Source organism: Pseudomonas sp. Irchel 3F6 (assembly GCF_900187595.1).
GTDB lineage: Bacteria > Pseudomonadota > Gammaproteobacteria > Pseudomonadales > Pseudomonadaceae > Aquipseudomonas > Aquipseudomonas siliginis.
On record NZ_FYDP01000006.1, the window covers coordinates 169,411 to 227,081 of the forward strand.

Consider the following 57,671-nt stretch of genomic DNA (forward strand, 5'->3'; position numbering starts at 1 on the left):
GGCATGAAGTGCCGATGGAAGTCACCGTCCACGATCCCGAGTTTCTTCTGCAGCAGATGCAATGGCGCGAAGAGCTCGAAGATCTGCAGGACAGCGCCGACCTCGACGGTGTCGCGGTATTCAAGCGTCGTTTGAAGGCGGCTCAGGAACAGCTCAACGAAAGCTTCGCAGCCTGTTGGGATGATGCAGCGCAACGTGAACAGGCCGAACGCCTGATGCGGCGCATGCAGTTCCTCGACAAGCTCACCTACGAAGTGCGCCAGCTGGAAGAGCGCCTCGACGATTAACCCAGTGCTGCCCTGATTGCACGCTGACAGACAGACAAGACCTGATCACCATGGCTCTACTGCAGATCGCCGAACCCGGCCAAAGTCCTCAACCGCACCAGCGCCGTCTGGCTGTGGGCATCGACTTGGGTACTACCAATTCGCTGGTCGCTGCGCTGCGCAGTGGTCTTTCCGAACCGCTGGCCGACGCCAACGGGCAGGTCATCCTGCCGTCCGCCGTGCGTTATCACGCCGACCGCGTCGAAGTCGGTGAGTCCGCCAAGCTGGCGGCATCCTCCGATCCTCTTAACACCGTGCTTTCGGTCAAGCGCTTGATGGGTCGTGGTCTGTCCGACGTCAAGCAATTGGGCGAGCAACTGCCGTACCGCTTTGTCGGCGGCGAATCGCACATGCCGTTCATCGACACCGTGCAAGGACCGAAAAGCCCGGTTGAAGTCTCCGCCGATATCCTCAAGGTCCTGCGTCAGCGCGCTGAAGCGACCTTGGGTGGCGAACTGGTTGGCGCGGTAATCACCGTTCCTGCCTACTTCGACGATGCGCAGCGTCAGGCCACCAAAGATGCGGCCAAACTCGCCGGTCTGAACGTGTTGCGTCTGCTCAATGAGCCGACCGCTGCTGCTGTGGCGTATGGTCTGGATCAACATGCTGAAGGCCTGGTTGCAATTTATGACCTTGGTGGCGGTACCTTCGATATTTCCATTCTGCGTCTGACTGGCGGCGTCTTTGAAGTTCTGGCCACTGGCGGCGACAGCGCGCTGGGCGGCGATGACTTCGATCATGCGATTGCCGGCTGGATCATCGAGAGTGCTGGCCTGTCCGCCGATCTCGACCCGGGCGCACAACGCAATCTGCTGCAAACCGCTTGCGCGGCCAAAGAGGCTTTGACCGATGCGGCCAGTGTGGAAGTGGCTTACGGCGACTGGAAAGCGCAACTGACCCGCGAAGCCTTCGATGCGCTGATCGAGCCAATGGTCGCGCGCAGTCTGAAAGCCTGCCGCCGCGCGGTTCGCGATTCCGGTATCGAGCTGGAAGACGTCCACGCCGTGGTCATGGTCGGCGGTTCGACCCGCGTGCCGCGCGTGCGTGAAGCCGTTGCCGAAGCCTTCGGTCGTCAGCCATTGACGGAAATCGACCCGGATCAAGTGGTTGCCATCGGGGCCGCGATCCAGGCCGACACCCTGGCTGGCAACAAGCGCGATGGCGGCGAACTGCTGCTGCTCGACGTGATTCCGCTGTCCCTGGGGCTGGAAACCATGGGCGGGCTGATGGAGAAGGTTATTCCGCGCAACACCACCATCCCCGTCGCGCGCGCTCAGGATTTCACCACGTATAAAGACGGCCAGTCGGCCATGGCGATCCACGTGTTGCAGGGTGAGCGCGAGCTGATCAGCGACTGCCGCTCTCTGGCTCGGTTCGAATTGCGCGGCATTCCGGCGATGGTGGCCGGTGCGGCGAAAATTCGCGTGACCTTCCAGGTCGACGCCGACGGTCTGCTCAGCGTGTCTGCCCGTGAATTGGGCTCGGGCGTTGAAGCGAGCATTCAGGTCAAGCCTTCCTATGGTCTGACCGATGGCGAAATCGCCAAGATGCTCAAGGATTCGTTCCAGCACGCCAATGACGACAAGGTCGCCCGCGTTCTGCGTGAGCAGCAAGTCGATGCCCAGCGCCTGCTCGAAGCGGTGCAGGGCGCGCTGGAGGCCGATGGCGAGCGTCTGCTCGACGCCGAAGAGCGCATGGTCATCGAACTGCAAATGCAGGAACTGGCCGAACTGATGAAAGGTACCGATGGCTACGCCATCGAGCAGCAGACCAAGCGTCTGTCGCAAGTGACCGATGCTTTTGCTGCCCGCCGCATGGATCTGACGGTGAAAGCCGCTCTGTCGGGACGCAACCTGAATGAAATCGAGGATATCTGATGCCGCAGGTCATTTTTCTGCCCCACGAGAAGTTCTGCCCTGAAGGCATGGTGGTCGAGGCTTCGCCCGGCACATCGATTCTCGAACTGGCCCACGAACACCATATCGAGATGGAAAGCGCGTGCGGCGGCGTCTGCGCCTGCACCACCTGCCACTGCATCATCCGCGAGGGTTTTGACTCGCTGGAAGAGGCTGACGAGCTGGAAGAGGATTTCCTTGATCGTGCCTGGGGCCTTGAGGCGCAATCGCGTCTGGCTTGCCAGGCCATCGTCGGTGAGGAAGACCTCACCGTCGAGATTCCGAAATATTCGCTTAACCATGCGGCGGAAGCGCCGCACTGACTGGTAAGACTGTCATGAGCTACGGTTGGAATGATGTTCAACGCATTGCAGAAGAGCTGGCCGAGGCCCACGAGGGGCTCGATCCATACTCTGTAGGTTTTGTCCGTCTGCAGCAGATGATCCTTGAGCTGCCTGACTTCGATGCTACTTCTGGCCGGGTCGGCGAGAGGGTGCTTGAAGTGGTTCAGGAGCTTTGGGCCGCAGAATTGGACTGATCGTCTCGCAGGTTAGGCAATACCCAAGAACCCGCGTATAATTCGCGGGTTTAATTTTTCGCAAATTACCGTTTCTGGAGTTACACCATGGCTGTTCAACGTACTTTCTCCATCATCAAGCCTGACGCCGTTGCTAAAAACGTGATCGGCAAGATCACCACTCGCTTCGAAGACGCTGGCCTGCGCGTTGTAGCTTCGAAACTGAAGCAACTGTCCAAAGCCGAAGCCGAAGGCTTCTACGCTGAGCACAGCGAGCGCGGTTTCTTCGGTGACCTGGTTGCTTTCATGACTTCCGGTCCGGTTGTCGTTCAGGTTCTGGAAGGTGAAAACGCTATCGCTCGCAACCGTGAGCTGATGGGCGCTACCAACCCTAAAGAAGCTGCTGCCGGCACCATCCGTGCTGACTTCGCTGAATCGATCGACGCCAACGCCGTTCACGGTTCGGACTCCGAAGCTGCTGCCGCTCGCGAAATCGCTTACTTCTTCGCAGCTACTGAAGTAACCACTCGCTAAGCATTGCTTGCAGAGTGAAGGTGAATCCATGACTACATCGACTGTTAAAACAAACCTGCTGGGTCTGACCCAGCCGGAAATGGAAAAATTCTTCGACTCAATCGGGGAGAAGCGTTTCCGTGCCGGTCAGGTAATGAAATGGATTCACCACTTTGGCGTTGATGATTTCGACGCCATGACGAACGTCAGCAAAGCCTTGCGCGACAAGCTCAAGGCCATTGCTGAAGTGCGTGGACCGGAAGTGGTCAGCGAGGACATCTCCAGCGACGGCACCCGTAAATGGGTGGTGCGCGTGGCGTCCGGCAGCTGCGTCGAGACCGTGTACATTCCCCAGGGCAAACGCGGCACCTTGTGCGTTTCGTCCCAGGCAGGCTGTGCCCTGGATTGCAGTTTCTGCTCCACCGGCAAGCAAGGCTTCAACAGCAACCTCACCGCCGCCGAAGTCATCGGTCAGGTGTGGATTGCCAACAAATCTTTCGGCAGCGTCCCGGCCACCGTCGACCGCGCCATCACCAACGTGGTGATGATGGGCATGGGCGAGCCGTTGCTGAACTTCGACAACGTCGTCGCCGCCATGCATCTGATGATGGATGACCTCGGCTACGGGATCTCCAAGCGCCGCGTGACCCTGTCCACCTCGGGTGTGGTGCCGATGATCGATGAGCTGGCCAAGCACATCGACGTATCCCTGGCGTTGTCCCTGCATGCACCGAATGACGCATTGCGTAACCAATTGGTGCCGATCAACAAGAAATATCCGCTTAAGATGCTGCTCGAGTCGTGCCAGCGCTACATGTCCGCCCTTGGCGAGAAACGTGTGCTGACCATCGAGTACACCTTGCTCAAGGACGTCAACGACAAGCTTGAGCACGCAGTGGAAATGATCGAGCTGCTTAAAGACATCCCGTGCAAGATCAACCTGATCCCATTCAACCCGTTCCCGCACTCCGGGTACGAGCGGCCGAGCAACAATGCCATCCGCCGCTTCCAGGATCAGTTGCATCAGGCCGGTTTCAACGTCACCGTGCGCACCACCCGTGGTGAAGACATCGACGCCGCATGTGGTCAATTGGTAGGGCAGGTGCTGGATCGCACCCGTCGCAGCGAACGTTACATCGCCGTGCGCGAGTTGAGCGCCGACAGCGATCTGGCACAGAACGCCGCGAACACTAACTAAGAGAGGATCTCTATGTCCCTGCGCTTTGCGCTGCTGTTGCTGTTGGCCAGCCTGTGCGCTGGCTGTGTCCTGTCGGGTGACTACAACCCGATGAAGACCAGCAAGGGCCGCGATGAAGCGCGGGCTGCCTACGTTCAGCTGGGGCTGGGCTATCTTCAGCAAGGCATGACCGAGCGCGCCAAGGTGCCACTGAAGAAAGCGCTGGAGCTGGACGGTTCAGACCCCGATGCCAATGCGGCCCTCGGTCTGGTGTTTCAGGCCGAGATGGAGCCGGCACTTGCCGACGAGCACTTTCGCAAGGCCTTGTCCTCACGTCCTGCCGATGCCCGCATCCTCAACAACTACGGCAGTTTTCTCTACGAAGAACAGCGCTACAAGGAAGCCTACGAGCGTTTTGAACAAGCGGCCGCCGATACCCTGTATCCTGAGCGCTCGCGGGTCTTCGAAAACCTCGGCATGACCGCCGCCAAGCTTGGTCAGCGTGATCTGGCGCAGCAACAGCTGGAAAAGGCGCTGCGCCTGAATCGCCAACAACCGCGCGCATTGCTGGAAATGGCTGAGTTGTCCTTCGAAGACAGGCATTATGTGCCCGCGCGTGACTATTACGACCGTTTCAGCCAGCTCACCGAACAAAATGCACGTAGTCTATTGCTCGGCGTTCGGCTGGCAAAAGTGTTTGAAGATCGCGACAAGACAGCCAGTTACGGTCTGCAATTAAAACGACTCTATCCCGGTACGCCGGAATATCAGCAATACCTGTCGGAGCAATGATGAAAGCGGCGCATCCCGAAGTTGTAGCAGCGAATCGCGTAAATCCCGGTGAGACCCTGCGCCAGGCCCGCGAAAGCAATGGCTGGTCGCTGGCCGAAGTGGCCCTCAAGCTCAACCTCACCGTGACGTCCCTGAGCAATCTTGAAGCCGGCGCTTTCGACAAGCTGCCGGGGCATACCTTCGCTCGCGGTTACATTCGCGCCTATGCCAAATTGCTCGGCATGGACCAGACCGTTCTGGTTCAGCAATTCGACCAGTCCACCGGTACCGATTCCCAGGGCAGCAACGTTCATGCCCTCGGTCGTATCGAAGAGCCGGTGCGCGTTTCCCACACCATTTTGCGCATCGTCAGCCTGTTGCTGCTGATCGCGGTCATCGGCGGCGGTTTCGTCTGGTGGCAGGATCAGACCTCGCAGCGCACCCGCGATCTGACCAGCCTGGCGCCGGAACACGTCGAAGTCGAAGGCGCGGACGGCACCACGCAGATCCACCCGATCGACGAGCCGGAAGATCAGGCTGTCGCCGAAAATCAGGCCGACAGTTCGACAACGCTGGCCTTGCCGCAGTCGGAAACCAGTGCTGAATCGACCGGCGCCGAATCTGCTGCCCCAGCGACCGAGCCAGCTGCCCCGGCAGTTGCGCCAAGCGCACCGGCACAGACGCCTGCGCCAGTGGTGGCGGCTCCGGCCACTCCAGCGCCGAATGTCCCAGCGACACCTGCCCCGACCGCGCCGGTTGCTCAAGCGCCAAGCGCTGAAGCAGCTGCGCCTGTTGCCGGCGAAGGCCAGGTGCAGTTGCAGTTCACCGGCGATTGCTGGGCACAGGTGACCGATGGCCGTGGCAAAGTGATTTTCAGCGGCCTGAAGCATAAAGGCGACAGCGTGAGTGTTTCCGGCAAGCCGCCGCTCGCCGTACGTCTGGGCGTTGCCCGCGCGGCACAGGTCAGCTACAACGGCCAACCGGTCGATATCGCTCCGTTCACCAGTGGCGAGACTGCTCGCCTGAAGTTGGGTCAATAAGTCATGCACGGCGAATCTCCAATCAAACGTCGCGAATCGCGCAAGATCTGGGTCGGCAACGTACCGGTGGGCGGCGACGCGCCGATCGCTGTGCAGAGCATGACCAACAGCGACACCAATGACGTCGCCGCGACCGTGGCGCAGATCAATCGTCTGGAAGCCGCCGGCGTCGACATCGTCCGCGTCTCGGTGCCGGACATGGACGCCGCCGAGGCGTTCGGCAAGATCAAGCAACTGGTCAAAGTGCCGTTGGTGGCTGACATCCACTTCGACTACAAAATCGCCTTGCGCGTGGCCGAGCTGGGTGTGGACTGCCTGCGCATCAACCCGGGCAACATCGGTCGCGAAGACCGCGTGCGTGCCGTGGTCGATGCTGCCCGCGATCGCGGCATTCCGATCCGCATCGGCGTCAACGCCGGTTCGCTGGAAAAAGACCTGCAGAAGAAATACGGCGAGCCGACCCCGGCCGCATTGGTCGAATCCGCGCTGCGCCACGTTGAACACCTCGAACGCCTGAATTTCCAGGACTTCAAGGTCAGCGTGAAGGCCTCCGATGTGTTCATGGCCGTCGAAGCCTACCGCCTGCTGGCGAAAGAAATCGTCCAGCCGCTGCACCTCGGCATCACTGAAGCTGGCGGTTTGCGCTCGGGCACGGTGAAATCCGCCGTGGGCCTAGGTATGCTGCTCGCCGAAGGGATTGGCGATACTATCCGCATCTCGCTGGCGGCCGACCCGGTCGAGGAAGTGAAGGTCGGTTACGACATTCTCAAGTCTTTGCATCTGCGTTCCCGTGGCATCAACTTCATCGCCTGCCCGAGCTGCTCGCGGCAGAACTTCGATGTGGTCAAGACCATGAACGAGCTGGAAGGGCGCCTTGAAGACCTGCTGGTGCCGCTGGATGTCGCGGTCATCGGTTGCGTGGTCAACGGCCCCGGCGAAGCCAAGGAAGCCCATATCGGCTTGACCGGCGGCACGCCAAACCTGATTTACATCGACGGCAAGCCGTCGCAGAAGCTGACGAATGACAATCTGGTGGACGAGCTGGAAAAGCTGATCCGCCAGAAAGCGGCCGAAAAGGTCGAAGCTGACGCTGCCGTTATCGCGCGCGGCTGATCGAACGAATTAAGGAAATTTTGTGAGCAAGTCTCTGCAAGCCATTCGTGGCATGAACGACATCCTGCCCGAACAGACCCCGCTGTGGCGTTATTTCGAAGGCTCTGTGGCGCGTCTGCTGGATAACTACGGTTACAAGCAGATCCGCATGCCGATCGTCGAGTTCACCGAGCTGTTCAAGCGCTCGATCGGCGAAGTCACCGATATCGTCGAAAAAGAGATGTACACCTTCGAAGACCGCAACGGTGATTCCCTGACCCTGCGTCCGGAAGGTACTGCGGCGTGCGTGCGTGCCGTGCTTGAGCACGGCATCACCGGCGGTGGTCAGGTGCAGAAACTCTGGTACATCGGCCCGATGTTCCGCCACGAGCGTCCGCAAAAAGGCCGTTATCGCCAGTTCCACCAGATCGGTCTGGAAGTGTTCAACCTCGACGGTCCGGACATCGACGCCGAACTGATCATCATGACCTGGCGCCTGTGGGGCGAGCTGGGCATTCGTGATGCGGTCAAGCTCGAACTCAACAGCCTTGGCACCAGCGAATCCCGTGGTCGCTATCGTGAAGCGCTGGTCGAGTACCTCTCGGCGCACCACGACAAGCTCGATGAAGACAGCCAGCGTCGTCTGAAAACCAACCCGCTGCGCGTGCTCGACACGAAAAATGCCGACACTCAAGCGGTGTTGGTTGATGCGCCGAAAATGGCCGACTACCTCGACGACGAGTCCCGCGCTCACTTCGAAGGCCTGAAGGCGCGTCTGGATGCCGTCGGCATTCCTTACGTGCTCAACCCGAAACTGGTGCGTGGCCTCGATTACTACAGCAAAACCGTTTTCGAATGGGTCACCGACAAGCTCGGCGCCCAGGGCACCGTGTGCGCGGGCGGCCGTTACGACGGTCTGGTCGAGCAGATGGGCGGCAAGCCAACCCCGGGCGTCGGTTTCGCCATGGGCATCGAGCGTCTGGTGTTGATGCTCGAAACCCTTGAGCAGATTCCGCAGGAAATTTCCCGTCAGGTCGACGTCTACCTCTGCGCCTTCGGTGAAGAGGCCGAGCTGGCCGGTCTGGCCCTGGCCGAACGGGTTCGCGATGAACTTCCAAACCTGCGCCTGCAAGTCAATGCCGGCGCCGGCAGCTTCAAAAGCCAGTTCAAGAAGGCCGACAAGAGCGGTGCGCTGTACGCATTGATCCTCGGTGACGACGAAATGGCCCAGCAAGTGGTAGGTTTCAAACCCCTGCGTGGCCAGGGCGAACAACAAAGCATTGCCTGGGATGCGCTTGCCGCTCACCTGGCCACCTGCGTCGTGCAGGGTTGAAGCTGTCTTAACAGCCGATTTAGCGATTAAGGAGTATTGGGGTGTCGAGTACCGAAGACGAACAGTTGGCGGATTTGAAGGACTGGTGGACACGCAACGGCAAACCTCTGGTCACCGGCGGCCTGTTGGCGCTGGTCATCGTGTTCGGCTGGCAGGCCTATCACAAGTACCAGAGCAACCAGTCGCAAGGCGCCTCGGTGCTCTATCAGCAATTGCTGGAAACCACGCTGACGCCTGACGGCAAGCCTGATGCCGCCCGCGTTGCGGATCTGGCCGGCAAGCTCAACAGCGAGTACGGCGGTTCTGCCTATGCGCAATACGGCAGCCTGTTCGTCGCCAAAGTGGCGGTCGACAGCGGCAAGCTGGACGACGCGGCAACCGAACTCAAAGCCATCGTCGACAAACCGGCCAACCCGGCGCTGGGCGAAATCGCCCGTCAGCGTCTGGCGCAGGTGCTGGGCGCGCAGGACAAGGCCGAAGACGCCCTGAAACTGCTCGACGGCGATGCCGACAAAGCGTTCCTGGCCACTCGCGAAGAACTCAAGGGCGACCTGCTGGTGCGCTTGGGCCGTACCGATGACGCGAACAAGGCGTATCAAAAAGCCAAGGCGGCACTGTCGGATGAAGCGGCGGTCGGTGGCCTTCAAATCAAGCTCGACGACCTGGCCAAAGGGGATGCGTGACGTGATCCGTTGGAAGCATGCAGCATTGCTGGCTCTGGCCCTTCTGGCCGCGGGTTGCAGCAGCAACAGCAAGAAAGAATTGCCACCGGCCGAACTGACCGACTTCAAAGAAGAAGTCGTTCTGCAGAAGCAGTGGAGCCGCTCGATCGGTGACGGTCAGGGCGAAACCTACAACATGCTGGTGCCGGCGATCGACGGTGACACCATCTACGCCGCCGATGTGACTGGTGTGGTGATGGCGCTGGATCGCAGCAACGGCGACGTGAAGTGGGACCAGGATCTGGAACTGCCTGTCTCCGGCGCCGTCGGCGTGGGTTACGGTCTGGTACTGATCGGTACGCTGCGTGGCGAAGTCGTCGCTCTGGACACCAGCAACGGTGAAGAGAAGTGGCGTGCCCGCGTCAACAGTGAAGTGCTCGCGCCGCCGGCCAACAATGGCGACGTGGTCGTCGTGCAGACCCAGGACGATCGTTTGATCGGTCTGGACGCTGCCACCGGCAACCAGCGCTGGGTGTATGACAGCACCCCGGCGGTCCTGACCCTGCGTGGCACCAGTGCTCCGCTGGTGACCAACCGTCTGGCCGTAGCTGGCCTGTCGACCGGTAAAGTGGTCGCGCTGGACATCTCCAACGGCGTGCCGGTGTGGGAACAACGCATCGCCATTCCACAAGGTCGTTCGGAGCTGGAGCGCGTCGTCGACATCGACGGCGGTCTGCTGCTGTCGGGCGGCACGCTGTACGTGGCCAGCTATCAGGGTCGCGTTGCGGCACTGGACCTGGAAAGCGGTCGTCAACTGTGGCAGCGCGATGCGTCGAGCTACGCCGGTATCGCTCAGGGTTTCGGCAGCGTCTACGTGAGCCTGTCCTCGGGCACCGTTGAAGGCGTCGACGAGCGTTCCACCACCGCACTGTGGAGCAACGACTCGCTGGCTCGCCGTCAACTGTCGGCACCGGAAGTGTTCTCCAGCTACGTAGCTGTGGGTGACCTGGAAGGTTATCTGCATCTGCTGAGTCAGGTCGACGGTCGTTTCGTCGGCCGTGAGCGCATCGACAGCGACGGCCTGCGTGCCCGTCCGCTGGTGGTGGGCGACACGATTTATGTGTATGGCAACAGCGGCAAACTGGAAGCCCTGACTATCAAGTAACAACTATGCTTGGGGTTCATCCCCAAGCGGCCCTGCATCAGCAGGGTTTGCAGCGCCCCCGGGTGTTGCCCCGAGCACCAGCCGCTGCCTCGCAGCGGCTTTTGTATTTTCTGAAATAACGAAGTGGAGAGCCGCATGGTTCCCGTAATCGCCCTGGTGGGCCGACCGAACGTCGGCAAGTCCACCTTGTTCAACCGCCTGACCAGGACTCGTGACGCCATCGTCGGCGACCTGTCCGGTCTGACCCGTGATCGCCAGTACGGTGAGGCCAAGTGGCAAGGGCGTTCCTACATTCTGATCGACACCGGCGGTATCTCCGGTGACGAACATGGTATGGACGAAAAAATGGCCGAGCAGTCGCTGCTGGCCATCGAAGAAGCCGATGTGGTGCTGTTTCTGGTAGATGCCAAGGCCGGTTTTACCGCTGCCGACCAGATGATCGCCGAGCATTTGCGCAAACGTAACAAGCGTTCCCACGTGGTTGCCAACAAGGTCGACAACATCGACCCGGAAATGGCCCGTGCCGAATTCGCCCCGCTGGGCATGGGCCACGCGATCCCGATCGCCGGCGCCCACGGCCGTGGCATCACGCAATTGCTGGAAGCCGCCCTGAGCGAATTCCCGCGCGATGATGACGAGCCGGCTGAAGGCGAAGAGGAAGAAGTCGTTGCCGAAGGCGAGGAAGCCAAGCGCATTCCTGGTCCGAGCGAAAAAGACGGGATCAAGATCGCCATCATCGGCCGTCCGAACGTCGGCAAGTCGACCCTGGTCAACCGCATGCTCGGTGAAGACCGGGTCATCGTGTATGACCAGCCGGGCACCACCCGCGACAGCATCTACATTCCGTTCGAGCGCAATGAAGAGAAGTACACGCTGATCGACACCGCCGGTGTGCGCAAGCGCGGCAAGATCCACGAAGAAGTCGAAAAGTTCTCCGTGGTCAAAACCCTGCAGGCGATCAAAGACGCCAACGTGGTGATCTTCGTGATGGACGCCCGCGAGGGTGTGGTCGATCACGACCTGAACCTGCTGGGCTTCGCGATCGAATCCGGTCGTGCGCTGGTCATCGCGATCAACAAGTGGGATGGCATGACGCCGAGCGAGCGCGACTTTGTGAAAGTCGAGCTGCAACGTCGTCTGTTCTTCGTCGACTACGCCGACATTCACTTCATCTCGGCGTTGCACGGCACGGGCGTGGGCAACCTCTACGCTTCGGTGCAGAACTCGTTCAAGTCCGCTGTTACCCGCTGGCCGACCAACCGTCTGACCCAGATTCTCGAAGATGCGGTGGGCGAGCACGCGCCGCCGATGGTCAACAACCGCCGGATCAAGCTGCGTTACGCTCACCTCGGTGGTGCGAACCCGCCGCTCATCGTGATCCACGGTAACCAGATCGAGAAAGTGCCGAAGTCGTACGTGCGCTATCTGGAGAACACTTACCGTCGTGTACTCAAGCTGGTCGGTACGCCGATCCGCATCGAGTTCAAGGGCGGCGAGAACCCGTACGAAGGCAACAAGAACACGCTGACCGACCGCCAGGTCAACAAGAAGCGTCGCTTGATGTCGCACAACAAGAAAGCCAGCAAGAAGCGCCGCGACAAGAAGTGATCCGAGGCCCTGCACAATTTTGTGTGGGGCTTTTGTGGCGAGGGGATTTATCCCCGATGGGCTGCGCAGCAGCCCCAAAACCTGTGTCTGCGGTGTATCAGTCAAACCGCATTCAACGGGTTTGCGACTGCTTCGCAGCCGGAACGGGGATAAATCCCCTCGCCACAGGATTGGGTTTGTTCAATGAGAGAAGGGCGCCGTTTGGCGGCCTTTTTTTATGGGCGCCGGATGGGCTATCCTCGGGCTCTCCCGCGCCGTCGTCAGAGCCGGGTGTTGAGCAGAGAACCCCCGATGATCACCAGCAAGCTGCCGAATGTCGGCATCACTATTTTCACGCAGATGTCTCAGCTCGCGGCGCAGACCGGCGCGATCAACCTGTCCCAGGGTTTCCCGGATTTCGACGGCCCGCAGTCGTTGCGTGATGCGGTCGGGCGGCATATCGCCAGTGGCCATAACCAGTATTCGCCGATGACCGGTTTGCCGGCGTTGCGTCAGCAGATCGCGGCCAAGATCGCGCGCAGCTATGGCGTGACAGTCGATGCCGATCATGAAGTGACGGTAACGCCCGGTGCGACTCAGGCAATCTTCTGCGCGATTCAGGCAGTGATTCACAGCGGCGATGAAGTCATCGTGTTCGATCCGTGCTACGACAGCTACGCACCGGCGACAGAATTGGCGGGTGGTCGTTGCGTGCATGTGCAGCTGAATGCGAACGATTTCTCCATCGATTTCGATCAACTCGCAGCGGCCCTCAGTCCGCGGACGAAAATGATCGTCATCAACACCCCGCACAACCCCAGCGGCGCATTGATCAGCCGCGCCGAGCTCGATCAACTGGCGGCGTTGATCCGCGATCGCGACATCTATCTGATCAGCGACGAAGTCTACGAGCACTTGGTGTTCGACGGCGTGCCGCATGTCAGCGTGCTGGCCCATGAAGAGCTGTATCAGCGCGCCTTCGTGGTCAGCTCGTTCGGCAAGACGTACCACGTCACCGGCTGGAAAACCGGCTATGTCGTCGCCCCGCCAGCCCTGACAGCCGAACTGCGCAAGGTGCATCAGTACGTGAGCTTCTGTGGCGTCACACCGCTGCAATACGCGCTGGCCGATTACATGGCCGAGCACCCGGAACACGTTGAAGAGCTGCCGGGTTTCTATCAGGCCAAGCGCGATCTGTTCTGCGATCTGCTTGCGCCGTCGCGCTTCAGCTTTACCCGAGTCACCGGCACCTATTTCCAGTTGGTCGATTATTCGCAGATCCGTCCTGATCTGAACGATGTTGAGATGGCCATGTGGATGACTCGCGAGCACGGTGTCGCGAGCATTCCGGTGTCGGTGTTCTACCAGAATCCACCGCAAGGCCAGCGCCTGATACGCCTGTGCTTTGCCAAACGCGAGGAGACGCTGCGTGAAGCGGCGGCGAAACTATGCGTGATCTGAGTGCATTGCCAGACCTGACCCTGGCGCTGATCCAGACGAGCCTGGCCTGGCACGACCGCCAGGCCAACCTCGAGCATTTTGAGCTGCTGCTGGAGCAGGCCCGTGGCGCCGATCTGATTATCCTGCCGGAGATGTTCACCACCGGTTTTTCCATGGAGTCGGAAACCCTCGCCGAGGCGGAAAACGGCCCGACCAGCAAATGGCTGCGGACGCAGGCAGCGAAGTTCGATGCGGTCATCACTGGCAGCGTGATCATTCAGGCGGCTGACGGCAGCCATCGCAACCGCTTGCTGTGGGCGCGGCCGGACGGCGAAGTGCTGCATTACGACAAGCGTCACCTGTTTCGTATGGCCGGCGAGCACAACCATTACACGCCGGGCGAGCGTCAGGTGCAGTTCGAGCTCAAGGGCTGGCGGATTCGTCCGCTGATCTGCTACGACCTGCGTTTCCCGGTGTGGAGCCGCGACGCGCAGGACACCGATCTGCTGCTGTACACCGCGAACTGGCCGGGCGCACGGCGTCTGCACTGGAACCGCCTGCTGCCGGCACGAGCGATTGAAAATCTCTGCTACGTGGCAGCGGTAAATCGGGTGGGCAGCGATGGCAAAGGCTTCGCGTATACCGGCGACAGTCAGGTGCTGGATTTCCAGGGCGAGACGTTGCTGGCGGCGGGGGAGGCGGATGGCGTGTTCAAGGTGATTGTGGAAGCGGCGCCGTTGGCGGCGTATCGCGAGCGCTTTCCGGCGAACCTGGATGCCGACACTTTCGAGTTCACCTGATACTCCCAGCGCCTGTCAGGACGCCTTCGCGAGCAGGTTCGCTCCCACAGGGAAATGCATTCCAAATGTGGGAGCGAGCCTGCTCGCGAAGGGGCCATAAAAGTCAGCCAGAAACCTGAAGGCAAAAAAAGGCCCCGGAGCTCACACTCCGGGGCCTTTCGCATTTCAGCAGTCGGATTACGCCGCTTTCGCCTCTGGCTGGCTCAGCGAGCGGTTCAGCGCGCTGAACAGTGCCTTGAAACTCGCCGTGGTGATGTTTTCATCGATACCCACGCCGTGCACCGCACGTTCACCGTTCACCCGCAATTCGATATAGGCCGCCGCTTTGGCATTGGTGCCTGCGCCGATCGCGTGTTCGTTGTAGTCCATGATTTCCACCGGAATCGGCAGGCCGGCGACCAGCGCTTCCAGCGCGCCGTTGCCCTTGCCGCGCCAGTGCAGGTTGGTTTCGCCCTGACCTTTGCTGGCTACTTCGACTTCGACGGCGCTGTTGCCGTTCTCTTCCTGCAAACGATGGCTGACGAGCGCATACGGAGTGTTGGCCTGCAGGTATTCGCTGATCAACAGCGAGTGAATCTGCTTGGCCGTCATCTCCAGGCCCAGGCGATCGGTCTCACGCTGCACCACTTGGCTGAATTCGATCTGCATGCGCCGTGGCAGGCTGATGCCGTATTCCTGCTCCAGCAAGTAAGCGATGCCGCCCTTGCCCGACTGGCTGTTGACGCGGATCACCGCCTCGTAGCTGCGACCGATGTCGGCCGGGTCGATCGGCAGGTACGGCACTTCCCACAGGGTGTCCGGTTTCTGCTGGGCGAAGCCCTTGCGGATTGCGTCCTGGTGCGAGCCGGAGAATGCGGTGTGCACCAGGTCGCCAACATACGGGTGGCGCGGGTGCACTTGGATCTGGTTGCACTCTTCGACGACCTTGCGCACGCCGTCGATGTCGGAGAAGTCCAGCTCAGGGTCGACGCCCTGGGTGTACATGTTCAGCGCGACGGTGACGAGGTCGACGTTGCCGGTGCGCTCGCCGTTGCCGAACAGGCAGCCTTCGACGCGGTCGGCGCCGGCCATCAGGCCCAGCTCGGTGGCGGCCACGCCGGTGCCCCGGTCGTTGTGGGTGTGCAGGCTGATGATCACGCTGTCACGACGGTTGATGTTGCGACCAAACCATTCGATCTGGTCGGCGTAGACGTTCGGCGTCGCGCATTCAACCGTGGCCGGCAGGTTGAGGATCATCTTGTGCTCAGGCGTCGGGTTCCACACCTCGATCACGGCGTCGCAGACTTCCTTGGCGAATTCCAGCTCGGTAGCGCTGAAGGTTTCCGGCGAGTATTCGAAGGTCCATTCGGTTTCCGGCTGCATGGCTGCGTATTTGACGAACAGCTTGGCAGCGTTGACGGCGATGGCCTTGATACCGTCCTTGTCCTGGTTGAAGACGATGCGACGGAAAGAAGGCGAGGTGGCGTTGTACAGGTGAACGATGGCTTTCTTCGCCCCGCGCAGGGATTCGAAGGTGCGCTCGATCAGGTCTTCACGGCCCTGGGTCAGTACCTGAATGGTGGTGTCGTCCGGGATGTGGCCTTCTTCGATCAGCGTACGCACGAAGTCGAAGTCGGTTTGCGACGCGGCCGGGAACGACGCTTCGATCTCCTTCACGCCGACCTGCACCAGGGTTTTCCAGAAGCGCAGCTTCTTCGCCGCGTCCATTGGCTCGATCAGCGACTGGTTGCCGTCACGCAGGTCGGAGCTGCACCAGATCGGCGCGGCGTCGATGGTCTTCGACGGCCATGTGCGATCCGGCAGGTTGATGACGGGAAACGCGCGGTATTTCGAAGACGGGTCTTTGAGCATGCTCATCGGGAAATTCCTTGTTGTCTGGGCCGAAAAGAGGCGGCCTGCCGGTTGAACGAATGTTCTTGGAAAAGCGTGGGACGAGGCGCAGCGATTCAGCCTGGCAGTCGTGCGCTGACGAGGCACAGGCTGCGGTGCTGGCGAAGCTGAATGAGGGTGTGAGAGGTTTTCATGGCTTCAACCCTAACCGCGAGGGGAAAGGATGGCAAGCAGTCGAAAAAAATTGAGAGGAATATCCGGAATGCGGGATTTTGCAGGAATTTATTGCGCTTAAGGCGGTGGAAGTTGTTGATGTTTGCGTAAGGCTAGATTGGGGCGCAATTGAGTTTTTGGAGATTTATTGAGTATGGCAGTGTGTTATAGGGCGCCTTCGCGAGCAGACTCGCTCCCACAGGGGATCTTTGTTGTGAGTAAGATCCAGTGTGGGAGCGAGCCTGCTCGCGAAGAGGCCGGTCGCCTCAAAACATACTCAAGGTTGGAAGGCACCAATGAAAATCGCCGGATCCACCCGCGCATCATTCAGGCTGACGTTCCAGTGCATATGCGGCCCGGTTGCCCGGCCGGTCGCGCCGACCTTGCCCACCACCGCGCCGCGCGCCAGTTGCTGGCCGTTCTTCACGTCGATCTTCGACATGTGGCAGAACATGCTGATAAAGCCCTGGCCGTGGTCAACAAACACCGTGTTGCCGTTGAAGAAGTAATTGCCGATCAGAATCACCTTGCCCGCCGCCGGGGTCTTGATGGGCGTGCCCGCTGGCACTGCGAAATCGAGGCCGGCGTGAGGATTGCGCTCTTCGCCGTTGAAGAAACGACGCACACCGAACTTGCTCGACAGCGGCCCGTTGACCGGTTTGTCCAGCAGCAGATTGCTCGGCGTGTTCGGGCTGAAACTGCGGTAAGCCGCGATCTGTTCCGCCAGTTCGCCTTCAATGCGCTTGAGGTTGTCGGCGTTCGGATTGACCTGCTGTTTGTTCTTCAGGGTGATGTGCTGTTCCGGGTATTTCTTGCTGCCCACGGTAAACGGCAAGTTGCGCCCGCCACTGCTGATCTGCTGCGCGCCAGGCTTGACCGTCAGCGGCACGCCGACGATCGCCAGCCAATTGTTCTGCTCTTTGACCACCAGCACCGGTTTGCCCTGATAAGTGGCTTTCGGCGCCTGCGCGGCAGTGCCCAGATTCACCACGGCGACGCCGCCCGGCACCGGTTTGTTCAGCAGCCGAGTGATGTAGCTGTCGGCGTGGGCGTTGAAAGTCAGGCAGAGCAACAGCAGCGGAGCAAGAAAACGCGGCATGGATCAGTCCAGTAAAGAGAGGGTGACGGGCGTCAGGTGATTGTCCTCGACGCGCACTTGCAGTTCGCCTTCGCCGAGTTTGGCTTTCAGGCGCTGGCCGGTGTGGGTCTGCGCAGCGTTGTGGATCGCGTGGCCACGCTCGTCGAGCAGAATGCTGTAACCCCGGCCGAGAGTCGCCAACGGGCTGACCACGTGCAGCGTCTGCATCTGACTGTGCAATTGCTGCCGACGCTGTTTCAGAGCATCGCGCATGGCTCGGGGCAGACGCTCGGCGAGGCTGTCGAGGCGCTGACGAAGCATCGCCAATTGGCGTCCCGGATGTTGCCCGGCGAGACGGGTTTCCAGACGGATCAGGCGTTCTCGACGCGTATTGAGGCTGCGCTCGAATGCGCGGCGCATGCGCATGTCCAGATCATCGAGACGCTGCGCCTGCTGGCGCAGACGTTCGCCGGGATGCCGCAGCCGTCGCGCCATGCCTTCGAGACGCAGGCGATCACGCATCAAGCGGTCACGCATGCGCATCACCAGACGCCGGTGCAGGCTCTCGACCTGACGGATCAGATGGCTGGAATCCGGAGCGAGCAGTTCGGCGGCGGCCGAGGGCGTCGGTGCGCGGACGTCGGCGACAAAATCGCTGATCGAAACATCGGTTTCATGGCCGACGGCGCTGACTATCGGTGTGACACAGGCATCGACCGCGCGCGCCACGGCTTCTTCGTTGAAACACCAGAGGTCTTCCAGCGAGCCGCCGCCACGGGCGAGGATTAGCGCGTCAAAGCCACGGGCATCGGCCATTTTCAGCGCGCGGACAATCTGCGCGGTGGCCTCGCGGCCCTGTACAGCGGTTGGAATCAGAGTCAGTTGCACTTGTGGCGCACGGCGGCGGAATACGCTGATGATGTCGCGAATCACCGCGCCGGTCGGCGAGCTGATGATGCCGATGCGCTGTGGATGGGCGGGCAGCGGCACTTTGCGTTCGGCACTGAACAGGCCTTCGGCGCTGAGCTTTTCCTTCAGCGCATCGAAGGCCAGACGCAGCGCGCCGTCACCGGCCGGCTCCACGGTGTCGAGGATCAGCTGATAGTCGCCACGGCCTTCGAACAGCGAAACCTTGCCGCGCACCTTGACCGCCAGACCATCCTTCAACGCCTGACGTACGCGCGCGGCGTTCTGCCGGAACAGCGCGCAACGCACCTGCGCGCCGCTGTCCTTGAGGGTGAAGTAGACGTGGCCGGACGCCGGGCGCGCGAGGTTGGAGATTTCGCCCTCGACCCAGATGTTGCTGAACACGTCTTCAAGCAACACCCGCGCGCGGCCGTTGAGCTGGCTGACGGTCAGGACTTCACGGTCCAGGCCAAGTCTTGCAAAGGGATCTTTAATCATGGGGCGCAGTTTAAAGGCATTTGCCCGCCAATCACCATGACGCCGCACAAAACCCTGTGGGAGCGAGCCTGCTCGCGAAAGCATTGTGTCAGCGGACAACAACGGGAATGACACTCCGCCTTCGCGAGCAGGCTCGCTCCCACATGGGATCAATTTGATATCTGGTCGTGCTGCCCGCTACTGGCTACAGTCAGCGCGGTCTTATAAAGGATGCGGACGATGAGCGTGATGGAGCTGTTGGGGGCGTGGTCGTGGGGCGCTGGCGGTTGGGCGGTCATCGGGTTGGCCATTGCCCTGGCCTACATCGTCTTCGGCATCGCCGGTTTCGGCACGGCGCTGGTCGCGGGGCCGATGCTGATTCTGTTCATGCCGCTATCGAAAATCGTGCCGCTGCTGGTGCTGCTGGATTTCGTCGCGGCATTCGGTAATCTGCTGCCCTCGCGGCGCGACGTCGCCAAGCCGGAATTGCTCAGGCTGCTGCCGTGCATGGCGATCGGCTGCACGTTGGGGGTGATCTTCCTGCTGAATCTGAAATCCGATCTGTTGCTGCTGTTGATGGGGCTGTTTATCAGTGCCTATGCGGTTTACAGCCTGTGGGTCAAAGCGCGCCCGGCGCAGTTGTCAGCGGCGTGGGCGGTGCCGATGGGCACGGTGGGTGGGTTGTTCGGCGCGTTGTTTGGCAGTGGCGGCTTTCTTTACGCGATCTATCTGAACAGCCGCCTGCCCAAGGAAGCGGCGCGGGCCACGCAAAGCGCGTTGATCAGTTGCAGCACCGTGGTGCGCTTGAGTCTGTTTGTCATCGCCGGTGTGTATGCCGAGCTACCCTTGTTGATGCTGGCGCTGTGTCTGTTGCCGGCGATGGCGCTGGGCTTGTGGATCGGGCGGCGGCTGACCATGAGATTGTCGCGCGAGGCGTTTGTGCGGCTGGTGACTTGGCTGGTGCTGGCCAGCGGGATCGCGTTGATGGTGCGCTATTTCAGCACTTGACCGGATTTCTTCAGGGATTAAGCTGCCGGCCGCAGTTCCTTGTGGGAGCGAGCCTGCTCGCGAATGCGGTGGGTCAGCAACAAAAATGCAGCCTGACACTGCGCTTTCGCGAGCAGGCTCGCTCCCACATTGGAAATCTTAAATACTGGCAGCAGGCTCCACCATGAACTCGCAAAGCATCATCGTCCCGAAAATCTCCACCCTGCCGGTGCACGAGCCCCGGGCGCGGGCGATCGTGCGCTGGCTGGTGCGCAAGAACATCATCGAAGAACAATTGACCACCTGCGGCCGCACCGGCAACCGTATGGCCCACGCCATCGCTGATGGTGCTCGCGCCGTGGTGCTGCACCCGCAAGCGCTGCCGTTCGGCGAGCCGGTCAATGGCCTGGAGATCGTCACCAAACGCTGCATCTACACCCCGGCCAAGGGCTTTCTCGAGGAGGCGGGTTGCGCCGAATGTCGCCGCGAAGTGGGTGAGGCGCTGTTCGAGAGTCTTGAAGACTGGTTTCCAGGCCGCACCGACAATTTCACCTGCCCCGAATGCGGACATGAGGACGACATCAACGGCTTCCTGTTTCTGCAGGAATGCGCGTTTTCCAACCTCGGCTTCATTTTCAACAATTGGCTGGAGGCGGGGTTCAAGCAGAGCTTTATCGACGAGTTCGCCGATTGGCTCGATCAACCTGTCTCTTGGGTCAAGGTGGAGCTGTAGGGCCGGGCTTTTCCATCTATCAATTAGGCTGAGTTTTACATTGAACAGCAGGGGGTGTCTGACTATAATGGCGCGCTTCCATTTTCCCGCTCGGGAGCCCCCGCGATGCTGCGTATCAGCCAAGAAGCTCTGACATTCGACGACATTCTCCTAGTGCCCGGTTATTCCGAGGTACTTCCCAACGAAGTCAGTCTCAAGACCCGTCTTACCCGTGGCATCGAACTGAATATTCCTCTGGTTTCTGCCGCCATGGACACCGTTACTGAAGCCCGTCTGGCAATCGCCATGGCTCAGGAAGGTGGCATCGGCATTATCCACAAGAACATGACCATCGAGCAGCAAGCTGCCGAAGTGCGCAAGGTCAAGAAGTTCGAAGCCGGTGTGGTCAAGGATCCCATCACCATCGAGGCCGATGCCACGGTGCGTGATCTGTTCGAACTGACCCGTCTGCACAATATCTCCGGCGTTCCGGTCCTGCACGATGGCGACCTGGTCGGCATCGTCACCTCCCGCGACGTACGTTTCGAAAACCGTCTGGAAGCCACTGTCCGCGAAGTGATGACGCCTAAAGAGCGTCTGGTCACGGTCAAGGAAGGCGCCGACAAGAACGACGTCCGTGAACTGCTGCACAAGCACCGCATCGAGCGCGTGCTGATCGTCGACGACAAATTCGCCCTCAAAGGCATGATGACCGTCAACGACATCGAAAAAGCCAAGGCCTACCCGCTGGCCAGCAAGGACGATCAAGGTCGTCTGCGCGTTGGCGCTGCGGTCGGCACCGGTAAAGACACCGGTGATCGCGTGACTGCACTGGTCAATGCCGGCGTGGACGTGGTGGTGGTCGACACCGCACACGGTCACTCCAAAGGCGTGATCGACCGCGTACGCTGGGTCAAAGAGAACTTCCCTGAAGTGCAGGTGATCGGCGGCAACATCGCCACCGGCGCTGCCGCCAAGGCCCTGGCCGAAGCGGGCGCCGACGCAGTCAAGGTCGGTATCGGCCCTGGCTCGATCTGCACCACCCGTATCGTCGCTGGTGTCGGCGTACCGCAAATCAGTGCCATCGCCAACGTCGCCGCTGCCCTTGAAGGCACTGGCGTACCGTTGATCGCCGACGGCGGTATCCGTTTCTCCGGTGACCTGTCCAAGGCCATCGTGGCCGGTGCGTCCTGCGTGATGATGGGCTCGATGTTCGCCGGTACCGAAGAGGCCCCGGGCGAGATCGAACTGTTCCAGGGCCGTTCGTACAAGGCTTATCGCGGCATGGGTTCGCTGGGCGCCATGTCCCAGGCTCAGGGCTCGTCCGACCGTTACTTCCAGGACTCCTCGGCAGGCGCCGAGAAACTGGTCCCGGAAGGCATCGAAGGCCGTGTGCCGTACAAAGGCACCCTGAGCGCGATCATTCACCAGTTGATGGGCGGTCTGCGTTCTTCGATGGGTTACACCGGCAGCGCCAACATCGAAGAAATGCGTACCAAGCCCGAGTTCGTGCGGATCACCGGTGCCGGCATGGCCGAGTCCCACGTTCACGACGTGCAGATCACCAAGGAAGCGCCGAACTACCGCGTAGGTTGAGGCTTCCAGCAAAACGTTAAATCACCGGGGCTGTTCATTCAGCCCCGAGTTGTTTCTGATTCACTACATGAGAATGAGTCATGGCCCTCGACATTCACGCTCACCGCATCCTGATCCTCGACTTCGGTTCGCAATACACCCAGCTGATTGCCCGCCGCGTGCGCGAGATCGGCGTGTACTGCGAACTGCACCCGTTCGACATGGACGAAGATGCGATCCGCGAATTCGCCCCTAAAGGCGTCATCCTCGCCGGCGGCCCCGAGTCCGTACACGAAGCCAACAGCCCGCGCTGCCCGCAGGCGGTGTTCGACCTGGGCGTCCCGGTGTTCGGCATCTGCTACGGCATGCAGACCATGGCCGAGCAACTGGGCGGCAAGGTTGAAGGTTCCGAACTGCGTGAGTTCGGTTACGCCCGCGTTGACGTGGTCGGCAAGAGCCGCCTGCTCGACGGCATCGAAGACCACATCGATGCCGACGGCCTGTTCGGCCTCGACGTGTGGATGAGCCACGGTGACAAAGTCACAAAGATGCCGGAAGACTTCCACATCCTCGCCAGCACCCCGAGCTGCCCGATCGCCGGTATGTTCAACGACGACCGCGCTTACTATGGCGTGCAGTTCCACCCGGAAGTGACCCACACCAAGCAGGGCGGGCGCATCCTCTCGCGCTTCGTCCTCGACATCTGCGGTTGTGAAGCCCTGTGGACGCCGTCGAAGATCGCTGAAGACGCCATCGCCAACATCCGCGCCCAGGTCGGCACCGACAACGTGCTGCTGGGTCTGTCCGGCGGCGTTGACTCCTCGGTGGTTGCCGCGCTGTTGCACAAGGCCATCGGCGATCAGCTGACCTGCGTCTTCGTCGACAACGGCTTGCTGCGTCTGCACGAAGGCGAGCAAGTGATGGCCATGTTCGCCGAGAACATGGGCGTCAAGGTGATCCGCGCCAACGCTGAGGAGCAGTTCCTCAACAACCTGGCCGGCGAAGCCGACCCGGAAAAGAAGCGCAAGATCATCGGCCGTACCTTCATCGACGTGTTCGATGCCGAATCCTGCAAGCTGGACAACATCAAGTACCTGGCTCAGGGCACCATCTACCCGGACGTGATCGAGTCGGCTGGCGCGAAAAGCGGCAAGGCCCACGTGATCAAGTCGCACCACAACGTGGGCGGCCTGCCGGAAGAGATGAACCTGAAACTGGTCGAGCCACTGCGCGAACTGTTCAAGGACGAAGTCCGTCGTCTGGGTCTGGAATTGGGCCTGCCGTACGACATGGTCTACCGTCACCCGTTCCCAGGCCCGGGCCTGGGTGTGCGCATCCTCGGTGAAGTGAAAAAGGAATACGCCGACCTGCTGCGTCGCGCCGACCACATCTTCATCGAAGAACTGCGCAAGGCCGATTGGTATCACAAGGTCAGCCAGGCGTTCGTAGTGTTCCAGCCTGTCAAATCGGTCGGCGTGGTCGGCGACGGCCGTCGTTACGCCTGGGTCGTTGCCCTGCGTGCCGTAGAAACCATCGACTTCATGACCGCACGTTGGGCGCACCTGCCTTACGAACTGCTGGAAACTGTCAGCGGCCGCATCATCAATGAAATCGAAGGCATTTCGCGCGTCACTTACGACGTGTCGAGCAAGCCGCCGGCGACGATTGAGTGGGAATGATCCTGCTGCGGTTCGAATAACGAAAAACCCTTGGCGTGAAGCCAAGGGTTTTTTCGTTTCAGGGCCCTGAAAACAGGTCAGGCGGGTAAACGACTTTGCAGGGTCATGCCGAGCTCGATCAGGCGCTCGGCTACTGCGGCGATGTCGCGGAAGACCATGCCGGAGATGCGACGCATCGACTGGTCCCAGATATAAAACCGGCCATCTGCGGTGCAATGCACCCTTGTTTGCACGATGTTGCTGGCGCTGTTGCGCCGCACGAGTGTGTATGTGCTTGGTTCTGTTTTCCGTATCACGAACATGCCATTGCGAGGCAGAAGCTTTTCCAGCGTTGCATCATTCCATGGCGGCACGGGGGCCTTGACCTGCAATCGCAGGTCAGCGAACAGAGGGTCGAAGGCGCTGTTTGTCGTCGCCCCGTTGTAAAACGGGCCGCGAGCGACTTCCACTCCCGGGTCGATCCTGAGGTCGGCCACCTCGTCGGGCCAGACTTCTTCGATGCGCAAACCGATGCCGCCCCGAAGTTCGCTTATGCCTGCCAGATCTCTGAAGGTATTGGTATTCGTGGCATCGACCAGAGCCACCCACTTGCCGGGTCTGTTGAGCAGCTTGTCACGCTCCATGATCTGCGTTGCGAGGCGCGCCTTGATCATCTGCTCTTCGATCGACGTGAGCGGGACTTTCAGCGTGCAGGTTTCTGCTGCATCCAGCCCATGAACCCGGACGCCATTGGCTTGGGCAGCCCGGATCAATTCGAGCATGTTGAACCGGTTCTCAGAGTCAGTGCCCAGGCTGGACAAATAGGTACTGAGGTCTTCTGACATGTCCCCCGACAGGTAGAAATGGTTGAGGTCATCCTGGGCGAAATCACTCAGCAATCCACGCACGTAGAGGGTTTTGATATGCCGCGCGAACGTTGGCATGTTCTCGATCATGAAGCGCGTGCTGGCGATGCGATCGAGGGTTTCACCGACGGCCAGTCCATCGGTATTGGCAAAGATGAGATCAATCAACTCATCGATCTCCATCTGCGGACTGACGGGCGGAATGACCGGGCGCTGGGGCAGGTTGATCCATTTCAACTCCCGGTAGAATGCTTCGGCGTCGTTCAGCAGAGCCGTGCGTTGTTCGCCGAAATGGGCCACGTAGCGGTCGGTAGCCAGCAGATAGCGGCGTCCGGCGCTTGTGGTCTCGGCAGAAGGGTTGGGCAAGTTCATTGCCCATCTTCTCATTCCGGGTATTTCCGTCTCTGAGATACCTTTGAGCTTCGTAGCCGGGCGTAGCGGACACGGAACGCCTGGAAGCGGTTCGACGCGTGGCAGGTCCACCGACGGTGTTGCCTCGGTTGAGCTCACATCAGTCTCCGGCAAACATGCCTTGCCCACGCATTGACCGCCTCCGCGCAGCCGCAGCGCTGGCATGCGCTCCCACTTGCCGGCGCTTCCCAGGCGGACCGGCAACGAATAAGCGAACTGATTGGGACGCTCGGGATTGATGATTGCCCAGTTGCCACCGTCGTGCGAGTCGGCGAAGTAGCGCACGTAATAGGCGGCGCCATCCATTTCGATGGCATGACCGGGTTCTTTGTCGAGGCGGTAGATGCCTTCGTATTTCCCCGGCGTCGCCTCTACAGCGTGTTGCGCAAGTAACTCGTTGCATCGATAGCTGGCCGGTACTTGCGCAAAAGTCGAACCTTGCCGCGGAGCAGGCGTAATCAATGGCTCAGTGACATCGACGAATGCCGTTTCGCCGGGGATTTCGTTTGCCAACTCGCTGGCAGTTTCATTGGACGACGTGACGGGCGGGGGATCCAGAGGCGGCAATGACCGCGAGTCAGCCGAAGTAAGTTCGATCAGCCCGCGCATCTCTTCAGCCTCGGCATACTCAACCTGTGGCCCAACTTCCAACTGCGCGCCAGTGCCAATCAGGAACGGAACATTGAATACGGTTTCGATAGCGCTGAGCACCGCACCGATAACCCCGGCTCTACGCTCGGTCGCCGTAATGCCGTTGATCGCCTGATCGATGTTCAGCCCCGTGTTGACGACGCCCGCCCCAATCAACGGCAAAGCTGCAGGCCAGCCCACGGCCGCCATCGGGCCGAACACTTTCAGCCCGGCGCTCAGATAGCCGGTCCAGAGTTTCTTGCGCAGGTCACTGTTGGACGTGAGCACCAGATGCGCCTCGGCAACCATGCCCGTGCGGGTCGACTCGCTTAACCACGTGAAGGCGTCACCGCTGATCGCAACGTTGCTGCGGTTGATCATTCGATGATCGCTGTGGCCCCAGGTGCTCACCAAACGGTTCATCAGATCAGTGAGGTTCTCGGTGATGTGATTGCTGTCAGCCAGCGAGAAGTGCTTGAGAAACAAAGAGCGTTTCTGCTCTGAATTCATCTGCTCAAGCAGCCACCAGTGCAGATCCGCGGCAGTGTCCATCAGCCGAAAGGCCTGGGCCTGTCCCGGCAGGTAAAGGGTCTGCCGGCCACTGTCTTCGACCAGACGCAGCACGTTGGTGGCAACGTGACCGTCCAGATCCAGCGTGCGCACTTGCGCGCCGACCGGGTACGTCGATCGGAGCATTTGCAGGGTTACCGGCCAGCTTACGGGGCCGATCAGCGAGGTGACGATGCGTTGAAAATCATTGCCGTCAACGTCCCCCTGTTGCAGCGCCTGCACCGCCTGACTGAGGAAGTTGCACTTGGCCAGGGCGCGGAAATCGTCCGACGAGGTTTGCCAGAATTTGGTCAATTGACCGCTGTAACGCGTGCTGAAATCAACGGCCCAGAATGCCTTCAGCACATCGCTGCCAAGCAGTCGCACTTCGTTGCTCTGATTGAAATTCTCCGCGCCCGGGCCATCCGAGTAGAAGCCGCAGTAAAGGCCCAGCAAATCTGCGTTGTCTTGGTCGGTGGCGCGAAATCGATGGACGACCAGTTGCGTGAGGGTGAGCGTTTCATAAGGCTTTTCCAGCAAGTGCTCCCAACCGGTAAAGGTCAGCGTGCTGCTTTGCGCCGTTTTGAAACGATGGAAATAAACCTGGTCGGGATCAAGGCCAGATAGGCCCTTGGCGGTCAGCAGTTCGATCGCGACTAGCCGGGCCTCATCCAGCAGGCTTGGGCAGTTCTGCACAATGGTAGTGGCGATGGCTTTGAGGGCGGTTTTGTCCGCTGCGTTTGGCAGCAGACGACGTTCGGCAGTGGTCATTCGGGTGTTCATCCTTGAGACACAAAGGCAGAAGATGGCCCATGCGCTCAAGGGGAGGGTGTTAGCCGGTTATCGCGTGTTGTCCTTTTGAAAGTGAGCCAATGCCTTCGCAGATATCAAAGATATTCAGACCGAATAAGATCCGTATCGAACGGAGTCAGCCCTTGTTCAGGTGCGAACACCCTCTGCGCCTGCTCTGCAGAGGCCACTCGTTCGCCTCGTGCTCGCACGTGTAAATCGAAAAGCGTGTGCAGGTCCGGCCTTGGTGTATGCACCAGGGCGCGCAGCATCAACGAAACTCCGCTGAGGTTGTTGTCGACGTTGTTCCAGCGGGGCGATGAAGTCAGCCCCAGATCGGCCCAGATCATGCGACGTTCCACCAGGTCCATCACGAATGGCAGGCAGATACTCGTGTCGGAGGCGATATCGATGCGGTCGACTACGGTGCGCGGCTCGAACACTTCGCCAGATGCCGTATCGGCGCGGGCCATCCAGCCCGCGAAGCATTCAGGAAGGTCACAATATGGCTGCCAGGTAAATGAGTTGAGGGACGTGACGACATAGCGGACGCCCTTTTTGACGAGAGCATCAAGGTCGAGGTCGATGAACTCGGAAGCGCCATTAGGCGCGTCGACGATGTCGCCGCTGTGGTAACCGCCATAACCTTTGAGGTTGTAATAGGCGACCGCTTCCTTGAAGACGAAGTCGCTGTCGAAGAAGGCGGCGGACAAGTCGATGTCCGTGCGGTCACGACCGTTCTTCCACCACAGGAATAGGCGAATGAATCGCGTATCGGGCATTGGCAAGCGACTGCCGCGTACAAGTGTTCGCAGTGACTTCGCTGCGGCGCGCTGTGCCAATGGCACCCGGTATTCGCGCAATGCCGGATCGACAAAGCAGCGGCCCAGCGGTGGCAGCGACGCGAAACGTGCGATCAGGGCGTTCTCGCAAATCTGTGCGGCACGTGCCAATACCTGCGGTGCGATCGACTCTCGACGATCAGCAGTGCCGAAGACTTTCGCCAGCGCTCCTTTAGGTGTGAACGCTCGCAAGGGCAGGGGGCGCGGGGCATTTACCTGGGCCAGTAATTGCAGCAGCACAGGTGAGGACACTTGCGCCGCGACAGCCGCAAAGGCGTCGAGCACCGCGTCCGGTTCTGTGGCACGCCGTAACATCACGTCCAGACGGCGCGCGAATTCTCCGGGACGATCCTGCAGCACCGACGTAAGCGCGGCGATCTGGCGTTGGGCAAGCATGGTTTCGACACGCGACCCGAACGAGGCCGGCGGATCATTGCGTCGCGCTGCGGTGATGGCCGCAAATGCTCGCGGATACTTCTCAGCGTAATCGCCTGGATGCAGGACTTCGGCCAGACGTTTCCAGCGTTCGGCCTGGCGCATCACATCCTCGGTAGCGTTGGGCATGCGGTCGAGCAGGCGCAACAGCTTGCGACGCATCGAACGTTTCATTTTGCTAAAGCGCGTCAACGCTGTCGCCAGCGACACGTCTCCACCATGCAGTGCGATCGCCACGCGCAGCACGTCCGTCGCCGTTTCGACATTTTGCTCAAGGAAAGCCTCAACCTGTGCATCGTCGCCGATATGCAGGATTAGCGCGCCGCCAACGAGCGCGCGAATCTCGCGAAACGGAACGGTCTCGGGCAGTAGACGGAACACATCGCTTTTGTACGTTCGGATAAACCAGCTGACATCCGCAGCTTCCTCTTCGGACAGCGAGGTGCGCGATGAGACCAGCGGCTCGAGCAATGCCTCGAACTCGCCGACACTTCCCGGTTCGATGACCCAATGGATGAAGTTGCCTTCAAGCATGGCTGGCCGAACCTGTTCGCTGGGTGGCAGGCGCCGAAGTGTGTGGTAGTGAATGACGGCGTTGAGATACAACTCCGCCTCTGTCGCTTCGAGGACTTGATTGGGGAAGTCAGGATAAAACGGTCGGTGATGTACATGAGCACCGCTGCGACGGCGCAGGACTCGAATGACTTCACGCAGCCAGTTCTTGAGTTCTACCGCAGAGAGCATGCCGATTCGCTCGATCAGCGGTTCAGAGAGTACATATCGAAACGCCGCGACTTCTTTGACCGCTGATGCGACCTGCGCGCGCGTGGCTCCGCCAGAGCCGGCAGGGACGTGAAGTTTTGTACGGCGCCGCAGGAACAGCTCCTGATTGATCATGATTTCTTCCTTGGTCGCCGTTTCCAGTGAGCTGATGCTCACCTGTGCAATCGATACGAAAACGCCTGCAATAAGCAGGCGCGGTGTGGAGAGCGGAACCCCTAGTTCATGGAGGATAGAAGGAAGGTGTTCCATAGCCACGGCGGCATACTACCGGAGGTCATCGCGGCTTGTCAGCCAATCACATATTTTGAAATGGGCTCGCCTGTTGGCGAACGTCAGCGCCGCGCCACATCCGAAAAATAGAACTTGTCCAGCGTATGCCGCGATTCGGTGTACTCGAACTGGCGGCCGTCCTGCAGGAAGGTCTGGTTGCTGACCACGATGACATGGCTCTGGCCGTCGAGGTCCAGATGGTGGTGGTCGTCCTTGCTGCACGGCACGGCTTCGATGGTGCGCTGGGCGTAGGCGATCTGCAGTTGCAGGGTCTGTTCGATGTGGGCGTAGATCGAATGTTCGGCGATGTCTGCAGACAGGTCGGGAATCACCTCGCTGACGAAGTGGTTGATGTCGAGGATGACGCGTTTGCCGTCGATGCGCCGCACCCGCTTGATCCGGGTGATCGGGCTGCCGGGCTCGGCATTGATATGTTCAAGCAGCGCACCTTCCAGCGGCACCTGACACATCTCGACCACTTCGGTGCTGACGTCGTTGCCCAGTCGCGGGTGGGTCTCCTGGAAACTGACGATGCCGCCGAGCTGGAATTCGATCGGGTTGGTCGCCAGCACGAACGCGCCTTTGCCGTGAATCTTCTGAGCGAAACCGCGTTCCTGCAACTGGTCGATGGCCTTGCGTACCGTGCCACGGCTGGCCTGATAGGTGTCCATCAGCTCGGTTTCGGAAGGCAGCCGGGCGCCGCGCTCCAGGCGCTGCGTGGTGATGCTGGCAAGCAAATCGCTGTAGATCTGGTTGTATTTGCTCATGGCTGGACTCTGTGCCGACGGTGCTCAAAACCCCGAACCTTAAGGGCAGGGTAGGGGTTTGTCCATGCGGACGAAGGAAAACATCTTAGGTCAGAGTAGGAAGAATCCGCATTTTTCTGATGTTCATCCACGGACGCAAACTCGTACAGACGAGTTGTTGCATTAACTCGTACAGACGAGTATTTTTCCTCTCGGCGTGCTGCCAATAACAACAATCCACGACGGAAGAACAAGCATGAGCCATGACTACCCGAACATCGCCAAGGAGCTGCTGGAAAGCCTCGGTGGCCGCGACAACATCGAGCAGGCGGCGCATTGCGTGACGCGTTTGCGCCTGGCGCTGAAGAACCCCGCGCTGGTGAATGTGGCCGCGCTCAATGGCGTCGATCTGGTCAAGGGTTCGTTCTTCACCGGCGGCTTGTATCAAGTGGTCATCGGCCCGGGTGATGTTGAAAAGGTTTATGCCGAACTGCGCCAGCAGACGGGCCTGGCGGCATCGACCATCGCCGACGTTAAACAGAAAAGCGCCGAGAAGATAAACGCCATGCAGCGGCTGGTGCGGGTGTTTTCCGATGTGTTCATGCCGATCCTGCCGGCGCTGATCATTGCCGGCCTGTTGATGGGCATCAACAACCTGCTCGGTGCCAAGGGCATGTTCATCGAGGGCCAGACCCTGCTGGATGCCTATCCCAACCTCGACGGGTTGTGGAGCCTGATCAATCTGATGGCCAACACCTCGTTCGTGTTCCTGCCTGCGCTGGTCGGCTGGTCGGCGGCCAAGCGTTTCGGCGGCAGCGAAATCCTCGGCATTGTCCTCGGTCTGATGCTGGTACACCCGGACCTGCTCAATGCCTGGAATTACGGCAAGGCCGTGGCCGGGCTGGACGGGCAGCAACTGCCGTACTTCGACATCCTCGGCCTGTTCCAGGTGGAAAAGGTCGGCTACCAGGGGCAGATCCTGCCGATCCTGCTGGCGGCGTACGTGATGAGCGTCATCGAAAAATGGTTGCGGGCGCGAGTGCCCAACGCCGTGCAGTTGCTGGTGGTGCCGATCACCACCATCGTTGTCACCGGCGTGCTGGCGCTGGCAATCATCGGCCCGGTGACCCGGCATATCGGCATCTACATCACCGAAGGGCTGGTGATGCTGTTCGATCTGGCGCCGTTGGTGGGCGGTCTGATTTTCGGTTTGCTGTATGCGCCGCTGGTAATCACCGGCATGCACCACATGTTCCTCGCCGTGGATCTGCAACTGATCTCCAGCCAGGGCGGCACCTTCATCTGGCCGATGATCGTCATGTCCAATCTGGCGCAGGGCAGTGCGGCCCTGGCGGTGTTCTGGATGACGCGCAATGCGCGGGACAAGAGCATGGCCTCGACCTCGGCGATTTCTGCGTATTTCGGCATCACCGAGCCGGCGATGTTCGGTGTCAACCTGCGCTACAAGTTTCCGTTCTACGCCGCGCTGGCCGGTTCGGCGCTGGGCTGCATGTTCCTCTCGCTGAACAAGATCCAGGCCTCGGCCATTGGCGTTGGTGGCCTGCCCGGTTTCATCTCGATCATTCCGCAGTTCATCCCGATGTTCGTCATCGGGATGCTGATCGCTATGCTCGTGCCGTTTGCCCTGACCTGCGTGCTGAGCATGAAGATCATCCGCCCGGGTTACCGGGTTGCCTGAAATTCAACTGTAGGAGCTGCCGGAGGCTGCGATCTTTTGATCTTGCCTTTCAAAATCGAAAGATCGCAGCCTCCGGCAGCTCCTACAGAGATCGTAAAATTCAAGAGGGAAATCCGCCATGCAAGACTGGCAACGTTCGGTGATCTACCAGATCTACCCGAAGAGCTTTCACAGCCATGCCGGCAACGCCACCGGCGATCTGCTCGGCATCGTCGCCAAGCTCGATTACCTGCAATGGCTGGGAGTCGATTACCTGTGGATCACGCCGTTCCTGCGCTCGCCGCAGCGCGACAACGGCTACGACATCAGCGACTACTACGCGGTCGATCCGAGCTACGGCAGCATGGCCGACTGTGAACTGCTGATCGCCGAAGCGGGCAAACGCGGGATCAAGCTGATGCTCGACATCGTGGTCAACCACACCTCGATCGAGCACGTCTGGTTCCAGCAGGCCCGCAGCAGCCTCGACAACCCTTACCGCGACTTCTATATCTGGCGCGACCAGCCGAACAACTGGGAATCCAAATTCGGCGGCTCGGCCTGGGAGTACGAAGCGCAGACCGGCCAGTATTATCTGCACCTGTTCGACCACACCCAGGCGGATCTCAATTGGGACAACCCCAAGGTCCGCGACGAAGTGTTCAAGATGATGCGCTTCTGGCGCGACAAGGGTGTGGGTGGTTTTCGTCTGGACGTGATCAACCTGATCTCGAAACCGGCGGACTTCCCCGAGGACGACAGCGATGGTCGGCGCTTCTACACCGACGGGCCGAACGTGCACACCTACTTGCAGCAGATGCACCGCGAAGTCTTCGAAGGGCATGAGCTGATCAATGTCGGAGAAATGTCTTCGACCCGCCTCGAACATTGCATTCGTTACTCCAACCCGCAGTCGAAAGAACTGTCGATGACCTTCAACTTTCATCACCTGAAGGTCGATTACCCGAATCTGCAGAAGTGGGTGCGCGCCGATTTCGATTTCCTCCAGCTCAAGCAGATTCTCTCCGACTGGCAGACCGGCATGCAGGCGGGTGGCGGCTGGAATGCGCTGTTCTGGTGTAACCACGATCAGCCACGCGTGGTCTCGCGGTTTGGCAATGACGGCGAGTACCGCGAGCTGTCGGCGAAGATGCTCGGCACTGCGCTGCACTTTCTGCAGGGCACGCCCTTCGTTTATCAGGGCGAAGAATTGGGAATGACCAATCCGGGGTTCGAGAGCATCGAGCAATACCGTGACGTCGAGACCCTGAATATCTTTCGCCTCAAGCGTGAAGCCGGGGCAAGCGACCTCGACAACATGGCGGCGATCATGCAGAAGTCCCGCGACAACGGGCGCACGCCGATGCACTGGCACGCCGGGCACAACGCCGGCTTCACTCGCAGCGACCCATGGATCGGCGTGCCGGCCAATGCCGCACAGATCAACGTCGCGCATCAACTGCACGACCCGGAATCGGTGCTGCATCACTATCGGCGCCTGATCGCTTTGCGCCGCACTGAAGCGTTGATCTCCGATGGCGTCTATCGCCAACTACTGCCGGAGCATCCACAGGTCTGGGCGTACCTGCGCGAGGGGACGGGAGAACGCTTGTTAGTGGTGAACAATTTCTATGGCACTGCCTGTGAGGTCGAGCTACCGGCGCTGATCGGCGAAGCCCAGGAGCAGCGCCTGCTGATCAGCAACTACCCGGACTGCCCGCAACGCACGAGTTTGCTGCAGTTGCGACCTTACGAATCCTTCGTGCTGCACCTGACCGACCCCTGATTTTTTAACTGAATAACAACCTTTGAAAAAACACGCAGAACGCTGCGCGGGGGATTTGTGCGCGCTGAATTCCTGCAACCACACAATAAAAACAACGGGTGGCATATATGAGAGCAACCATAAATTACAGCCTGGCAGTCGCGGGGATTTGTCTGGCAATGCCCACGTCCTCACAGGCGCTGGAGTTCGGCGGCTATCTGCGCAGCGGTGTCGGTACTTCGGTCAACAGCAGCAGCCAGTCGTGTTTCCAGTTGCCCGGCGCGCAGACCAAATATCGCCTCGGTAACGAGTGCGAGCAGTACGGTGAGCTCGAGCTGCGCCAGGATCTGTACACCCTCGACGACGGCTCGGTGCTGAGCGTCGACGGCATGGCATCGCTGTACAACCGCTACGACCGCAGCCTGACGTTCAAGGAAAACAACGGCTCGACTCGCCTGCCCCAGGCTTACGCGCAATGGTCGGCGATGCCCGCGCTCAACGGCGGCTCGCTGTGGGCCGGGCGGCGTTACTACAAACGTAACGACATCCATATTTCCGATTTCTATTACTGGAACCAGAGCGCCACCGGTGCAGGCATTGAAGACGTGTTGCTCGGTGGCCTGAAATACAGCTACGCCTTTTCGCGCAAGGACAACCTTTACCAAAAGGATTACATCAACCGCCACGACTTCAACGTCGGCGGTTTCAACAGTAACCCGGGCGGTGAACTTGAGTTCGGCCTCAGCTACATCGACAAGCCCGACAGCCGCGACGCCCACCGTGGCTGGGCGATTACCACTCAGCACGTGCAGCAGGACTTTCTCGGCGGCAAGAACAAACTGGCGCTGCAATACGGTGAAGGGCCGGGCACCGGATTGGGCTATACCGGTAACGTCAGGCTCGATGACCGCAACAAGAGTTATCGCATCGTCGAGTTCTTCGACTGGCAACTGACGCCACGTTTTGGCGGACAATTCCAGGCGGTGTATCAGAAAGACATTCGTCAGGGCGACGCCGACCAGAACTGGCTGTCACTCGGTGTGCGCCCGGCCTATGCACTGAGCGAGCAGTTCAAACTGGTGACCGAACTGGGTCACGATCAGGTCGAGGCGGCGGACGGCACGCGCAAGCTGAGCAAGTTCACCTTTGCACCGACCTGGTCACCAAAAGGCCCGGAATTCTGGGCGCGGCCCGAAGTACGTCTTTATTACACCTATGCCAGCTGGAACCAGGCAGCCAAGCGTGCCGCCAACCTGTTGGCCAAAGGTTCGGCGCTGTCCGACACCGGCGCCTTCGGCAACGCACGGCACGGGGCCAATGTCGGGCTGCAGGTTGAATACTGGTGGAAATAAGCAAAGCGGCTGCGACCGCTCATTCAATCAATACACGCTCAGGTGATGTCATGGCCACACCCCAACAATTGCAGCTGCTGGCTCCTTTATCCGGCGTGCTGATGGCGCTGGACCAGGTGCCCGACCCGGTGTTTGCCGGGCGGATCATCGGCGACGGTTTGTGCATCGACCCGACTTCGTCAACGCTCTGCGCACCGCTTGCAGGTGTGGTCAGCGACGTGCAGGCCAGCGGGCATGCGCTCACCATCACCAGTGATGCGGGTGTTCAGGTGTTGATGCATATCGGCCTGGACACGGTGAATCTCGCCGGCGAAGGATTCACCCGCCGCGTTGACGCGGGGCAGCGGGTCGAAGCGGGGCAGGCGCTGATCGACTTCGATGCTGACTACATTGCCCTGCACGCGCGCAGTTTGTTGACCTTGATGCTGGTGGTCAGCGGCGAGCCGTTCGATTCACTCGTTGGCTCAACCGGGTTGGTCGAGGTGGGCCAGCCAGTGCTTGACGTCGTGGTCGGCGCAGCCGCCGGCGAACATCCTGCGCCGGTGCCGGGCGACGCGGTGTTCTCGCAGCCGATCCATCTGCCCAATCCCAATGGCCTGCACGCGCGGCCGGCGGCAGTATTCGCCCAAGCGGCCAAAGCATTTTCAGCGACCATCCATCTGCACAAGCTGCAAGCTCAAGCCAACGGCAAATCCCTGGTGGCGATCATGGCGTTGCAAACGGCTCATGGCGACAGTGTGCAGGTCAGCGCCGAAGGCGAAGATGCCGTAGCCGCCGTCGATGCGCTGACACGCTTGCTGAGCGAAGGCTGTGGCGAAGCGGTCAAAGCGCCCGCGCCGGTCGAAGTCGATGCAGCAGAAATGCCGAACATCCTGCGCGGTGTCTGCGCCTCGCCCGGTTCGGCGTTGGGGCAAGTCATGCAGATTGTCGAAGCGTCGCTCATGGTCAACGAGTTCGGCGCCGAGCCGCCAGTTGAACTGGAGGCGTTGAGCCAAGCCCTGATCGAAGCCGACATGGCCCTGCAGCATCTACGCGACACCGCCAGCGGCCTAGCGCAGGCGGAGATCTTCAAGGCGCATCAGGAACTGCTGGCCGACCCGAGCCTGCTGGATCAGGCCCGGGCGCTGATCGACGCGGGCAACAGCGCGGCGTTTGCCTGGAAGACCAGCACCGACGCAACGGCGGCGATGTTTCGCTCGCTGGGCAATGCCTTGCTGGCCGAGCGCGCGGCGGATCTGGATGATGTCGGCCAGCGCGTGCTGAAGCTGATCCTCGGTGTTCACGAGCAAGCGCTGGAGTTGCCGGACGACACCATTCTGATCGCCGATCAGCTGACCCCGTCCCAGACCGCCGGACTCGATACGCGCAAGGTGCTTGGGTTTGCCACCGTCGGCGGTGGCGCCACCAGCCATGTCGCGATCCTCGCGCGAGCCTGCGGTTTACCGGCGATCTGCGGCATGCCGGCGCAAATGCTCGGGCTCGGCAACGGCACGCGGGTGCTGCTCGATGCCGATAAAGGCGAATTGCAGTTGCACCCGGACGCCGAGTCCATTGATCAATTGCGCACGCGGCATGAGCGCCAGCGCCAGCGTCATCAGCAGGAGCTGGCGCAGGCCAGCGAGGCGGCCTGCACCCGTGACGGTCAGCACATCGAAGTCACCGCCAACGTTGCCTCGCAGGGCGAAACCGCCCAGGCCATGGAGCTGGGCGCGAGTGGCGTGGGGCTGCTGCGTTCGGAATTTCTCTACCTGGGCCGTCAACAGGCGCCGAGCCATGACGAACAGGTGGCCACTTATAGCGCCATCGCGCGCACCATCGGGCCGGCACACAATCTGGTGGTGCGCACCCTCGATGTCGGTGGCGACAAGCCGCTGGCCTACGTGCCGATGGACAGCGAAACCAATCCCTTCCTTGGTTTGCGCGGCATTCGTCTGTGCCTTGAGCGACCGCAACTGTTGCGCGAGCAGTTCCGTGCAATCCTCGCCTGCTGTGAACTGACGCGTCTGCACATCATGTTGCCGATGGTCACGAATTTGGCCGAACTGCGTCTGGCGCGGCAGATTCTCGAGCAAGAAGCGCGGGTGCTGGGCCTGGCGCACCTGCCAAAGCTGGGAATCATGATCGAAGTGCCTGCCGCTGCGCTGATGGCCGATGTGCTGGCGCCGCACGTGGATTTTTTCTCCATCGGCACCAACGACCTCACCCAATACACCCTGGCCATGGACCGCGATCATCCGCGTCTGGCCAGTCAGGCGGACAGCTTTCATCCCTCGGTACTGCGCCTGATTGCCATGACGGTGAAGGCTGCGCATGCCCACGGCAAATGGGTCGGCGTCTGCGGCGCCATGGCGTCTGAACGCCTTGCCGTGCCGCTGCTGCTGGGGCTGGGTGTGGATGAGCTGTCAGTAAGTGTGCCGTTGATTCCGGCGATCAAGTCGGCGGTGCGCGAGGTGAATCTGGCCGACTGTCGAATCATCGCCGAACAGGTCTCGAACCTGGAAAGCGCCGCCGACGTGCGCGAAGCCTTGCAGCGGTTTCATGAGGCGAAAGTCGATGCCTCGCCGGTAATGGAGAATTGAACATGTTCGACAAATTGCAGCAGGCATTCTGGAAAGCACTGACACCGGATCTGGTCCCGGATGAGGTGAAAGCCGTCGCCGAACCGATTGCCGGCCTGAGCGCCGAGATTGTTGCGGCGCTGGGCGGTGTGGATAACCTCAAGTCGCAGCAACCGGTGGCGCTGACTCGGGTGCGCGTGGCGCTGCACGACGCGGCACGGGTCGACCGTCAGGCCCTGAGTGTGGCCGGTGTGGCGGGCGTCATGCCGCTTGAGGGCGGCGTGCTGCACCTGATTACCGGGCTGCGCGCATAAGGCCGACAAGACGTGCGGCCGCAGGTCGCCCTTACTGTTTCTCAACTGCGGGTGTATCGTATTCGCCTTTTGCAGGTCCCTCGGGGTCTGTCGCTGATACGTGAGGTAGTTGAGTTCATGTCCTTTACCCGTCGCCAAATCCTCGGTGGCCTGGCCGGTCTTGTTGTCGTTGGCGTGGGCGCGGGAGGCGCGTCGCGTTACTGGCTGGGCAAGATGGCCGACGCCGAGGCCGGCCACGACTATGAACTGATCGCCGCGCCGCTGGATGTCGAACTGGTGCCGGGCCACAAGACCGAGGCCTGGGCGTTCGGCCCGTCGGCGCCGGGCACCGAGTTGCGCGTGCGCCAGGGTGAATGGTTGCGGGTGCGCTTCATCAATCACCTGCCGGTGGCGACTACCATTCACTGGCACGGCATCCGTCTGCCGCTGGAAATGGACGGCGTGCCCTACGTATCGCAGTTGCCGGTGCTGCCGGGCGAATACTTCGACTATAAATTCCGCGTGCCGGACGCCGGCAGCTATTGGTATCACCCGCATGTCAGCAGCAGCGAAGAACTCGGACGTGGTCTGGTCGGGCCGCTGATCATCGAGGAACGCGAGCCGACCGGTTTCAAGTACGAGAAAACCCTGAGCCTGAAGAACTGGCATGTCGACGAGCAAGGCCAGTTCGTCGAGTTCAGCATCCCCCGCGAAGCGGCCCGTGGCGGTACCGCCGGGCGCTTGTCGACGATCAATGGTGTGCCGCTGCCGGTGATTGATCTGCCGGCCGGGCAGGTCACTCGGGTGCGTCTGCTTAATCTCGACAACACCCTGACCTATCGCATCAACATCCCCGGTGTCGAAGCGAAAATCTACGCGCTGGATGGCAACCCGGTCGAGCCGCGCCCGTTGGGCAAGGAATACTGGCTCGGCCCCGGCATGCGCATTTGCCTGGCGATCAAGGCGCCGGCGGCCGGTGAAGAGTTGTCGCTGCGCAACGGCCCGGTGCGTCTGGGTACGCTGCGTTCAGTCGCCAACACCGATGCGCCGACGGACTGGCCGAAGGCCCTGCCGGCCAACCCGGTGGCCGAGCCGGACCTGGCCAATGCCGAGAAACTCAACTTCAATTTCGAATGGGTCGGCTCGGTCTCGGTGAACACCGAAAACGGCAAACCGCCGAGCCTGTGGCAGATCAACGGCAAGGCCTGGGACATCACCGACAAGACCTGTGCTGACCGACCGATTGCCAGCCTGAAACTGGGCCAGAGCTATATTTTCGAATTGAAGAACATGACCCAGTACCAGCACCCGATCCACCTGCACGGCATGAGCTTCAAGGTGATCGCGTCGAACCGGCACAAAGTCGTGCCGTATTTCACCGACACCTATCTGCTGGGCAAGAACGAGCGTGCGCAAGTGGCGCTGGTGGCGGATAACCCGGGGGTGTGGATGTTCCACTGCCATGTCATCGACCACATGGAAACCGGCCTGATGGCCGCGATCGAGGTGAAGTGATGCGCCAGATCCGCCCGGCGGCGATCATCGACCGCAGCCGCGACCGCGACTTCATGCGCGAAGCCCTGACCCTCGCCGCACAGGGCGCCGCCCTCGGTGAGGTGCCGGTGGGCGCGGTGCTGGTGCAGGATGGCGTGATCATCGGTCGCGGCTTCAATTGCCCGATCAGCACCAGCGACCCGAGTGCCCACGCCGAAATGGTCGCGATCCGCGCCGCCGCGCAGGCCGTGGATAACTATCGGCTGCCGGGCAGCACGCTGTATGTGACGCTGGAGCCTTGCAGCATGTGCGCCGGGCTGATCGTGCATTCGCGGGTGGCGCGGGTGGTGTACGGCGCGCTGGAACCCAAGGCCGGGATTGTGCAGAGTCAGGGGCAGTTTTTTACCCAGGTTTTTTTGAATCACCGGGTGTTGTATGAGGGCGGTGTGCTGGCAGAAGAATGTGGTGCGGTGCTGACCGAGTTTTTCCGCGCCAGACGCACTAAAAACCCCTCACCCTAACCCTCTCCCAGAGGGAGAGGGGACCGACCGAGTTGAATGGACCAAGTCCGCCGACCTGAAATACCGAGTCGGACTCAAGTTTTGAAAAGCTCAACAATCAGCTCCCTCTCCCTGGGGAGAGGGCTGGGGTGAGGGGTAGGCCCACCGCGGTCATGGGAAAATACGCTTACTTCCTGGCGACGATAACTGCCCGCATCGGCGCCGGCAGCCCTTCAATGGTTTTGCTGTGATCCTCGGGATCAAGAAAATCGCTCAGCGACTGATACTTCATCCACTCGGTCCCGCGTTGTTCTTCCACCGTCGTGGTACTGACATCCACACAACGAATATCGCTGAATCCGGCTCTGCGCAGCCACAATTCCAGCGCCGGCACCGACGGCAAAAACCACACGTTGCGCATCTGCGCGTAGCGATCTTCCGGCACCAGCACCTGATGCTTGTCGCCTTCGACCACGAGGGTTTCCAGCACCAGTTCGCCGCCCTTGACCAGGCAATCCTTCAGCGCCAGCAAATGCTCGATCGGCGAGCGACGGTGATAGAACACGCCCATGGAAAATACTGTGTCGAAGCCTTCCAGATTCGGCGGCAGGTCTTCAAACGGGAACGGCAGGTGCCAGGCATTCGGCTCGGACAAGTAACGCTGCACCGCCTGGAACTGGCAGAAGAACAGCCAGTTCGGGTCGACCCCGATCACGCTGTCGGCGCCGGCGCCGAGCATGCGCCACATGTAGTAGCCGTTGCCGCAACCGACATCGAGGATGCGTTTGCCCTTCAGGTCGAGGTGCGGGGAGACCCGCGACCACTTCCAGTCCGAGCGCCATTCGGTGTCGACATGCACACCGAACAGATCGAACGGCCCTTTGCGCCACGGCGACAGGCCCATCAGCGCGGTGCGCATCTGCGCGCGGGTGTCGTCGTCGCAATCGGTGTCGAGTTTCAGGCCGTTGAGCAGGTCGACTTCGCTTGGCTGGATCTTCGGCAAGGCGTCCAGCGCACTTTGCCAGCGCTCCAGATCGCCGTGGCCTTTGTCCATTTTCTTGTCGAGTTGCGCTTGCAGCGTGTTGGCCCATTCGGCCAGCGGAGTACCGGCCAGACGCCGGGCGAGGGGGGACAGATCAATCATGGCAAGGCAATCAACGAGGCAAAGTTAAGACACTGGAACCACGGCACGACTTTCGAGAACCCGGCGGCCAGCAGGCGTTCGCGGTGTTCTCCGAGGCTGTCGGGCTTCATGACGTTTTCGATGGCGCTGCGCTTCTGGGCGATTTCCAGTTCGCTGTAGCCGTTGGCGCGTTTGAACGCTACGTGCAGATCGGTGAGCAGCGCATGCTCTTCGGCATCGTTGAAGCGCAGCTTCTCCGAGAGAATCAGCGCGCCGCCGGGCAACAACGATTGGCGAATGCGCGAGAGCAACGCGGTGCGCTGGGCCGGGGCAATGAATTGCAGAGTGAAGTTCAGCGCCACCACCGAGGCCGGTTGAAACTCCAGCGCGAGGATATCGCCCTCGATCACCTCGACCGGCAGCAGTTCCTGGAACATCGAATCCTGACCATTGAGATACTCGCGGCAACGCTCGACCATCGCCGCCGAGTTATCCACAGCAATAACCCGGCAGCCGTCGGTGCGCACATGGCGGCGCAGGGCTTGAGTCACTGCGCCGAGCGACGAGCCGAGGTCGTAGAGCACGCTGTTCGGCTGGGCGAATTGCGCCGCGAGCACGCCGAGGTTTTCGACGATGGTCGGGTAACCCGGCACCGAGCGCTTGATCATGTCCGGGAACACCCGCACCACGTCTTCATTGAAGGCGAAGTCAGGCACCTGGGCCAAAGGCTGGGCGAATAGGCGATCGGGTTCTTTGCTCACGGCGGCGTCCGGCGGTGTCGGTGGAAAAGGCCGGCATTTTAGCCAAAGTGGCGCGGGGATGCTTGGGTTGTCTGATAAAGCACCGAACCGGGTGTAATTCTCGCCGTCCGGGATATGGCTTTCGCGAGCAGGCTCGCTCCCACAGGGGGGGCGCGGTGATCTGTCGGAGCGAGCCTGCTCGCGAAGAAGCTGCAGTCAGTTCACCGAAATGGCGCAGTCGAAGGTCTCAACAGGCAGCACTTCCGGTGCCCACGGTTGTTGCGAGGTCAGGCGCAAACGCCCGGTGCCTGCTGCGAAGGCCTGGAAGCGCCAGGTCGAAACCCCCGCTGCGCCAACCACGCCGGCATCTTCCGGATTGCTGTAAACCTCGGGGCTGAGGGCGCGCAACACGCCGCCAGCTGAATCCTGAATCGCCCAGCGGTAGCCGGTGGTCGGGTTGCTTGGCAGGCTGATGATCAGGTTTTGCCCGACGTTGAGCCGCACGGGACATTCGCTTTGTTTTTCCACAGTCACGTTGTGTTTCGGTTGCGTGGCGCAGGCCGCCAGCAAGGAAAGGGCGAGGGGGAGAAACAGGCGAATGGGGGACATAAGGTCAGCAGCTCCGGCGGTTACGACGAACGGCGAGCATAACTGAAGATGGGACAAAGTGTGACGGTCAGGGAGTTCCGTGTTGGCAGCACTGAAGCCATCGCTGGCAAGCCAGCTCCCACAGGTTTCTCGGTTGACCACAAGATTTGTGGGCACATTGAACATTGTGGGAGCTGGCTTGCCAGCGATAGCGGTACATCAGGCACTACATGATTGTCAGAAGAGCACCTTCGCCACGTCCGCAAACCGCTTGGCAAAGTGCACGGTTATCCCTTCCTTCAGATAATCCGGCAACTCGTCGAAATTACCCCGGTTCGGCTCCGGCAGAATCAATTCGAAAATCTTCTGCCGGCGCGCTGCGATGACCTTTTCGCGCACGCCGCCGATCGGCAATACATGCCCGGTCAGGGTCAGTTCGCCAGTCATCGCCACGCCTTTTTTCGGCGGCTGATTACGTGCAAGCGAGAGCAGGGCGCTGGCCATGGTCACGCCAGCGCTCGGACCGTCCTTCGGCGTTGCGCCTTCCGGTACATGCAGGTGGACGAAGGCTTCGTCGAAGAACTTCGCATCACCACCGAATTGCTTGAGGTGCGAGCTGACGTAGCTGTAGGCGATCTCCGCCGATTCCTTCATCACATCGCCCAATTGCCCGGTGAGCTTGAAGCCCCGGTTGAGCGTATGAATCCGCGTGGCTTCGATCGGCAAGGTCGCGCCGCCCATGCTGGTCCAGGCCAGACCGGTAATCACGCCGGTGCCGGACAGCACTTGTTCGTTGCGGAACACCGGATGGCCCAGCGAGGCTTCGAGGTCTTTCGGCCCGAGTTTGATCACCGCTTTCGGATCGTCGATCAGCTTCATCACCGCTTTGCGCACCAGTTTGCCCATCTGCTTTTCCAGCTGGCGCACGCCGGCTTCGCGGGCATAGCCGTCGATCAGGGCTTTGAGCGCGGTGTCGCTGATGCTCAGGCTGCCTTTTGATACTCCAGCCTTTTCCAGCAGTTTCGGCCACAAGTGACGCTTGGCGATGGCGACTTTTTCTTCAGTGATGTAGCCGGACAGGCGAATCACTTCCATCCGGTCCAGCAGTGGGCCGGGAATTGAATCCAGGGTATTGGCGGTGCAGACGAACAGGACTTTCGACAAGTCCATGCGCAGGTCGAGGTAGTGGTCGAGAAATTCGACGTTCTGCTCAGGATCGAGAGTTTCCAGCAGCGCCGAGGCCGGGTCGCCCTGGTAGCTCTGGCCCATCTTGTCGATCTCGTCGAGCATGATCACCGGGTTCATCACTTCGACGTCTTTCAACGCCTGCACCAGTTTGCCCGGTTGGGCGCCGATGTAGGTGCGGCGGTGGCCCTTGATTTCGGCCTCGTCGCGCATGCCGCCGACGCTGAAGCGGTAGAACGGACGCCCGAGGGATTCGGCGATGGATTTGCCGACGCTGGTTTTACCCACGCCCGGTGGGCCGACCAGCAACACGATCGAGCCGCTGATCTCGCCTTTGTACGCACCGACGGCGAGGAATTCGAGGATGCGATCCTTGATGTCGTCCAGACCCGCATGGTGCTTGTCGAGGATTTTGCGTGCGTGCTTGAGGTCGAGTTTGTCCTCGCCGTACACGCCCCACGGCACCGATGTTGCCCAGTCCAGATAATTGCGCGTGACGGCGTATTCCGGCGAGCCGGTTTCGAGGATCGACAGTTTGTGGGTTTCTTCCTCGAGGCGCTTCTGCACTTGCGCCGGCAGGGTTTTGCCTTCGAGGCGCTGCTGGAACTGTTCGAGGTCGGCGCTGCGGTCGTCCTTGGTCAGGCCGAGTTCCTGCTGGATGACCTTGAGTTGCTCCTTGAGGAAGAACTCACGCTGATGCTCGCCGATCTTGCGGTTGACTTCGGCGGAAATTTCTTTCTGCAGGCGCGCGACTTCGACTTCCTTGCGCAGCATCGGCAGAACTTTTTCCATGCGCTTGAGCATCGGCACGCAGTCGAGCACTTCTTGCAGTTCGGGGCCGGTGGCGGAGGTCAGGGCGGCGGCGAAGTCGGTCAGCGGCGATGGGTCGTTGGGGCTGAAGCGGTTGAGGTAGTTCTTCAGCTCTTCGCTGTACAGCGGGTTGAGCGGCAACAATTCCTTGATCGCATTGATCAGCGCCATGCCATAGGCCTTGACCTCGTCGGTCGGCTCGGTGGGCTGGTGAGGGTATTCGACTTCGACCAGGTACGGCGGGCGGTGGTGTTTGAGCCAGGTCTTGATGCGCACACGGCTCAGGCCTTGGGCGACGAATTGCAGTTTGCCGTTTTCGCGGCTGGCGTGGTGCACCTTGACCAGCGTGCCGTATTCGGGGAGGGCGCCGGTGTCGAAGTGGCGCGGGTCTTCCTGGGGCGTGTCCATGAAGAACAGGGCCAGGGAGTGGTGTTCGGATTTGCTGACCAGTTCGAGGGTTTCGGCCCACGGTTCTTCGTTGACGATGACCGGCAGGACCTGGGCCGGGAAGAACGGACGGTTGTGGATCGGAATGATGTAGACCTTGTCCGGCAGGTTTTGCCCGGGCAGCGCCAGGCCGGTGCCGGAGGAGGTGTGTTCGATGTGGTCGGTTTCGTAATCGTCGTGGTTGTCCGGGCGATCTTGCTGGTCGGTCATGGGGCACCTGCGCAATGGGGTATGGGGTCTTAGATGGGGCAGGGGTGGGGTGGTTTCAATGGGGCGGGTGTGTTTCTGCTTGTGTGTTCAGGTTTGCAAAGTTTTTGACCTTGTTAGCCTTGGCGGCCTTTGGGCCGGTGGCAAGATCCTTCAGGTCGGCACGGATGCCTAGTGGAATCTAACAATGTCTGTGCATAACTAGCGAAAAACGCGAGTGTTGGTTAGCTTTAACTATTAAATGGAGTTTTGATGGATTCCGTTCGGCTTATTTCGAACTGGCCTTGAATCCCTGTAATTTCTGACAGTAGACAACTGACTCAATCGGCCGAAGATTGCGGTTCAATCTCGAACGACAGAGAGGTGTTCGAGAATTTACCAACGTCAAGGAATCGAACCATGAGTCATACCGATACGAAATACAGGGATTTCATCATTCGCGAATATTCTTCCGACACGCCGGGTTTGCGTTTCCAGGTGATCTACAGCGAAACGGATAAGAGTTTGTTGCTGGAAACCCGCAAGCATGCCGAGCAACTGATCATCGATCGATTGCAACGGATGGCAAATGGAGGAAAAGCCTTTTGATTCTGTCGGGTCACGCTGACGACAAGCGTTCGAAGGTTGCGATCTTTTGATTTTTTCTTGAAAGCACCGAATTGCCCAAGGCGAAGTGGACAGACTTCATTGATGCCATACACCTTGGTGCGAATGGAGCATGTTGGGCACGCCTCCATGCAAAAAGGCGCCACCCCTCACAGGGTGGCGCCTTCTTTTTTTACCGCCGCTACCGCTTATTCCGGCAGTTTGTACGCAATGATGTAGTCACCCATCTTGGTGCCCAGCGAGCCGTGACCGCCAACAACGAGCAGCACGTATTGCTTGCCGTCCTTGCCGGTGTAGGTCATCGGAGTCGCTTGGCCGCCTGCTGGCAGGCGCGATTTCCACAGTTCTTTACCGGTATTCACGTCATAGGCGCGCAGGTACTGGTCGAGGGTGCCGCTGAGGAAGCCGACGCCGCCGGCAGTGACCATCGAACCGCCCATGCTCGGTACGCCGAGGGTGAAGCCGATCGGGATTGGCGAGCTGTCGCGGCTGGTGCCGTTCTTGCGTTTCCACACGACTTTGCCGGTGGTCAGGTCGATACCGGCGACGTAGCCCCAGGCCGGGGCCTGGCACGGTACGCCGAGTGGCGACATGAACGGGTGCATGATCACCGCGTATGGCGCGCCAGTGTTTGGCTGCACGCCCGAGGTTTCGCTCTCGCGCTTGCTGCCGGCTTCGACTTGCTCGCGTGGCACCATTTTCGAGACGAAGGCCATGTAGTTCGGGCTGGTGAACAGCAGTTGGCGAACCGGGTCGACCGAGACGCCGCCCCAGTTGAACACGCCGACGTTACCCGGATAGATCAGGCTGCCCTGTTCCGATGGCGGGGTGTACTGACCTTCGTAACGCAGTTCCTTGAACTGGATGCGGCACAGCATCTGGTCGAACGGGCTGGCGCCCCACATGGCTTTTTCGGTCAGTTCCGGGGCCAGCAGGTTGAGGTCCGAACGGGCCTGGGTCGGTGCGGTGTGGTCGCCTTTCACGGCGCCCTGCGGAACCGGGATTTCCTTGATCGGAATGATCGGCGTGCCGTCACGACGGTCGAGGACGTACAGGCTGCCCTGTTTGGTCGGAGCGATCAGCGCAGGTTTCACGCCGTCAGCGGTTTTCATGTCGAGCAGGGTAGGCTGGCTGCCCACGTCCATGTCCCACAGGTCGTGGTGGGTGAACTGGTAGTTCCAGCGCACTTTACCGGTAGCCAGGTCCAACGCGACGAGGCCGGCGCTGAATTTCTCGGCGCCCGGGGTGCGGTTGCCGCCCCATTGGTCAGGGGTCTGGTTGCCCAGTGGCAGGTAGACCATGCCGAGTTTTTCATCGACGCTGGCCAGCGACCACATGTTCGCCGAGTTGCGGCTGTAGGTTTCGCCCGGGGCCAATGGCTCGGTGGCGTCCGGCTTGTCGCTGTCCCAGTTCCACACCAGGTGCCCATCGCGCACGTCGAAGGCGCGGATCACGCCCGATGGCTCGTTGGTCGACTCGTTGTCGGTGACGTGACCGCCCATGATCACCAGATCACGGGTAATCGCTGCTGGCGAGGTGGAGTAGTAGCCGCCGGCGGTGAACGGGCCGATGCCTTGGGTCAGGTCGACCACGCCGTTGGTGCCGAAGCCTTCGCAGATCTTGCCGGTGTCGGCGTTCAGTGCGATCAGGCGGGCATCGGCGGTTGGCAGGTACAGGCGACGCGGGCAGGCCTGAGCAACGGCCTGGCCGGCTTCAGAGATGACAGCGGAACCGGCATTTTCAGACTTGGCATAGGCGGCTTCGTCGTAGTACGACACGCCACGGCAGGTCATGTGGGCGAAGCCCTTGAAGCCGACCGGGCTCTTGATCTGTGGATCGAAGCGCCAGATTTCCTTGCCGGTGTCCGGGTCCAGTGCCAGCACTTTGCTGTGCGCGGTGCAGGCGTAGACCATGCCGTTGGCTTTGAGCGGGGTGTTTTCGTTGGTCAGCTCGACCGGGTCATCCGCAGTTGGCAGGTCGCCGGTCTGGATGCGCCAGGCTTCTTGCAGCTTGCCGACATTTTCCGGGGTGATCTGCTTGAGCGGCGAGTAGCGGTCACCGAACTCGGTGCGACCGTACGCTTGCCAGTCGCCATCCGGCATGGCCGGTGCGGTGCTGGTCATGTCGGCGGTGTCGCGGCCCAGTTCACCGAAGGTTTCGCCCGGGTGGGTGAAGAGGCTGGCCAGAGCGGTAACGCCGGCCAGGATCACAGCGACGGTCAGGCCGCCAGTGCCGATTTTCGCCGGGCCGTTGAGCAGCAGCGGACGACGGAACCACGGCAGCAGCATCACGAAACCGAGGACAAACCACAGCGCCAGACGCGGCACCAGTTGCCACCAGTCCAGACCGACTTCCCACAATGCCCAGACAGTGCTGGCAAACAGCACGATGGCGTACAGGCCCAGTGCCGCGCGGCGGCGCATCAGCAGCAGAATGCCGCTCAGCGCGATGCCGATACCGGCCAGCAGATAGTAAAGCGAGCCGCCGAGCATGCTCAGCTTGACTCCCCCGGCCAGCATGGCCAGGCCCATCAGTAGAAGCAGGATGCCGAGCAGGCCCGGTAGCAGACGGCCCCGACTCGAAGCACTTTCGGTGCTCATAGTGTGATTCTCCGTGACGTTTATGTAGTCCCGCGCTGTAGTCACTTTAGATGACGATCTGGCGCAGGCATGGTTCAGATAAAAACTTGTTCGGCTAACGAATTTCATGGATCCCTGTGGGAGCTGGCTTGCCAGCGATGGCGATTGCACATCCAACACTGAAATCGCCAGACAGATTGCTATCGCTGGCAAGCCAGCTACCACAGGGCCTTGTGGCGTTTTTTAGAACGACGACTGGATCTTGATCCCGCCGATCAGGGCGTCGTCGACGTCGTTCACGCCACCGGGATGGCGGATGTATTGCAGGTTGGGGCGCACGGTCAGCCAGTTGGTCACGTGCACGCCGTAATACAGCTCGGCGCTGTATTCGGTGTCCTGCGGTGGCAGGAACGCCGGATTGTCGTAGTCGTAGACGGCGTTGGCGCGGTTGCTCGCCTCGGCGTTCTTGCGATAGGCCGGGTTGACGTGGACGCGGGCCAGGGCGAAACCGATGTCATCTTTGGCGCGGGCGTCGAACGGGCCTTTGTAGGTCAGGCCGGCCTGCACGTAGTTGTCGATGGCGTTGGTTTTCTTGTCATGCATCGTCGCGTTGGCGAACAGGCTCAAACCACGGGAGTGGTCGCTAGCGATGCTGGTGACCTGCTGCTGAATGCCCAGCCATACGCCGTGCTTGCTCGAGGCACTGCGATAGGCTTCGCCGCTCAGCGCTGCCGGTTGGTCATTGCGGTCTTTATAGACGTCAGAGGCCTTGGCATTGCTGTAGTAGTAACCGGCGCGGTATTCGCCCGGCAGGCCGTTGAGCTTCGGCGTCCACACCAGTTCGACCGGCAGGATCGCGCCTTGCGTGCCGCTGCCGCTGAGTTTGAAGCCGTTGCCGCGATCGAGGTTCGACGGGTTCTGCTCGTAGGCGCCGACCTGCGCATACAGCTCGGGCGTCAGGTGATATTTGACCCGCAGCGCCCATTGGCTGACCGGCCAGTTGTACCAGATGCCGCCGACCCAGTTGCCGACCTGCGAGCCGCAGAAGGCCAGGTTCTGGAAGTCGCAAGGGAAGCTGTTGAAGTCTTCGCCTTCGCCGAAACGGCCGACCTTGATATCGAGCTTCTGATCGAAGAATTTCTGCTGATACCACATCTGCGTCAGGCGAGTGGTCTGGCCACGACCCCAGACTTCCTGGGCGGAAGTGAATCCGCCAACGCGCGGGTCGTTGATGCGGTCGTTGCTGATGTTGTTGCCACTGCGCTTGGTGATGGTCAGCTGAAATTCAGCGTCGTTCCAACCGAGGATCTTTTGCAGATCCAGATGGGTGCCGAGGCCGAACTGGTCGCTGTAGCGGGCAGTGCGGTCGTGGTCATAGCCGCCGTGCAGGTTGCTGCCCATTTCGCCGGTGTAATCGAGTTTGAAGTCGTAGCCTTTTTCCGCAAGTTCCGTGCGCGTGCCGTTCCAGTCACCAAGCATGTACGGTGATTCACTGTCGAAGGCCGGCGCCGCGTGGGCGCAAGTGGCAAGGCCGAGGGCGGTGCAGCCGCCAAGGGTGCGCAGGGCAGAGATAGCGCTGTCTCGGGAGAAGGAAAAGTCAGGCATGAAGAAGTCTTTTTTTGATGTTTTCAGGTGCAGGCCGAACGCTTCAGATTGTCGCAGGCAGTGAAGCGTTTCAGCGGAAGGGCGGCAGGATAATGATCTGTAACAAATTGAGAAAGCGCTTTTGCAGACATGCAGCGTTTCGGATTCGGTAACAGTGCGGCAAACGGGCGCATTGTGAGTCGGGCCACAGCCTGCGATCTTCCCGGGTTGGCCTACATTTGCAGGAAGGCCTTCCACCTGCTCTGCCCCTCGGCTAAGGTGCGCGGCTTCTGCATATCACTTCGCCCAAAGGCCCGGCATGAACGAACAAACCCCCGATCCGCTGCACGGCGTGACCCTTGAACAGATCCTCAATGCACTGGTGACTCACTACGAGTGGTCGGGGCTGGCCGAGCGTATCGACATCCGTTGCTTCAAGAGCGATCCGAGCATCAAGTCGAGCCTGACCTTCCTGCGTAAAACCCCGTGGGCGCGGGAAAAGGTCGAGCGCCTGTACGTTAAGCTGATGCGCACCAAGCGACCGCTCTGAGATGGACAGCGCGAGGCGCCGACGCCTGATCACCGGCCTGGCCGTGTTGGGCTGGGCCGGATTGACGATTCAGCTGTACCTCATCTTCTTCGCACGATTGAGCATCGGCGCCAGCCTGCTGGGCGGGCTGGTGAGTTTTTTCAGCTACTTCACCATATTGACCAACACCTTGGTGGCGACGGTGTTGACCTGCGCGGTCACCGAGCGCGAATCCGCCGCACGGCGCTGGTTTCTGCAACCGTGGGTCAGCAGTGGAATCGCGGTGAGTATCGCCGTCGTCGGTCTGGCCTACAGCATTCTGTTACGGCATTTGTGGCACCCCGAAGGCTGGCAGTTTGTTGCCGATGAGTTGCTCCACGACGTCATGCCATTGCTGTTTCTCGGCTATTGGTGGCGCTGCGTCCCCAAAGGCACGTTGCGCCTGTGGCATCTGCCGCTGTGGCTGATCTATCCGCTGGTGTACTTCATCTATGCCTTGCTGCGCGGGCATCTGCTCGGCGCGTATGCGTACCCGTTCATTGATGTGGCGGTGTTGGGTTATCCACAGGTGCTGGCGAATGCCGGGGGGATATTGGTGGGGTTTGTGTTGGTGGGGGTGCTGATTATCGGCCTCGACCGCAAATTGTCCGCACGAAGTTGAGATCCAGTGTGGGAGCGAGCCTGCTCGCGAATGCGGTGCGTCAGCCAGCAAATCTTTCGACTGTGCCGATGCCTTCGCGAGCAGGCTCGCTCCCACAAGGGTGATATGGGTCAGGAAGAGATCACTCTTCCTCAGAGCCCTCGGCGCGCCAGTAGCCGACCGCCTTGATGAACTGTTCATCGAGCCCATGCTCATCGATCAGTACCCGGCGGATCTGCCGTGAGACCTTGGTTTCGGTCGCCACCCACGCGTACAGATTGCCCTTGGGCACCTGCAATTGCTTGACGGTAGCCAGCAGGTTGTCCTTGCCGCCTTCGCGCAGCACCCAGATCACATTGAACGGCGCTGCGCTTTCCAGCACTTGCTGCTCAGCACCGTTTTCCACTTCGATCACCACCAGCGCCTTGCGATTCGCCGCGAGGTGTTCGAGGCGGCGGGCGATGGCGGGGAGGGCGGTTTCGTCGCCGATCAGCAGATAGCTGTCGAAGATGTCCGGCACGATCATCGACCCGCGTGGCCCGCCGATATGCAGGAACTGCCCCGGTTGTGCCTGCTCGGCCCAGGTCGAGGCAGGACCGTCGCCGTGCAGGACGAAATCGATGTCCAGCTCCATTTTTTCCAGGTCGTAACGACGCGGCGTGTAGTCGCGCATCTCGGGCATCGGCCCGTTGTCCTTGCCGGCGCCCAGTTGCATCGTCTCCAGCGCCGCCGCTTGTTCGGCGTTCTGCGGGAACAGCAGTTTGACGTGATCGTCCGTGCCCAGGCTGATGAACCCGGCCAGTTCCGGCCCGCCGAGGGTGATGCGGCGCATGCGTGGGGTCAGGTCGGTGACGCGCAGCACTTCAAGCTTGCGCCGTTTGATTTCGTGCATCACGCGGTGAATGGTTTGAGTATCGACTGCAGTCATTCGGCTTTCTCCGTGGCAGGTTGAACGGCAGGGCCGTCGACGATGGCTTTGGCGGTGTCGTTGAGCAGGTCGCGCACGCGCAGGATTTCCTCGGCGCTCCAGCGCCCGTGGTGCAGCTGCAAGGCATGGCGCAGGTTGTGCACCGCTTCGTGGATTTCCGGCGGACGATCATGGCCGCGCAGCGAGCGCTTGCTGACGTCAATGCGCATGCGTACGCCGTCGAGCGCCACCGCTTGTTCACTTAAAGACAAACGACCGGCGTCGGTGACGCTGTAACGCTTTTTGCCGGCCTCGGCATCACCGGCAATCAAATCGCTCTCTTCCAGAAAGGTCAGGGTCGGGTAGATCACCCCGGGGCTCGGGCTGTAAGCGCCATCGAACATGCCTTCGATCTGGCGGATCAGGTCGTAGCCGTGGCAGGGCTGCTCGGCGATCAGCGCCAGCAACAGCAATTTCAAGTCGCCGGGGGCAAAAACTCGCGGGCCGCGACCGCCGCGTTCGCGACCGGGGCGTTTCTCGAAGCCGTCGCGGCCATCGCCGTGCTCGCGATGGGGGGAATGATGGTCTCTCATTTCGCTTCTCTCTCGTCGTATTTAGATACAACTTAAGATATATCTTAATGGTTGCGCAAGACGTTTTTGGCCTTGTCCTGAGCTTGACGGACGAGCGGTCAAAGCGAAAAAGAGCCGGAAAAAGTTTTTTGATCAATAAATCAAAGCGGTGACCGTAAAGTTAAAGTTATCGCTCTAGTTGTACTTGAGTATATGTTCTAATTCCTCGCAAGTTGCCGCGTTAAAGCGGCCAAGTTGCTGTATGGTTTTTTGCCTGTAACTGTGTGTAGGGCGCAACTTACAGCGAATGTTGCAAGTATCTGTTTTTTGTTCTTTTTTCTGGCGGGGTGTGAGGTTGTTTAACTACGAGTTTGTCGGAAGTTGCCTGCTTACATTCCAGAGGCAACAGCCGATGATGCCCGCCATTGAAAGTTCAAGTTGCTCTGGCGGTCGATGAGCAAATGGTTTGTGAACTTTCAATGACACCCCCTATATAAAGCAAACAGGTACTGAACGATGTTCAAGAAAATCGCAATCGCTGCTCCACTGGCTCTTCTGGCAATGTCCTCCACTACCTTCGCTGCGGGCGAAGCGTCGCACTCCATCAGCCTGATCGCTCATGTGCCAACCAACGGTTTCTATGTGGTGCCGACTGATCCGGATCTGGTCAACAAAGACCAGGACATGAGCTATCAGCCGACCACCGGCAAGATGGCCGACGTCAACGGTTTCTTCGACGTGCGCAATAACAACGGTTCGGTTCACGCCAGCCTGGAAAGCCTGCCGAAACTGGTTGCCGGCAATACCTCGATCGACCTGCAGGTCATGCTCAACAACAAGGAACTGACCCTGACCCCGCAAATGGTCGTCGGTGAATCCGAGTCGGATGTGAACTACCGCGCCCCGCTGAAAATCTCCGCCAAAGGCAGCAACTTCCAGCCGGGTGACTACACCGGTTCCGTGGCGATGATCTTCGACGCCGTGCCACCGGTTGGCGGCAACTGATCGACTGATCAGGTCCAAAACGCTCGCTTTTCAGCAGTGGCGTCAACCGACGGGGCAGGCAGTGATGTTTGCCCCGACGGACTTTCATTGTCAGTCAATCAGAGTACGAGTTCATGTTCCCGATGACACCCATCGCGGCTGCGCTTGCGCTGTTGTTTTGTGCCAGCGCAGCCGTCGCATCCAACACCGCCGGTACGACGCCACGCAGTTTGCTGGCGCAGGCCAAAGGCTTGCCAGCGGATTTCGAGGAGCATTTCTTTGATGTGCCTCTGGCGGTGCGGGTCGAAGTCGACCAACAGCCGTTGGGTGAGGCCATGGTGGTGTTGTCCCGCGATGATCGCATCACCCTTCTCGAATTCACCGACACCAGCGAAAACCGCTTCGGCCCCGCTGAACGGGAAAAATGGGCAAGCTACCTCAAACCCGGCGTGCCATTAGGTGCGTGCAGCGGTTCCTGCCCCGACCAGTTTCTCGCGGTGCACTACAACCTGGAAAGTTCGCTGGTATCGATCGTCACCGAAAACGCCGAACGCGACCTTCAAGCCAAGCGTTATTACGAGCAACCGAGCGGTGGTAGCAGCGGCCTGATGGTGCGCAACCAGCTCAACCTCAACGGTGGCCAGGATCAGGACCTCGGCGGACGCTTTGGCCTGGAAGCCAGTTCAAGCCTGGGCAACTGGAGCCAGACGCTGAATCTGCAATTGGCCCGGCTTGGTGGCCCCGACGACAAGCTCTACCACGCCGTGCACGAGCTGCACACCCAGCGCGAACTGCAAGGCAGTTTCTTGCGCCTGGGTTATTTCACCCCCAATTCCGAAGGGCTGACGCGCCAGCCGCGCACGTTTGGCACCAGCCCCGATACGGCGGTCGGCCTCATGTACGGCAGCTCCGACAGCCTCGCGATCAACAGCCCGATGCCCAGCGTTTACCCGATCTACTTGACAGCCAACCGGCAGGGTTCGGTGGAGATCTGGCGCGACGGTCTGTTGATCAATACCCAATCGGTGCCGGCCGGTTTGCAGACCCTCGACACCCGGCCGCTGCCCGGCGGTATTTATGAAGTGGAAGTGCGCCTGATCGAAGACGGCCAGATCACCTCCACCACCCAGGAGTTGGTGTACAAGCCCAGCAACTGGCGCAACCTTGACGAACGCTGGCGCTACAACGTGTTTGCCGGTGAAGAAAGCAAACTGCTGAGCAACTGGGACACGCAATCGAGCGGCAGTCCCACCGCCGGTGCGGCGGTCAATTACCTGCTGCACCCACGGGTGATTGTCGGCGCGTCGGCGCGGCAGATCCGCGAAAAACTGCAATACGGTACTTCCATCGACTGGACCCTGGCCAACCACGTCAGCCTGTATGCCAATGTCTACAAGACCGAGGATTACGGCACCGGTCTGGACCTGCAAAGCCTCTACAACTATGGCGCGGGCAGTCTGGTGATCAGCCACAACCGCAGCTGGCTCGACACCACCAACACCTACGACACGCTGCCGGACGGCACGCGCGTTCGTCCACGTAACGTGTTTGTCGGCCAGACCAGCAATTCGTCACTGGCGCTCAACCATCGGCTGAGCAGCAAGAGTTCGGTCAATGCCCGGGTCTCGCATAGCGAAGGCAATGTCGAAGGCGTGGGCGTGGATCTGGGCTGGACCCAGCGCGCCGTATTGCTGGGCAGTGATGCCAGTTGGCGCCTGTCGGTCTTTGATCGGCCGGGCAGTTTCAGCAGTGGCGATGCGCGCAATCGCGGCGTCGATCTGAGCATCAACCTGGCGTTGGGCGCTCCCGGTCAGCAGCTCACCGGCAGCATCGGTTCACGCACGGCCCGCGACGGCAAACGCGATAACAATGCTTCGCTCGGCTGGCGCAAGGATTTCAAGGATCACGTGCTGCAAAGCGTCTCGGTGACGGCGCTTACCGACACTTACGGCCTGGGCATGTCGAGCCTGACCAATTTCCGCACCGACGCGGTAAACGGCGACGCCTTCGTCCAGCGCTCTTCCTACAACGGCAACTTCACCGGCGGGCTCAACCTCGACAGCACACTGGTGGTCGGCGGTGAAAAGATGCTCCTGACCAGCCAGAGCGACGTGCGCGGTGCCGGAATGATCGTCGACGTCGAGTCGGATATCGACGACATCGTCCTGCGGGCTGACGACTACAGCGGCGGCGGTGCCGCGCTGAAGCCGGGGCGCAATTTCATTCCGATCACCGCTTATCAGAACAGCTCGGTGAGCTTCGACTTCGAAGGCAACACCGTACCGGCCGCCACCATCGAACCGGCGCGAACCCGCTATCACCTGAACAAGGGCGGCATCGAGTATCGCAAGGTTCGCGTGATGAAAACCCTCACCGTGCTCGGTCGCCTGGTCGATGCAAGCGGGCGGCCGCTCAAGGGCCACCACGTGATCAACCACGCCAGCCGTGGCGTGACCGAAGTCGACGGTTTCTTCTCGATGGAAATGAACGCCGGTTCACCCACCCTGGAAGTGCGCCAGGGCAACCAGTTGCTGTGTCAGTTCCGCTTGAACGAGGCCGACCACCGCAGCGAAAACGACGTGTTGATGATCGGCGATCTGCGTTGCACCCCAGACACCCTCGCCGACGTCACTACCACCGAAATGAAGGCAGGCTGAGCATATGAAAATCTTCCAGGCAGGCTGCGCGCTGACGCTGGCGTTGGCCATGTCCACCGCCCATGGGTTCAATCAGGAAATCCGTGCGACGTTTCAGCCTGACCCGACGCAGCCAGGCAAGAATCTGTTCGTGAACAAAACCCCCAACACCGGCTACTGCGCAAGCTACCCGGCGCAATGCGCCGACCACAACATTTTCAGCATCGAGATGCCTGTACGGTTCGACTCCACACGCTTCATCTCACGCGGTGAACCGATGCTGGTGAAAGCCCCGGCCGACTGGCGACAATTGACAGTTACCAATATGCAAACGCAGGAAACCGAAACCGTCGAAGTGCGCATCATCGGTATCGGCTCCACGTACATTCTGGGCGATTCCGCGACCAGCATCACCGGCGTGTCAGACGTGGCTGAAGCGCATGACAAATTATGGGACTCCAGCGGTTGGGTTTATGTGCCGGAACCCTGCCGTTACAGCGGTGTGGCGTCCTACGGTACGCACAGTTATCGCTTCTTCTGGAAGACCCCGGTGCAAGCTGGCTGCTCCAAAAACGCCGCTTACCGTCTCCCGTCAATAGCTTTCGACAAGATGGATTTTGCTTATGAATTAAGGACTCCCAATCCGTTGGGCATGTCTACCGGGCAATATACCGGCTCGGTTACTTACACCTTGGGAGGCGGCCGCGATTTTGTTCTGGGCGGCCTCTTGCTGCAGCCGGACGACCCCACGCTGACCCTGGATTTCGTCCTCGACGTGCAACACACCCTCAAGGGCGACCTGCCCCCCGGCGGCACTCGGGTCACGCTTGAGCCCGTAGGTGGCTGGGAGCCATGGATCAACAGCGGACGCAAACCCACGCGGATATTTGCCGACCAGGTCTTCTACATTTCGGCCTCTTCGCGTTTCAAGGTCATGTTGTTGTGCAATTCCCAAGGCGGAAATGTCTGCAACCTGGGTAGCCCGAAGGGCGATAGCTCTCGGGTTCAAGTCAGGATGAGTCTGCCGCCGGGCATCATTGGCCCCGGCGGCGGTCAGGTCAACCGGATCCCCCTGGATTTCAATCGCTGGTCAGCGCCTTTTCAGCCTGGAATGTATGTGGAGCGCAAGCCTGGCTATCTGCATTTCGACATGGACTCGAGAGAAATCGACTTCCTGCTCAGGCCGGGCAAGAACGACCGTTTGCGCGGCAACGTCACCATTATCTGGGATTCGGAAGTATGAGCGTCCCGGTCCGCTTTCACTCAACGTTCATGGAGTTCAACACGATGAACCGTGGTCTTTTGCTGGGCCTGCTCAGCGTTTTTTGCCTGACGGCGCAGGCCGGGCCGCAGATCAATGTCGGCACCGTTTACGACTATCTGGAAGCCGACAAGAGCACCTATCTCAAGCGAGTTTTCAACAGCGGCGACGCCACCGCATTCGTCAAGATCAATGTGCTCGAAATCGTTTACGACGACGCCGGCACGCCCAAGGAAATTGCTGTCGAGAACGCCGCCGATGGCGCCTCGCGCAACGGCCTGATGGCCAGCCCGGCGCGTCTGATCGTCCCGGCGCAAGGCATGCAGGGCACACGCTTGCTGTACATGGGCGAACGGGATCGAGAACGCTATTTCCGCGTGCGCTTCGTGCCAGTGGTGCCGGAAAAGGAAGACGATTTTGTCGTCACCGGTGAAGAGCGGGAGGATTGCAAAAAGTCGTTGTCGGCCGGCGTCAACGTCATGACCGGGTTTGGCACGATCTTCTTTGTCCGCCCCAGGGAAGCGCGTTACGCCACGGCGATCAACGAAACCGAAGGTC

At 60.4% G+C, this 57,671-nt stretch carries 47 protein-coding genes (2 of these 47 only partly in view); 33 read left to right on the plus strand and 14 right to left on the minus strand.

Going from position 1 to position 57,671, the window contains the following annotated elements:
- The 15 genes from hscB to CKW30_RS20265 all read left to right on the plus strand — a co-directional run.
- Positions 1-287, plus strand: partial view of a co-chaperone HscB gene (hscB, locus tag CKW30_RS20195; RefSeq protein WP_095181703.1) — the 3' portion only. Its footprint begins 235 nt before the window's first position; 287 of the gene's 522 nt are visible here — the last part of the coding sequence; its start codon lies beyond the left edge, outside the window; the stop codon is at positions 285-287.
- A gap of 50 nt (positions 288-337) precedes the next feature.
- Positions 338-2,203: a Fe-S protein assembly chaperone HscA gene (gene hscA / locus CKW30_RS20200; RefSeq protein ID WP_039761433.1), complete on the plus strand. Its 1,866-nt coding sequence runs from the start codon at positions 338-340 to the stop codon at positions 2,201-2,203.
- The gene (gene fdx / locus CKW30_RS20205; protein ID WP_095181704.1) at positions 2,203-2,544 is read left to right on the plus strand and encodes an ISC system 2Fe-2S type ferredoxin; all 342 of its coding nucleotides are present in this window, start codon (positions 2,203-2,205) and stop codon (positions 2,542-2,544) included. Before hscA ends, fdx begins: the two co-directional genes overlap by 1 nt.
- Positions 2,545-2,558: 14 nt before the next feature.
- Entirely contained in the window at positions 2,559-2,759 is a 201-nt protein-coding gene (iscX, locus tag CKW30_RS20210) for a Fe-S cluster assembly protein IscX (RefSeq protein WP_095181705.1), read from the plus strand.
- A gap of 87 nt (positions 2,760-2,846) precedes the next feature.
- Positions 2,847-3,272 (plus strand): nucleoside-diphosphate kinase, encoded by a 426-nt coding sequence (gene ndk, locus CKW30_RS20215; protein WP_024014216.1) that lies wholly within the window; start codon positions 2,847-2,849, stop codon positions 3,270-3,272.
- Between the two features lie 28 nt (positions 3,273-3,300).
- Positions 3,301-4,449, plus strand: coding sequence for a 23S rRNA (adenine(2503)-C(2))-methyltransferase RlmN (gene rlmN, locus CKW30_RS20220; protein WP_024014215.1), 1,149 nt, complete (start codon positions 3,301-3,303; stop codon positions 4,447-4,449).
- Between the two features lie 12 nt (positions 4,450-4,461).
- A complete protein-coding gene (pilW, locus tag CKW30_RS20225; protein WP_095181706.1) occupies positions 4,462-5,220 on the plus strand; it encodes a type IV pilus biogenesis/stability protein PilW in 759 nt (252 codons plus the stop codon).
- Positions 5,220-6,239 (plus strand): RodZ family helix-turn-helix domain-containing protein, encoded by a 1,020-nt coding sequence (locus CKW30_RS20230; protein ID WP_095181707.1) that lies wholly within the window; start codon positions 5,220-5,222, stop codon positions 6,237-6,239. Before pilW ends, CKW30_RS20230 begins: the two co-directional genes overlap by 1 nt.
- Before the next feature lie 3 nt (positions 6,240-6,242).
- The gene (gene ispG, locus CKW30_RS20235) at positions 6,243-7,352 is read left to right on the plus strand and encodes a flavodoxin-dependent (E)-4-hydroxy-3-methylbut-2-enyl-diphosphate synthase (RefSeq protein WP_016773332.1); all 1,110 of its coding nucleotides are present in this window, start codon (positions 6,243-6,245) and stop codon (positions 7,350-7,352) included.
- 22 nt (positions 7,353-7,374) lie between these two features.
- Positions 7,375-8,664 carry a histidine--tRNA ligase gene (gene hisS / locus CKW30_RS20240; protein WP_095181708.1) on the plus strand — a complete coding sequence of 430 codons (1,290 nt, stop codon included), beginning with the start codon at positions 7,375-7,377 and terminating at the stop codon, positions 8,662-8,664.
- Between the two features lie 41 nt (positions 8,665-8,705).
- Positions 8,706-9,347 carry a tetratricopeptide repeat protein gene (locus CKW30_RS20245; RefSeq protein ID WP_016773334.1) on the plus strand — a complete coding sequence of 214 codons (642 nt, stop codon included), beginning with the start codon at positions 8,706-8,708 and terminating at the stop codon, positions 9,345-9,347.
- A complete protein-coding gene (gene bamB / locus CKW30_RS20250) occupies positions 9,340-10,491 on the plus strand; it encodes an outer membrane protein assembly factor BamB (RefSeq protein ID WP_016773335.1) in 1,152 nt (383 codons plus the stop codon). The genes CKW30_RS20245 and bamB overlap by 8 nt, the downstream gene beginning before the upstream one ends.
- Positions 10,492-10,626: 135 nt before the next feature.
- Entirely contained in the window at positions 10,627-12,099 is a 1,473-nt protein-coding gene (der, locus tag CKW30_RS20255) for a ribosome biogenesis GTPase Der (protein ID WP_095181709.1), read from the plus strand.
- A 291-nt stretch (positions 12,100-12,390) separates the two neighbouring features.
- On the plus strand, positions 12,391-13,539 hold the full coding sequence (locus CKW30_RS20260) for a pyridoxal phosphate-dependent aminotransferase (protein ID WP_095181710.1): 1,149 nt from the start codon (positions 12,391-12,393) through the stop codon (positions 13,537-13,539).
- On the plus strand, positions 13,527-14,318 hold the full coding sequence (locus tag CKW30_RS20265; RefSeq protein WP_095181711.1) for an amidohydrolase: 792 nt from the start codon (positions 13,527-13,529) through the stop codon (positions 14,316-14,318). The genes CKW30_RS20260 and CKW30_RS20265 overlap by 13 nt, the downstream gene beginning before the upstream one ends.
- 177 nt (positions 14,319-14,495) lie before the next feature.
- On the opposite strand, the gene leuA is transcribed toward CKW30_RS20265, so the two are convergent.
- The 3 genes from leuA to xseA all read right to left on the minus strand — a co-directional run bounded on the left by leuA (position 14,496) and on the right by xseA (position 18,843).
- Positions 14,496-16,175 (minus strand): 2-isopropylmalate synthase, encoded by a 1,680-nt coding sequence (gene leuA, locus CKW30_RS20270; RefSeq protein ID WP_016773339.1) that lies wholly within the window; start codon positions 16,173-16,175, stop codon positions 14,496-14,498.
- Between the two features lie 463 nt (positions 16,176-16,638).
- On the minus strand, positions 16,639-17,460 hold the full coding sequence (locus tag CKW30_RS20280; protein WP_056790148.1) for a peptidoglycan DD-metalloendopeptidase family protein: 822 nt from the start codon (positions 17,458-17,460) through the stop codon (positions 16,639-16,641).
- 3 nt (positions 17,461-17,463) lie between these two features.
- Entirely contained in the window at positions 17,464-18,843 is a 1,380-nt protein-coding gene (xseA, locus tag CKW30_RS20285; protein WP_056790145.1) for an exodeoxyribonuclease VII large subunit, read from the minus strand.
- Between the two features lie 219 nt (positions 18,844-19,062).
- On the opposite strand from xseA, the gene CKW30_RS20290 reads away from it, so the two are divergent.
- The 4 genes from CKW30_RS20290 (at position 19,063) to guaA (ending at position 23,775) form a co-directional block, all read left to right on the plus strand.
- Positions 19,063-19,830, plus strand: coding sequence for a sulfite exporter TauE/SafE family protein (locus CKW30_RS20290; protein ID WP_095181712.1), 768 nt, complete (start codon positions 19,063-19,065; stop codon positions 19,828-19,830).
- A gap of 163 nt (positions 19,831-19,993) precedes the next feature.
- Positions 19,994-20,542 carry a sugar ABC transporter ATPase gene (locus CKW30_RS20295; RefSeq protein ID WP_041479923.1) on the plus strand — a complete coding sequence of 183 codons (549 nt, stop codon included), beginning with the start codon at positions 19,994-19,996 and terminating at the stop codon, positions 20,540-20,542.
- A 105-nt stretch (positions 20,543-20,647) separates the two neighbouring features.
- On the plus strand, positions 20,648-22,117 hold the full coding sequence (gene guaB, locus CKW30_RS20300) for an IMP dehydrogenase (protein ID WP_016773343.1): 1,470 nt from the start codon (positions 20,648-20,650) through the stop codon (positions 22,115-22,117).
- Positions 22,118-22,197: 80 nt separating this feature from the next.
- Positions 22,198-23,775, plus strand: coding sequence for a glutamine-hydrolyzing GMP synthase (gene guaA, locus CKW30_RS20305; RefSeq protein ID WP_016773344.1), 1,578 nt, complete (start codon positions 22,198-22,200; stop codon positions 23,773-23,775).
- Positions 23,776-23,852: 77 nt separating this feature from the next.
- On the opposite strand, the gene CKW30_RS20310 is transcribed toward guaA, so the two are convergent.
- The 3 genes from CKW30_RS20310 to treR form a co-directional block, all read right to left on the minus strand.
- Complete coding sequence (locus tag CKW30_RS20310; RefSeq protein ID WP_095181713.1) at positions 23,853-26,981, minus strand: membrane-targeted effector domain-containing toxin; 3,129 nt, start codon at positions 26,979-26,981, stop codon at positions 23,853-23,855.
- A gap of 116 nt (positions 26,982-27,097) precedes the next feature.
- Entirely contained in the window at positions 27,098-29,215 is a 2,118-nt protein-coding gene (locus CKW30_RS20315; RefSeq protein WP_252878846.1) for a TerD family protein, read from the minus strand.
- Between the two features lie 176 nt (positions 29,216-29,391).
- Positions 29,392-30,096, minus strand: a complete 705-nt coding sequence (treR, locus tag CKW30_RS20320) for a trehalose operon repressor (RefSeq protein WP_041479920.1) — start codon at positions 30,094-30,096, stop codon at positions 29,392-29,394.
- Positions 30,097-30,331: 235 nt separating this feature from the next.
- On the opposite strand from treR, the gene treP reads away from it, so the two are divergent.
- The 7 genes from treP to tadA all read left to right on the plus strand — a co-directional run bounded on the left by treP (position 30,332) and on the right by tadA (position 39,736).
- Entirely contained in the window at positions 30,332-31,774 is a 1,443-nt protein-coding gene (treP, locus tag CKW30_RS20325; protein WP_095181714.1) for a PTS system trehalose-specific EIIBC component, read from the plus strand.
- A gap of 118 nt (positions 31,775-31,892) precedes the next feature.
- Entirely contained in the window at positions 31,893-33,539 is a 1,647-nt protein-coding gene (gene treC / locus CKW30_RS20330; RefSeq protein ID WP_095181715.1) for an alpha,alpha-phosphotrehalase, read from the plus strand.
- A gap of 107 nt (positions 33,540-33,646) precedes the next feature.
- Positions 33,647-34,870, plus strand: coding sequence for a carbohydrate porin (locus tag CKW30_RS20335; protein WP_095181716.1), 1,224 nt, complete (start codon positions 33,647-33,649; stop codon positions 34,868-34,870).
- Between the two features lie 50 nt (positions 34,871-34,920).
- Positions 34,921-37,449 carry a phosphoenolpyruvate--protein phosphotransferase gene (gene ptsP, locus CKW30_RS20340; protein ID WP_095181717.1) on the plus strand — a complete coding sequence of 843 codons (2,529 nt, stop codon included), beginning with the start codon at positions 34,921-34,923 and terminating at the stop codon, positions 37,447-37,449.
- A gap of 2 nt (positions 37,450-37,451) precedes the next feature.
- Positions 37,452-37,742 carry a PTS transporter subunit EIIB gene (locus CKW30_RS20345; protein ID WP_095181718.1) on the plus strand — a complete coding sequence of 97 codons (291 nt, stop codon included), beginning with the start codon at positions 37,452-37,454 and terminating at the stop codon, positions 37,740-37,742.
- Between the two features lie 117 nt (positions 37,743-37,859).
- The gene (locus tag CKW30_RS20350) at positions 37,860-39,236 is read left to right on the plus strand and encodes a multicopper oxidase family protein (protein ID WP_041479914.1); all 1,377 of its coding nucleotides are present in this window, start codon (positions 37,860-37,862) and stop codon (positions 39,234-39,236) included.
- Positions 39,236-39,736 (plus strand): tRNA adenosine(34) deaminase TadA, encoded by a 501-nt coding sequence (gene tadA, locus CKW30_RS20355; RefSeq protein ID WP_095181719.1) that lies wholly within the window; start codon positions 39,236-39,238, stop codon positions 39,734-39,736. The genes CKW30_RS20350 and tadA overlap by 1 nt, the downstream gene beginning before the upstream one ends.
- Before the next feature lie 166 nt (positions 39,737-39,902).
- Here the strand turns inward: tadA and cmoB are convergent, their stop codons facing one another.
- The 4 genes from cmoB to lon all read right to left on the minus strand — a co-directional run bounded on the left by cmoB (position 39,903) and on the right by lon (position 44,818).
- Positions 39,903-40,859, minus strand: coding sequence for a tRNA 5-methoxyuridine(34)/uridine 5-oxyacetic acid(34) synthase CmoB (cmoB, locus tag CKW30_RS20360; protein WP_095181720.1), 957 nt, complete (start codon positions 40,857-40,859; stop codon positions 39,903-39,905).
- Complete coding sequence (cmoA, locus tag CKW30_RS20365; RefSeq protein WP_095181721.1) at positions 40,856-41,599, minus strand: carboxy-S-adenosyl-L-methionine synthase CmoA; 744 nt, start codon at positions 41,597-41,599, stop codon at positions 40,856-40,858. Before cmoA ends, cmoB begins: the two co-directional genes overlap by 4 nt.
- Positions 41,600-41,794: 195 nt before the next feature.
- Positions 41,795-42,187, minus strand: coding sequence for a protease inhibitor I42 family protein (locus tag CKW30_RS20370; protein ID WP_056790115.1), 393 nt, complete (start codon positions 42,185-42,187; stop codon positions 41,795-41,797).
- A gap of 216 nt (positions 42,188-42,403) precedes the next feature.
- Entirely contained in the window at positions 42,404-44,818 is a 2,415-nt protein-coding gene (gene lon, locus CKW30_RS20375; protein WP_095181722.1) for an endopeptidase La, read from the minus strand.
- Positions 44,819-45,214: 396 nt separating this feature from the next.
- On the opposite strand from lon, the gene CKW30_RS20380 reads away from it, so the two are divergent.
- A complete protein-coding gene (locus CKW30_RS20380; protein WP_041479908.1) occupies positions 45,215-45,403 on the plus strand; it encodes a hypothetical protein in 189 nt (62 codons plus the stop codon).
- 206 nt (positions 45,404-45,609) lie between these two features.
- Here CKW30_RS20380 and CKW30_RS20385 read toward each other — a convergent pair whose 3' ends face one another.
- Both CKW30_RS20385 and CKW30_RS20390 read right to left on the minus strand, forming a co-directional pair.
- On the minus strand, positions 45,610-48,021 hold the full coding sequence (locus tag CKW30_RS20385; protein ID WP_095181723.1) for a glucose/quinate/shikimate family membrane-bound PQQ-dependent dehydrogenase: 2,412 nt from the start codon (positions 48,019-48,021) through the stop codon (positions 45,610-45,612).
- Between the two features lie 222 nt (positions 48,022-48,243).
- Complete coding sequence (locus tag CKW30_RS20390; RefSeq protein ID WP_056790107.1) at positions 48,244-49,605, minus strand: carbohydrate porin; 1,362 nt, start codon at positions 49,603-49,605, stop codon at positions 48,244-48,246.
- Positions 49,606-49,903: 298 nt separating this feature from the next.
- On the opposite strand from CKW30_RS20390, the gene CKW30_RS20395 reads away from it, so the two are divergent.
- Both CKW30_RS20395 and CKW30_RS20400 read left to right on the plus strand, forming a co-directional pair.
- The gene (locus tag CKW30_RS20395) at positions 49,904-50,134 is read left to right on the plus strand and encodes a VF530 family DNA-binding protein (protein ID WP_016987543.1); all 231 of its coding nucleotides are present in this window, start codon (positions 49,904-49,906) and stop codon (positions 50,132-50,134) included.
- Position 50,135: 1 nt separating this feature from the next.
- A complete protein-coding gene (locus CKW30_RS20400) occupies positions 50,136-50,774 on the plus strand; it encodes a Pr6Pr family membrane protein (RefSeq protein WP_095181724.1) in 639 nt (212 codons plus the stop codon).
- A 121-nt stretch (positions 50,775-50,895) separates the two neighbouring features.
- Here CKW30_RS20400 and CKW30_RS20405 read toward each other — a convergent pair whose 3' ends face one another.
- Both CKW30_RS20405 and CKW30_RS20410 read right to left on the minus strand, forming a co-directional pair.
- Positions 50,896-51,681 carry a siderophore-interacting protein gene (locus tag CKW30_RS20405; protein WP_056790103.1) on the minus strand — a complete coding sequence of 262 codons (786 nt, stop codon included), beginning with the start codon at positions 51,679-51,681 and terminating at the stop codon, positions 50,896-50,898.
- Positions 51,678-52,253, minus strand: coding sequence for a PadR family transcriptional regulator (locus CKW30_RS20410; protein ID WP_016773362.1), 576 nt, complete (start codon positions 52,251-52,253; stop codon positions 51,678-51,680). Before CKW30_RS20410 ends, CKW30_RS20405 begins: the two co-directional genes overlap by 4 nt.
- 495 nt (positions 52,254-52,748) lie before the next feature.
- Between CKW30_RS20410 and CKW30_RS20415 the strand changes: the two genes are divergently transcribed.
- The 4 genes from CKW30_RS20415 to CKW30_RS20430 form a co-directional block, all read left to right on the plus strand.
- Positions 52,749-53,237 carry a CS1 type fimbrial major subunit gene (locus CKW30_RS20415; protein WP_095181725.1) on the plus strand — a complete coding sequence of 163 codons (489 nt, stop codon included), beginning with the start codon at positions 52,749-52,751 and terminating at the stop codon, positions 53,235-53,237.
- Between the two features lie 113 nt (positions 53,238-53,350).
- On the plus strand, positions 53,351-55,873 hold the full coding sequence (locus CKW30_RS20420) for a TcfC E-set like domain-containing protein (RefSeq protein ID WP_095181726.1): 2,523 nt from the start codon (positions 53,351-53,353) through the stop codon (positions 55,871-55,873).
- A 4-nt stretch (positions 55,874-55,877) separates the two neighbouring features.
- The gene (locus tag CKW30_RS20425; protein WP_095181727.1) at positions 55,878-57,095 is read left to right on the plus strand and encodes a hypothetical protein; all 1,218 of its coding nucleotides are present in this window, start codon (positions 55,878-55,880) and stop codon (positions 57,093-57,095) included.
- Between the two features lie 44 nt (positions 57,096-57,139).
- Positions 57,140-57,671, plus strand: partial view of a pilus assembly protein gene (locus tag CKW30_RS20430; protein ID WP_095181728.1) — the 5' portion only. Its footprint extends 212 nt past the window's final position; the window shows 532 of its 744 coding nt (coding positions 1-532); the start codon lies at positions 57,140-57,142; its stop codon lies off the right edge, out of view.

Excerpts from the sequence above, each read along its gene's own strand:
- hscA (WP_039761433.1), top strand. The coding sequence starts at position 338 with ATGGCTCTACTGCAGATCGCCGAACCCGGCCAAAGTCCTCAACCGCAC.
- fdx (WP_095181704.1), top strand. The coding sequence starts at position 2,203 with ATGCCGCAGGTCATTTTTCTGCCCCACGAGAAGTTCTGCCCTGAAGGC.
- iscX (WP_095181705.1), top strand. The coding sequence starts at position 2,559 with ATGAGCTACGGTTGGAATGATGTTCAACGCATTGCAGAAGAGCTGGCC.
- ndk (WP_024014216.1), top strand. The coding sequence starts at position 2,847 with ATGGCTGTTCAACGTACTTTCTCCATCATCAAGCCTGACGCCGTTGCT.
- rlmN (WP_024014215.1), top strand. The coding sequence starts at position 3,301 with ATGACTACATCGACTGTTAAAACAAACCTGCTGGGTCTGACCCAGCCG.
- pilW (WP_095181706.1), top strand. The coding sequence starts at position 4,462 with ATGTCCCTGCGCTTTGCGCTGCTGTTGCTGTTGGCCAGCCTGTGCGCT.
- CKW30_RS20230 (WP_095181707.1), top strand. The coding sequence starts at position 5,220 with ATGAAAGCGGCGCATCCCGAAGTTGTAGCAGCGAATCGCGTAAATCCC.
- ispG (WP_016773332.1), top strand. The coding sequence starts at position 6,243 with ATGCACGGCGAATCTCCAATCAAACGTCGCGAATCGCGCAAGATCTGG.
- bamB (WP_016773335.1), top strand. The coding sequence starts at position 9,340 with ATGCGTGACGTGATCCGTTGGAAGCATGCAGCATTGCTGGCTCTGGCC.
- der (WP_095181709.1), top strand. The coding sequence starts at position 10,627 with ATGGTTCCCGTAATCGCCCTGGTGGGCCGACCGAACGTCGGCAAGTCC.
- CKW30_RS20260 (WP_095181710.1), top strand. The coding sequence starts at position 12,391 with ATGATCACCAGCAAGCTGCCGAATGTCGGCATCACTATTTTCACGCAG.
- CKW30_RS20265 (WP_095181711.1), top strand. The coding sequence starts at position 13,527 with ATGCGTGATCTGAGTGCATTGCCAGACCTGACCCTGGCGCTGATCCAG.
- leuA (WP_016773339.1), bottom strand. The coding sequence starts at position 16,175 with ATGAGCATGCTCAAAGACCCGTCTTCGAAATACCGCGCGTTTCCCGTC.
- CKW30_RS20280 (WP_056790148.1), bottom strand. The coding sequence starts at position 17,460 with ATGCCGCGTTTTCTTGCTCCGCTGCTGTTGCTCTGCCTGACTTTCAAC.
- xseA (WP_056790145.1), bottom strand. The coding sequence starts at position 18,843 with ATGATTAAAGATCCCTTTGCAAGACTTGGCCTGGACCGTGAAGTCCTG.
- CKW30_RS20290 (WP_095181712.1), top strand. The coding sequence starts at position 19,063 with ATGAGCGTGATGGAGCTGTTGGGGGCGTGGTCGTGGGGCGCTGGCGGT.
- CKW30_RS20295 (WP_041479923.1), top strand. The coding sequence starts at position 19,994 with ATGAACTCGCAAAGCATCATCGTCCCGAAAATCTCCACCCTGCCGGTG.
- guaB (WP_016773343.1), top strand. The coding sequence starts at position 20,648 with ATGCTGCGTATCAGCCAAGAAGCTCTGACATTCGACGACATTCTCCTA.
- guaA (WP_016773344.1), top strand. The coding sequence starts at position 22,198 with ATGGCCCTCGACATTCACGCTCACCGCATCCTGATCCTCGACTTCGGT.
- CKW30_RS20310 (WP_095181713.1), bottom strand. The coding sequence starts at position 26,981 with ATGACCACTGCCGAACGTCGTCTGCTGCCAAACGCAGCGGACAAAACC.
- treR (WP_041479920.1), bottom strand. The coding sequence starts at position 30,096 with ATGAGCAAATACAACCAGATCTACAGCGATTTGCTTGCCAGCATCACC.
- treP (WP_095181714.1), top strand. The coding sequence starts at position 30,332 with ATGAGCCATGACTACCCGAACATCGCCAAGGAGCTGCTGGAAAGCCTC.
- treC (WP_095181715.1), top strand. The coding sequence starts at position 31,893 with ATGCAAGACTGGCAACGTTCGGTGATCTACCAGATCTACCCGAAGAGC.
- CKW30_RS20335 (WP_095181716.1), top strand. The coding sequence starts at position 33,647 with ATGAGAGCAACCATAAATTACAGCCTGGCAGTCGCGGGGATTTGTCTG.
- ptsP (WP_095181717.1), top strand. The coding sequence starts at position 34,921 with ATGGCCACACCCCAACAATTGCAGCTGCTGGCTCCTTTATCCGGCGTG.
- CKW30_RS20345 (WP_095181718.1), top strand. The coding sequence starts at position 37,452 with ATGTTCGACAAATTGCAGCAGGCATTCTGGAAAGCACTGACACCGGAT.
- CKW30_RS20350 (WP_041479914.1), top strand. The coding sequence starts at position 37,860 with ATGTCCTTTACCCGTCGCCAAATCCTCGGTGGCCTGGCCGGTCTTGTT.
- tadA (WP_095181719.1), top strand. The coding sequence starts at position 39,236 with ATGCGCCAGATCCGCCCGGCGGCGATCATCGACCGCAGCCGCGACCGC.
- cmoB (WP_095181720.1), bottom strand. The coding sequence starts at position 40,859 with ATGATTGATCTGTCCCCCCTCGCCCGGCGTCTGGCCGGTACTCCGCTG.
- CKW30_RS20370 (WP_056790115.1), bottom strand. The coding sequence starts at position 42,187 with ATGTCCCCCATTCGCCTGTTTCTCCCCCTCGCCCTTTCCTTGCTGGCG.
- lon (WP_095181722.1), bottom strand. The coding sequence starts at position 44,818 with ATGACCGACCAGCAAGATCGCCCGGACAACCACGACGATTACGAAACC.
- CKW30_RS20380 (WP_041479908.1), top strand. The coding sequence starts at position 45,215 with ATGAGTCATACCGATACGAAATACAGGGATTTCATCATTCGCGAATAT.
- CKW30_RS20385 (WP_095181723.1), bottom strand. The coding sequence starts at position 48,021 with ATGAGCACCGAAAGTGCTTCGAGTCGGGGCCGTCTGCTACCGGGCCTG.
- CKW30_RS20390 (WP_056790107.1), bottom strand. The coding sequence starts at position 49,605 with ATGCCTGACTTTTCCTTCTCCCGAGACAGCGCTATCTCTGCCCTGCGC.
- CKW30_RS20395 (WP_016987543.1), top strand. The coding sequence starts at position 49,904 with ATGAACGAACAAACCCCCGATCCGCTGCACGGCGTGACCCTTGAACAG.
- CKW30_RS20400 (WP_095181724.1), top strand. The coding sequence starts at position 50,136 with ATGGACAGCGCGAGGCGCCGACGCCTGATCACCGGCCTGGCCGTGTTG.
- CKW30_RS20405 (WP_056790103.1), bottom strand. The coding sequence starts at position 51,681 with ATGACTGCAGTCGATACTCAAACCATTCACCGCGTGATGCACGAAATC.
- CKW30_RS20410 (WP_016773362.1), bottom strand. The coding sequence starts at position 52,253 with ATGAGAGACCATCATTCCCCCCATCGCGAGCACGGCGATGGCCGCGAC.
- CKW30_RS20415 (WP_095181725.1), top strand. The coding sequence starts at position 52,749 with ATGTTCAAGAAAATCGCAATCGCTGCTCCACTGGCTCTTCTGGCAATG.
- CKW30_RS20420 (WP_095181726.1), top strand. The coding sequence starts at position 53,351 with ATGTTCCCGATGACACCCATCGCGGCTGCGCTTGCGCTGTTGTTTTGT.
- CKW30_RS20425 (WP_095181727.1), top strand. The coding sequence starts at position 55,878 with ATGAAAATCTTCCAGGCAGGCTGCGCGCTGACGCTGGCGTTGGCCATG.